Below are 52,521 nucleotides of genomic sequence, written 5' to 3'. Positions count from 1 at the left end.
ATCTTTGAAGTATTTTACCTTTGCTTTTTGCATCTCTACGATAAACCTTTCACCCGAAAGTGCCTTACAATGAATATCGAAAATGGCTTTTCTTTCTACTGATAAATCCGCCAAATTTTCTACATTGCGAAAGTTTAACTCGGCAATTTGATGGTGAGCAGGTAGAAGTTGGTTTAAAAAATCAATCAAAAGGTCTTTATTTGCCTCTTCGCCAAAGAGCTTTTTAAAGCCAAAATCGGTGTAGGGATTGATGTATTTTGCCATTGTCGTTTCTTTTTGGTGCTATTGCGAAGATACGAAATTTTAAAGCATTTTTTTGGGAATTTGTTTTTAAAGTTGATGACAACAACTTTTTAGCGCACTCTCAATTTTTTGCCTACACGCAAAGGCGTTTTTAAGGTAATGCCGTTAAGTTTGCAGATTGCGTCCATGCTTGTGCCGTACATGCGGCTAATTTTCCAATACGAATCGCCGTAGCGGACGGTATGATAAATAACCTGACGGCTATCCTGTGCCTTACCCGTTTGGGTGTAGCTTTGGCGTATGTTTTGGGTACGGTGATGACGATTGCCTAAGTGTGCAAAATATTTGGGTACAATATGAAAAGTTTGTGCGGCAATGGTATGATTGGGAAAGTCGAAGACCAAACTTGGGTCGATGGTATGCCCTTCATATCGAACTTCAAAATGCAGGTGCGGTCCTGTGCTGCGCCCTGTACTACCGCCCAAGCCAAGTTGCTGTCCCGCCTTGACAAAAGTGCCTACTTCTACATCAGTTTGGCTTAAATGCGCATAAAGGGTTTCGAGTCCGTTGTAATGGCGCAAAACGACATGATTGCCATAGCCTGAATTGTAGCGTTCGATGCGCACAATCCCATCAAAGACGGCATAGACGGGGTCGCCTGTATCCAATTCGAGGTCTATGCCATGATGCCAACGCCGCCCACGCCAGCCAAATTTGGAATTTACCTGACTTGTATCGAGGGGCATTGCCCAAAGGTGCGCTAAGGCAGGGTCGTAGAGTTGGAGCGAAATGGTATCTTTGAAAGTAGTGGCATCACTTTTATAGGGATTGATGATTTCCGAACTCCAAATGGCGTAGTATTGATTGAGCGTAACCCAGACGCAGTCGATGGCTAATTCCTCCGATACCATGACGATATTTTCAAATTCAAAATTATCGTAGTTGGTAGTGTCTTCTCTCAAAAAAGATTTCGCCATGCGCACGTCGGAAAGTAGGCTATCAGGTAGCCAAACTGCCCCTACGCCGTCTAAATAAAAGAGCTGCACAATGGTTGTGTCTTTGGCTATTTTTTGGGTCTTTCCCTGTGCCAATTTCAAGTTTAGATTTGTCTGATTACCACCCTTTCCCTTGCCATCTATACGCAGGATAGTAGGATTTTGGTTTGTGTCTTCTTCCATTTCGCCTTCGGGGTCATCTTCACCGCCCTCGCCCTGCTGCGCTGCCGTCGCAATCATAGAAAGTGGATTTAATAGGGCATCTTCGCCTTCTGTTTCACTGTCGGGGTTTTGCTTTTGTGCTATGGCTTCGGTGTTAGGCTTAGTTTGATTGTCGGGCTGTTTTGTGTTTGGCGATTTTTCTTGTTGCTTTTGAGCATTTTTTTCTTTTAGACTTTCATCTGTTTGAGCAATTTCTTTGTCGGTTTGTTCTTGTAGGTCTTGTTTGGGCTTCTTGTCTCTTTCGGTTTTCTCTTTTTTGTCTGCAAAAAGAGAATCTTGTGTATCCAATCCGAAAGTATCCTTTTTGGCGATAGCACTTTTTGCCAAAGAGTCGTAAAAAGCCCTGCCTGCCGAATCCGTAGGGAGGATAAATTCTTTCGGAATATCTACATAAATAAAGTCGGTGGTCTTTTTTTGTTTATTTTCTTGGGTCTTGTCTTGTGCTTGTGCGTTTGAAAAAAGCAGGAGCAAGCCCCATAAGGCAAGCAAAGGAAGGCTTTTTTTTGAAAAAAATGAAAAAATAGAACAAAAACTTATCGTATTCAAATGGAGCATGCTATCAAAATTTAAAACGTCATTTTACGAAATAAGACAGAGGCAGCGCATAGGTTTGGCTGCAAACAAGCGGCTTACTTGCCAAATTGCCAGACCATTCTATATGCAAAAGCCAAATGCGTGCGCGAGAAATTGCGCCCAAAACCGGGAATATCGGTAGGCTTGATGAGGCGATAGGCAGGGTCGGTGAGGCGAAATTGCAACATAAAGGTAGGCTGCATGTAAATATTTTTCCAAAAGCCCTGCTGCCCCAAATTCACTTTAAAGCCACCTACAATTTCTGCCCAACTTAGGCTCAAATTATCTTCTGAAAGCGACACAGGATAGCGGTCGCGGTCGGGATTGTCTATGGCTTCAAAATCCCAATACTGCCCATCTACATTGTAATTCAAACGCTGTGAAAAATTAGAAATGCCATATCTGACCCCCAAAAAAAGAGCCTCGTCGTCGAAGGTTCTAACCATCAAATTGTAGTCTATGCCTGCTCGCAAAAAGATGCCCTGATTTTGGTATAAAAAAGAATTTGTACCCAATTTCTGGCTTCGCATATCAGAGTAGCCTGCATCAAAGGTAAGAAAATAGCGATTGCTAACATTTAACTCTGCATTGAGTTCGGGGCGAAATTGGTTGAAATCACGCGCGGCTAAAATCAGACTAAACACATTTGTACCCACACGCAGCCCCTTGAATTGGAACGGTATGGGGTCTTTGGGCTTTTTGGTCGTCTTTTTGGGTGCAGAAACGCTCACCGAATCGGCAGTGGTATTATTTTGTGCCTGCAAAGGGGCGCAAAATCCTAATCCCAAGAGAAGAAAAAGAAAAAAGGGCTTTTTTTGAAGCAAGAAGTTCATACTTTTAGTCAAATATCTGAATATCAGAAGTGGTATTGGTAACTTGTAGGCGCGTATTGAGGATTTTAACCGAATCGAAGGTATGGTACAATACTTCCAAATCGCTAATGGCTTCGTCGTAACCGCAATCAGGTGGCAAGATGACAACTTGCTTGCGATAGCGCAGCATCAGGGTATCGTCGGGAATGGTATCGACAAGGGCGGCAAAACGGTAAATCGTTGTATCATAGCGCGTAAAGAGGCGCAGGTCGAAGGTTTTACGTCCGCTTGTGCCAATCTCTACGGCTTTTTCCATAGGCGAAAGCGAGCCGGGGACAAGCCCGATAATCTCTGCCTGCAAGAGTGTATCGCGTGCCGTCTGGGTCAGGGGGGTAGCAAATTCGAGGCGTACCCTTTGTAAATTGTCAGAAATAAAGGTACAATCTTGACACGCCGTAAGGGAAAGCCCTGCTAATGTAAGCCCTGCCTTTGCCCAAGCCGTCTTATTTTTTAGGATAGGAAAAAAGGAAACCTTTTGTTTTTTTTGCGCAAAAAATGGTATCTTGAAAAGCATACGCCAATCGCCTTTCCCTTGCTGTTCCTGCTTTTGGGAAGGTGGAAGGGAAAACGTAGCTCGCAATTTTTGGAAAGAAAGAATCGACATAAGACGTGAAAAAGAAGTAGCTTACCACCTGAAAGGCAGAGGCAGAGTTTGCCTTTTGCCCAATAGAAACGCAAAGGTACTAAGTTTTCAGCGTTTGCTTTTGCTTTTCGTGGCTTTTTTAAAAGGCGCAGGTCTTAAAAATTGTCAAAGGACGATAAGCAGCGTTTGGCGCAATCGTTTTTCTTTCTATGATGCTAAAAAATAAAATAATAATCCTACTTTCATTTCTCACTTCTCTTTTCCAGCCTCCCTATGCAAGCGCGTGATTTTACCCAACACCCGATTATGAAAAATCTTATTAGCAGCCTAAAAAAAACAGGGGTGCATCGCAAAATTTTTTCTGATGTTTTAGATGAAGAAGGGCATCAATACGTGGATTTGGTGCAAGAAGGGGGCGGCGTTTTGGGTATTGCCCTTTTGGGTTATATCTATGTGTTGGAAAAGATGGGGATTCGCTTTCTGGGTTTGGCAGGCACTTCGGCAGGAGCTATCAACGCCCTACTTTTAGCAGCCATTCCCGAAGCAGGCGAAAAGGAAAAGCATCAATCGAAGGCGGAATTTGTCTTGGAGCGGATTGCCCAAAAGGATTTTTTTGACTTTGTAGATGGCGATGCGGCAGCGCGTGAGTTTGCCAAAGTATTGATAGAAAGCCACGACAATACCGTTCCTTTGGCAAGTTTGGTCTGGAAAAGTGTGCGCGTACTAAATCGCCTTTGGCAAGATTGGGGCTTAGTGGAGGGAGCGCATTTCTATCAATGGCTCAAAGAGGGCTTGGCGGCACATCAAATCTATACTGCCCAAGATTTAGAAAATCGCCTCGCCCAAGTACCCGAAGGCTTGCGTATCCGACAAGGGGTAGGCGAAAATACAGAAGGCTTGCGGCGCAGGTTAGCCATTATCGCTACTGACGTAACGACTGAAACGAAGGTTGTTTTCCCCGAAATGAAAGGGCTTTATTGGAAAGACGACCTATTTAGCCCTGCCGACTTTGTGCGGGCTTCTATGTCTATTCCTTTTTTCTTCCTGCCTTTTAAAATAGAAAACCTACCACAAGGACGCAGCGCACAGCTTCGCTGGAAAAAGTTGGTCAATTATAGGGGCGAAATCCCTGCCGCCGCTTATTTTGTAGATGGAGGCATGGTGTCGAATTTCCCCATAGACGTTTTTCATACCCAAAAGACCGTCCCTCGCATGCCTACATTCGGCGCAAAATTGGGCAGTGAGCGTTTGCAGCCCAATCTGATAACCAATCCTTTTATGTTTAGCCGCGCCATCTTAGATGCGGCTCGCCAAGTTTCGGACTATAATTTCCTGCTTCGTAATCGCGACTACAATCGCCTTATCACTTGGATAGACACAGGCAAACACAAGTGGATAGATTTTCGCCTTTCCAAAGAAGACAAATTAGACCTTTTCATAAGAGGTGCAAAAGCGGCAGCCTACTTCCTACGCACCTTCGACTGGCAAGAGTACAAGCGTATTCGCGCCGAAGGGGAAACGTATCTGCCGCCTGCGGTGCGCGATTATGGGGGCTAAAAAGCCGTTTGGGAGAACAACCTTGCTACAACGGTCAGAAGGTCAATAGATTTTTGTGCTTTGAACAATCCTTCTGAACCCCCACCCTGCCCTCCCCCCATAGGGGAGGGTTCGAAAACCAAATCATTTTTTGGCATTTATGCAGAAAAAATGATACCGAATAGAAGCCTCCGTGCATAATTCAGACAACGCGGTGCGTTGTCCCTACGGAAATGCAAATGCTCTCTAAAAAGGGCGTTTATTCTATCACCTTAGGCACGCGAAAATAATCTGAATCGCGTTTCGGTGCATTTTTCAAAGCCTGCTCACGGCTAATCGTATCCGTTACGGCATCTGCACGCAAGACATTGACCTCTTCGGAAATATGCGTCAGTGGCTCGATGCCTTCGGTATCGACTGCTTTGAGTTCTTCCACCCAATCGAGAATGGCGTTCAAATCCTCTATCATCTGCGCCTCCTCGGAATCAGAAAAGCGCAAACGGGAAAGGTGTGCTAATTGGTAGAGCAATTTTTTATCAACAACAACAGACATAAGCAAAAGAGATAGGTTTTGAAAAAAAACAACCTCGACTTTTTAAATCGTCAAGGTTGTCTATCAGAGTTGTCTATCAGACTGGCAAAGATAGTCTTGCAAAGATATTGAAAAATAATCAAAGTGCCTTCTTACTGCTTGGCAAAGGTAATATCTTGGCGCACTTCTATCGTAATCGGAATGGGCAGATTTGGAATATCTACCTGCACAGGCGTAGAATTTTGAATCTGTAACGCGCTTGAAGTAAGCTGGGCAACGTTGTAGGTCTGAATTTGCGCCAAAGTTTGGGCATCAAGGAAATCCTCGAATCCGCTATCATCTCCGAAAAGTCCTGAAAACTTAATTTTGGTCTTATTTTCTAAAAATTCCCAAGTGCCTGTTTGTGGCGGCGTGCCATCTTCGGGGATTGTGGTAAAAGTGCCGTCGGCTTTAAATTCTATGATGGTATTGTCGGGTACAATATCAGAGCTATCGCCGATAAAATCTTCGGTAATGTCTGTTCCTGCTGCAAATAATTTCACGTCGGCAGTGGTAATTTTCCACTTTCCTGTTAGGTTTTGTTCGGGCGTAGGTTCGGGGTCGTCTTTTTTACAAGCCACTACAAGAAGGGCGAAAATGAGAAGGCAAAAAATTTTCTGAATATGCTGCATAGATTTTTTTTGTTTGAAAGATAAAAAGGAATTTGAAAACCGAAAACAAGACGCAAAGATAGCCATTTGAGTTGCTTAGGGCTATTGAAAAAACAAGAAAAAACGAAGTAAGGCAAAAGAGGGCAGAATTAGACAAGAATTAGACAAGATTAAGACAAAGTTAGGCTAAAATGAAGCCCAAATTAGAAAAATATTAGACTCAAATTTAGATAAAATGCAATACAGACCTTAGAAACTAAGGTCTGTATCGTAGGATAGGATAAGGAGTAGCAAGGCTACTTCCAAATTAGCATAAAAGAGAAGAATCGCTAAAAAACATCGATACGGCAAAATGATTAGTCTTCGTCATCAAAATCAAGGTCGTCGTCTAAAAGGTCGTCCTCTTCTTCGAGTGCGTCGGGTGCTTGTGCTGCCGCCTTCGCGCCTTTTTTGCTTCGGCTTTCGAGTTCGTTAGACTTGACCTTTTCGCGGACTTTATTTTCCAATTCCTGCATCAATTCAGGATTATCCTCGATAAGAGCTTTGACGGCATCGCGTCCCTGTCCGAGTTTGCTATCGGCATAAGAATACCAAGAGCCTGATTTTTTGATGAGGTCGTATTCTACGGCAATATCCAAGACTTCACCCGCCTTTGAGATACCTTGTCCGTACATGATGTCAAATTCTACCTGCTGGAAAGGAGGCGCAACTTTGTTCTTTTTCACCTGCACTCTTGTACGATTGCCCAAGATTTTATCGCCTTCTTTAATTGCACCTACGCGGCGAATATCGAGGCGCACCGAGGCGTAGAATTTAAGCGCGTTTCCGCCTGTGGTAGTTTCAGGGTTTCCAAACATGACCCCGATTTTTTCGCGCAACTGATTGATAAAAATGCAGCAGCAGTTGGTCTTGCTAATAACCCCTGTCAGTTTTCGTAAGGCTTGCGACATCAAACGCGCCTGCAAACCCATCTTCGAGTCGCCCATTTCGCCTTCTAATTCTGCCTTTGGCACGAGTGCTGCCACCGAGTCGATGACGACGATGTCGAGAGCCGTCGAGCGAATGAGCTGTTCGGCAATTTCTAAGGCTTGTTCGCCACTATCAGGCTGTGAAATGAGGAGGTTGTCCAAATCTACCCCTAAATTTTGGGCATAGATGCGGTCGAAGGCGTGTTCGGCATCAATAAAAGCCGCCAAGCCGCCTGCTTTTTGCGCCTCCGCAATAGCATGCAGGGTGAGAGTTGTCTTACCTGACGATTCAGGACCATAGATTTCGATAACTCTGCCACGTGGCAAACCGCCCACGCCGAGTGCCATATCGAGTCCGAGCGAGCCTGTCGAGATAACGGGTACTTCTACCACGCTTTCATCGTTCATTTTCATAACCGTACCCTTGCCATAAGTCTTGTCGAGCTTCGCCAAAGTGGTTTTGAGGGCTTCTAATTTTTTACTTTTATCATTATCTTTGCTCATATCCGTAAGAATTTGCGATTTTAGAGAAGTGAAATCAAAATGATTGGCACAATTTAGAAAGAAAAAAGAAAAATTGAAACTTTCACGACCTCAAATTTCTATAAATCTCTCCTTTGCTTGCGCTTTCCTATGCTACAAAGTTAGAAAGGCAGACCGTAATCTATGTACGGTGCTATTTTTTTTAGACTTTTTTTTTCAAAAAGCCGTCTTTTCGGCTAAAATACCCTTTTTGCGCCTTACTTTTTCGCTATCTGTGCCTGCATCAGCCTGCATTAACCCTTATTCCTCCGCTTTGTCGCGCTTTTGCTTCCAAGTGAGGCGGACGTTATCGATTCTGGCTCCACGCATAGACTTGATTTCGATGGTAAAACGCTCGTTTTCTATGACCTCGCCCTCGTTGGGAACGTTCCCATGTAGGCTTAAAATGTAGCCGCCCAAGGTATCGTAGTCGCCTTCGGGGAAATTCCACTGGTGGCTTTTGTTTAGCTCCTCTATCAGATGACGCGCCGTCAGTTCGTAAGTATTTTCGTCAAGTTGTTGGAATAAAAACTGCTCCTCGTCGTGTTCGTCTTCAATCTCTCCTAAAATTTCTTCTACCACATCTTCCACCGTAACGATACCCGCCGTACCGCCATATTCGTCTGTAATCAGGGCAATGCTTTTTCTTTGGTTTATGAATTGTACCATAAGCTGATTGATTTTTGCCGTTTCGGGTAGCATGATGATAGTTTCGATAATCTGCTCTATTTTTTTGGGCTTATCGTACATGCGCAGGACATGGCAGTATCCCACCACGTTGTCGATGTCCTTTTCATAGACAATAATTTTAGAATGTCCGCTTTTGATAAAAAGTTCGCGCAATTTTTCTATCGGTTCGCTTTTTTCTATCCCTACAATATCAATACGCGGAATAAGACAATCGCGCACTTTTAGCTCTTTAAATTCTATTGCGTTTTTAATCAAAGTCTTATCTACTTCTTGCTGCTGTTCGTCTATGCTCTCGACATAAAAATTGAGGTCTGCCAAACCAAGTTTGGTCTTGTCGTTTTTTGTGGTCTTGATGCCAAAAAAAATCTTGACAAAAAACGCCGTAGAACGTATGATAAGCCACACAAAGGGGTAGAAAACGAAATAAACGAGGCGCATCAGAAAAGCCAACGTCAGGAGCGTGCGCATGGGATTGACTAAGGCTAAGGTCTTGGGTAGAAATTCTGCCACTGCCAAGACCACGACCGTAGAAACGCTGGTTTGGGCGAGCATCGTCAGAATGTCGAGGAAAGTAGGCGAAAGGTTCATATCGCCAAGCCAAGTGGCAATAAGCCAAGCAATCGGCTCATCTAAAAGGCGTGCCAAAAAAATGCCGTACAAGACCAAAGAAATGGTATTGCCCGTTAGGGTTGTGCAAATAAAATAATCTTCGTTTTCGTAAAAAAGACGAAGAAAACGTGCCGTCTGCGAATTTTCACCCTGCCGAAGCGCAACTTGCAGGCGGTCTGCCGAAATGAAAGCCATCTCTGCCGCCGAAAAGCAGGCGGAAAAAAATAGAGAAAGTACAATAAAAAGCAGGTTTTCGTTCATAGAAAGGAAATGATAAGGGCAGTAGGGTGATAGAAAGGCTTATTTTTTGTTTTTTTTCGGGGCGCGAGTCGCCTTTTTGGGTTGAGAAAGTGGGGCTTCTTGTTCCTTTTTTTGGCGTTGGGCGCGTCTGAATCGCAACAAAAGCAAAATCAATAGCACCACCATATAAAGCCAATAACTATACATAAAACCATAGACCAAAGTCTGGTGAATGGCAATGATAAAGAAGCCAATCAAGACCGCCAAGAGAACATTATCGAGTGAGCCTTGAAAAAAGACTTTAAAGAAGTTGGTGTTTTTTTGCATTTTAGAAACGATTTAAAACTTTTTCAAGATTTTATGTTTTCAATTTTTTAAGCACTTGAAAAGCCTTATTTATTTTGCTCCATTTTCAATTTGGGCGAATCTTTTTCGGTCTGTTTGATGTCGCGAGAAGGTTGCTGCTGCTCTGTCTGCTCTTTGAGAGCTTTTTCAGCACTGCTTTCTGCCTTCAAGACGCTATCGGTAGCGGAAAGTCCTTCGGTGCGTTCTTGATATGTAAAACTGCCTGTGGTTTTCAAAATCTTATACTTGCTAAACTTATCATTTGAGCGCATGCCTATCCCGTAGAGATTTTCGTAGGGCGTAGTGATGACAATGCGTGTATCGGTAAAAAATTCGCGCTTGTTTTCGTCCCAATGCAATTCGTCGGCATTGACTTTTTGCTTTTGCTCGTAATTGATGACCTCTACATTGCCAAAGGCATGATAGAGTTTGCGCATCTTTTCATAACGCGCCGAATCGGAAATAAGCGTAGTCGTAACCAGCCCCTTTTCGTCATACATGCTCACCCGAATCCCCTTTGGATAGAGAATGTCGTCGTTTTGCAAGACGCTTTCCGAAGCCGCCTCAATCTTGATTTTAAGATTCGCCTGCTCGCTATAAAGGGTATTGATGTTTTCGAAAACCACTTTCGCCCCGTCGTACTTCTGACGCTCCTGTGGCGGCTCTTCCTCTTGGCAGGCAGCCATTAGCAACAAAAATACAATCGCAAAAGGCGTTATTTTTTTAGAAAAAAAGCGCGTCATCATTTGTATATTAAACAAAACAAAAAGAAAACTATTGCCGCTGGTCAAAACAACGGGCTGCGGTCGGGGCAATAATGTTAAGTTCTGCGAAAATTCTTGCTTTGTCAAATTAGAAACGAAATAAAATTTGGGCAGAACCCTATTTTTGGTTTTGAAAATCTTTTTTTATTTCTATCTCACTTCGGACAAGGCAATGCCTTGTCCCTACATTTGTACCTAATTTTTAGAACTTAACACTACTGACTGTCGGGATAGCCCTATCCCAGACGCGACAAAGATACAAAAAAAACGACACAAGGCTTGCGCCTATTATCGGCTCAAACCTGAAAGGGCTTGTCATATTAAGTTCTGTGCAAAGTCTTGGTGTTATCAAATTTGAGGCGAAATAAAATTTGGTTTTGAAACCCTCCCTTTGGGGCAGTAATGTTAAGTTCTGTAAAAAGCCTTGTTTTTTCAAATTTGACACGAAATAAAATTTGGACTGAACCCTATTTTTGGGTCTGAAAATCCTTTTTTATTTCAATCTCACTGCGGACAAGGCAATGCCTTGTCCCTACATTCGACCTAATTTTTAGAATTTAACATCACTGCCCTTTGGGGGAGGGCAGGGTGGGGTTCATTCCTTTTTTATTTCAATCTCACTGCGGAGAAGGCAATGCCTTGTTCCTACCTTTGTACCTAATTTTTGGTAGCATACTGCGCCACGCCTTTTTCAAATTCGCGCCTAATTTCAGCCGCCAAACTTGCAGGAGCTTCCACACAGACCCCTGCGCCATAACCCAAAATGAGCATCTTCAATTCGTGATTGATGATAAGACGCAAACGCAAAAGGCAGCCCTTCTGCTCGTCGTCTTCTATAATTTCTTGGGTATGATGCAGCGGCTGCGCCTTGACATAGTTCGCCAAAAAAGGCTCGAAGCGCAAACGTATTTCGGCAGGTTTTTCGCTCAATGCCGTTACGCCAATGCAATAGAAATAAAAACTTTCTGCATCAAAATTGACTTTTTCTTGGGGTAGAAAGTCTTTTTCTTGGGGCAGCACTTGTGTAATTCTATCTATGCCAAAGGTACGCACCTCGCCACTTGCCTCGTGATAGCCTATCAGATACCACATATTGCGAAACTCTTTGAGCAAATAAGGGTGTACCAAATAATCTTTTGTGCTTTCGCTGCCATACTTTTGATAACTCACCTCGATTACCTTTTGCTCGGCAATATAGCGCAACAAATCGCCTAACTTATCGCTGCCCTTCAAATAAGGAGCTTGCTCTATCTGAATAGCTTGCTGCAAATGCCGCTTTTCGGTATGCAATTTTTTGGTCAGTTCTAAGCCATCTAATACCTTATCTACCGCCACAGAAAAGAGGCTAAAAATGGGCATATTGCGAAATTCGCCCAATAAGGTTTCGACAAAACTAAGCGCGAGCATTTCATCTTCGGAAAGATTTACCGAAAGAAATTTATATTCAGGGTCTTGATAGGCGTAGCCTTTTTGCCTTTTGTCGTAATAAATAGGCGCGTCAAAATCCAGACGCATGGCAGCCATGTCTTTTTCGATGGTAGAGATAGAATTGACCCCAAATTTCTCATTGCAGGCTTCTAAAATCTCCTCTTTGGTGGGAAAAGGACGGCTTCTGCTACGCAACATTTCATCAATGAGCAAATAACGAAAAAAGGCAAGTTTGGTAGGCGGCATAAAGGAGCAAGAAAGAAGAAAGGGAAAAGATAGGAAAGAGTAGGTTTGTATCAGTTCATTTTTTAGAACTTTTTAAAAACTTTTTTAAAACTCTTTCTCAAAAATCAAACGCTCTTCCTCTTGCAGGCGAACCGTATCCATCGTCGTCGTATCGATGCGAATCCGCTCCTGATTGCGCCACAATTCCAAGACGCTCACCGAAAGTTTTTCTATGCGATAGGGCAAAGAATCGCCTCTGGCAGGCAAAAGCAAAAGTGCCGAATCCATCTCTACGCCCTGCAATTCCCAAAGTCCGATACTAACCGAATCGGGCAGCCTGCCCTGCGAGGTTTCGGTGCGGTATTCGCCATTTTCGGAAAGTTTCCAAATCCTGCGGTCGTCGGCTTTTAGGATTTCATTTTTTTCTTCCAAAATAGCCCCATTTTCCGAGAGCTTCGTCTGCAAGCGCGTCAGTTTCCAAACGCCCAAGACTTTGTATTGCGCCGCAAGTTCGTTATTCACTTCGCCCTGACAGGCGGCAAGCCCAAATGCCAAGAGCAGAACGCCTGCCCAAGTAAAACGCCAAAAAGATACCTGTTTCATATTGTTTTGTGTCATATTTTTTTACTACTAATTTGCCCCTGCGGGACGCTCGAATCGCACCGTAACCTTATTCGATTCCTCCCCTGTGGGTAGGCGAAACCAAGCCGTCAGGTCTATGTGGGTGCTAATGCCAAAACGCGCGGCAAAGGTATAGCTCACCGTTTTCATATCGGGGCTAAAAGATAGCTCAAAGCCACGCTTGACCACTTCATCTACCTGATTTGAAGTAGCCGAAAATCGCGCCTGCAAGACCAACTCTATCGTCGTCGGGTCAATGACCTTATTGGGGTCATTGACGGGCATGGTTACGCGGAAAAGCGTCCCAAGCCTGTCGCCGTCGTTAAAATCAAAGTTATTGATGCCTTCGGGAAAATCTATTTCCCCAAAAGTGGTCAGTTCGGGGGCTTCGCGTACAAAAAAACGAATTTTGAACTGAAATACCAAATTTTGGTCGTCATTGCTAAAAAAGGCAACATTAGTCGCGTTCCAGCCGCCTTTTTGTGCCGTAAATTGTATCGTAAAAGTGGTGCGCTCGCCTTTTTTGAGGGTCTGTTTGTCAAAACCTTTCACCACTTGATAAGAGCCATTATCAACGCCTACCGCTCCCAAGCGCAATTCGTTTCCACCCTTATTAGTCAGGGTAAAAGTCAGATTTTGCGTCCTGCCAATTCTAATATCGCCGACTGTATAAAGTGAATCCACTTCAATCTTAGCAGCAAAATTACTTTTGAGTTCGAGCGTAGGCGAAGGTTCTGTTTCGGAAAAAGGCGTTTTTTCGCAACTACTACCCACAAAAAGCAAACCCAATAGCATCAAATACAAAGACAAGCCTCTGTTTTTCAAGAAGTTATCTTTTCCATTTTTTCTATCTTTCAAAATAAAAAACATACAAAGAAACGGGAATAAGTTTTTAGGAAAAGCCCCCTATCACAGTTTTTTCTATCAGGAGCTACGAATAAAAACGCCCAAAGTGTTGCAAAATTGCACTTTTTTGCCCAAAAGGTATAGATTTAAAAAGGACACCACCCATAGAAAAAGGCAATCCGCTTCACTGCCTTGATATAGTTTTTAGAACCAGACCTTGCCTCCATGATGTTAAGTTCTGCGAAAAACCTTGTTTTGTCAAGTGATAGACAAAATAAAATTTGGACAGAAACCCATTTTTGGGTCTAAAAACCTTTTTTATTTCAATCTCACTGCGGACAAGGCAACGCCTTGTCCCTACATTTGCGTCTGATTTTTAGAATTTAACATCACCATACTTTGCCCTCCGACTGCCTTCTTTGTTTAGCTTTGCTTTCGCACAAAAAAATATAATTTATCAGTGGAAAAATCATAGCTTTCTTTCAAATCAAAGCCATCGAGAGCCGCCCATGCAGGTGCGGAAATACCACTTCCCAAACGCAATTCCTTAGCCTCGAAAAGGCGAATTTCATCTGCCAATTCGGTTTCTATCAGCGAAGTTAGGATTTTCGCCCCTCCTTCTACTAAAAGAGATTGAATGTTGCGCTGCCCTAAATCGGTTAAAATTGCCTGCCAAGCCTTTTTTTCTGTTTTATTTTTGTCGTTTGTTTCAATATTGTCATGTTGGGCTTCCTTCTGGTCAGGGTACAAAAGCGAAAGCGCGACTGTTTTGATGGGAAAAGGCTTATTTTTTTCTATGAAATCAAATTTGTTTTTTATATTTTCTGAATAAGCATATTGTAAATCGTGATACACTATCGTAGGCACACTTCCATCAAAAACTTTTAATTCGGCAGGTAGCTCACATTTTCTATCGACAACAATTCGAAGCGGATTTTTGCCCCTTGCATAGCGCACATCGAGGGTAGGATTGTCGTAAAGGGCTGTATTTTTACCTATCAAAATGGCATCTTCTTCGGCACGCCACTGATGTACCATATAGCGCGAAAAAGCACTGCTAATTTGCAGGCGTTCTGCCTTTTTTTGTGCCAAAGGTGCTAAAAAGCCATCTTTGCTTTGCGCCCATTTCAAGACAAGATAAGGCGTTTTTTGTGTTATCATCTTGAAAAAACGGCGATTTTGCCACCTTGCCGCCTGCGCTTCTATTCCAATTTCTACCTCAATTCCTGCCGCCCTTATCCGCTCGATGCCCTTACCGCCTACCAAAGGATTGTCGTCTAAGGTAGCGACTACCACCTTTTGCACCTGCTTTTTCACTACCAAATCAGCACAAGGAGGCGTTTTTCCAAAATGAGCGCAAGGTTCTAAGGTTACATAAAGGGTAGAGGCTCTGAAAATTTCGGCGATTTGGACTTGACTTTTCCCCTCTTTTTCTAAATGCTGCTGCGCGGCTTCGAAGGCGGCAACTTCGGCATGTGCCTGCCCATATTGGGCGTGGTAGCCCGCCCCGATTACCTGGTCTTGATGCACCAAAACCGCCCCTACTAAGGGATTCGGACTTACACTACCTTTGCCTAATCGCGCCAATTCGAGTGCATATTGCATGTAAGAATTTTGCATAAAAACAAAGTGAGCATTAAACAAATTGAAGACCCAAAACCATTACATCATCTATCTGATTTTCTCTGCCCTTCCAATCGTGAAAGGCTTTTTTGAGGCGTTCTTTCTGTTGGGAAAGGGGCAGGTCTGCATTTTGAGATAATAATTGATATAAATTTTGGCTTAAAAACTTTCTATTTTCGCGCCCCCCAAATTGGTCGGCAAAACCGTCAGAATGTAGATAGACCATATCGCCCTGCTCCAACTGCAAACTTTGCAGCGTAAAATTGCGCCTTTCAGGATAGTGGCTACCCCCGATAGGCATTTTATCGCCTTTCAACTTTTGCAATCCGCCCTTTCCTACCCAAATCAAGGGACTTTTTGCACCTGCAAAATGCAGCGCGTTAGTTTTTGGAAAGAAGGTGCAGACGGCAGCGTCCATGCCATCTTGATTTTGGGTTTGATTTTGTTTCAAAACTTCAAAGACGCGGCTATGGAGCTTTTCTAAAATCAGATGCGGCTCGAAAATCTGTTGTTGTTTTACGATTTCGTCTAATAAATTCGAGCCTATCATAGACATAAAAGCACCCGGCACGCCATGACCTGTGCAATCTGCCGCCACAACGACCGCCCATTCAGGCGTGCTATGCCACCAGTAGAAGTCGCCAGAAACAATATCTTTGGGCTGATAAAGTACAAATCCATCTTTGAAATTTTCTATGATGCTTTTTTCTGTGGGCAAAAGAGCCTGCTGAATCCGCAAGGCATATTTGATACTGCCCGTGATGTCTTCGTTCTTTTTATTGATTTCCTCGTTTGCTTCCAAGAGCATTTCCGACTGAATTCGGATTTCTTCGTTCTGCAAATTGATTTCCTCATTTTTTTCTATCAAGATATGATTCGCCTTTCTTTTTAGTTGATTGTTTCTATACAAAATCACAACCACTACGCCTAACAAAAGCAACCCTACGGAGGCAAAAAGAATCAAATTTTTCTGGGCTGCTTCCTTTTTTTCTTTCAATTCGAGGTCTTTTTTCAGAATTTCATTTTGTTTTTTCTGCGATTCTATTTGAAAGTTGGTTTCTAATTTGGAAATAGATTTAAGCGACTCTTCATTAAATAAGCTATCTTTGTAAAGAATGTACGCCTCTTGATAAGCAAAAGCCTGCTCATAATTTTTTAGCTCCTTTTCTATTTGCATCAAAACGGCAAGCGCAAAGCCAATTCCCTGCTTGCTTTGCAGCTTTTTTGCCAAAGCCAAGCCTTTTTCCGCTTGCTGCTGTGCCAAATTCCACTTTTTCATCTGGGCATAACACTCCCCCAAATTGGTATAACCAAAGACCAAAAAACCAAAATCTTCATATTTTTCTGCCAAACTGATTGCTTTTTCAAAATAAGGTAGAGCTTTTTCGGGTTGCTGTTGGGTTGTATAAAGAGAAGCCAAATCGTTGTAGGAATAAGTTAGATTTGGATTGTTGGGGATTTTTTCTCTAATTTTGATAGATTCCATCTGAAATTCAACCGCCTTTTCATAGTCTTTCAAAAGCCCCAAGATATTGCCCATGTTGTTGTAGGCATAGGAAAGTGAATTATCATCTTTCAATTCTTTTTCAATTTCTAAGGCTTTTTGGTAATAATCTAAGGCTATTTTGTAATTAGTCTGCACTTCATGCAACTTTCCTATTTGCTGCAAACAGATGGATTTTTGTTTTTTAAAGTTGTTTTTATCTAAAATTTCATAACTTTTCATATACCAAGTCAGAGCGTTGGCGTAATTGCCTAAACCATACTCATTTGCGCCCAATTCGCGCAAAGCTAAACCTTCGAAGAGCGGCATCTTTTTCTCGATAGCCATTTGGTAGGTCTTATTAAAGTAGGCGTTTGAAAGGACAATACTATCCTTGTGCTGATACACTTTTCCGATAACGTAAAGATTTTTCAGTTTCAAACTATCCACCGAAACGGTATCTTCCACTCTCAAAAGGCTATCCAAATTAGGAAGTTGGGCTTTTGAAGTGGGCAGAAAGGATAGCGGCAGTAGTAAAAAAAGCCAACCTAAGACAAACATCTGTCTGTTTGGTATCCTATCGCCAATAAATATGTTTTGTTTTTCCAGCATCTTTTTCATAAAAAAGTAAAAATAGCATACACAACCCGATACCCCAGTAATGTTAAGTTCTGTAAAAAAACTTGTTTTTTCAAATTTGACACGAAATAAAATTTGGACTTAAACCCTAAGGGTCTTCAAGACCCTTAGGGTTTGGGGCATAGGAAAAGGCAATGCCTTGTCCCTACATTTGCATTTGGTTTTTAGAATTTAACATTACTGCCCGATACCCTGATAAATTTTTGGTGCAACTTTGATAAAATCTTGCCAAAACGCTGACCACACTTTGCCAATAAGTAGCAAAAGAAGGTTCTTTCTTTCACTTCTCACCTATTGAAAGACTTTTTTTAACCGAAAAAAAGCAGGGCTTAACCGAAAAGACTTTTTAGCCCTTTACTTGGGTTTCGAAAATTCACAATTTCTTGACTTAGAAAGCCCTTTGGCAGCCCCTCGAAATCCGTACCTTTGTGGTTCTGAAAAAGAAACCGCCTTTTTCTTGCCGTTTTTATCCTTTTTCTACCTCCTTCACCCTCAAATTTAGATTTTAGATTGACTCAAAATCGCCCACCGTCGCCTTCCGTTGCCTCCCCTCGCCAAACGCTTCAACACATCTTGGGACAAGTGGCTGCCATTATTGGTATCTTCTTCCTCTTTTTATTGAGCATAGAAACGATGGTTGGAACGCTGCGTCTTTTTAGTCATCAGGCGGCGCGTGAGGTTTTTGCTTTGACAAATAATCCATTTGTTAGTATTTTTATTGGGCTATTGGTTACTTCTATTGTGCAAAGTAGCTCTACGACTACCTCCCTGACTGTGGCATTGGTAGCTTCGGATACGCTTCAAATTTCGCAAGCTGTTCCTATTATTTTGGGTGCAAATGTGGGAACAACCCTGACCAGCACCCTGATTTCTTTGGGGCATATTTCGAGCAAAAAAGAATTTAGACGCGCCATTGCTGCGGGTTCGCTGCACGATTTATTTAATATTTGCGCTCTTATTATCATTTTTCCGATAGAATATTACACGCATTTTCTTAGCAAAGGTGCGGAAATTTTGGTGCGCCACCTTCCTTTTACAGCAGGCGACAATCCCAACTTAGAAGGCAATTATTTGGTGCGCCACCTTTCTAATTGGATAGTAGAAAATAGCAAGGACTATCCCTTCTTCCTGCTATTGGGTGCGATTTTGTTTTTGTTTTTCTCCTTGCGCTCTTTTTCCAAAATTTTGGAATACTCGATGCTCAAACAGGGTATCGGAACAAAAAAAATGGAAAGCGAAACCCAACAAGGAGAATCAAACCCTGCCCTTTTGGAAGTTTTGTTTGGCAATAAGTGGAAATCTTTTTTTTCGGGTCTTTTGCTCACGAGTGCCATTCAGTCGAGTTCGGTAACGACTTCGCTCATTGTGCCTTTGGTAGCGAAAGGGCGCGTCAATTTGGGGGTTGCCTTTCCTTTTATTATCGGTGCAAATATCGGCACAACCATAACAGGCTTATTAGCAGCCCTTTTCAAATCGGAAACGGCGTTGGTTATCGCCTTTGTGCATATCCTTTTCAATATTTTTGGCGGACTTCTTTTTCTTTTTGTACCCTTTTTAAAGATGCTACCGCTGTACTTATCCGAAAAGTTAGGCGAATTGGCGCAGGAAAATCGCCTTTTTGGGTTTGTGTATATTTTGGTCATCTTTTTCGTTTTGCCGTTTTTCTTGATATATTGGACTTCCTAAAAGGATTAGGCTTCAAAACTTCACGCCCATGAAAAAAAAGACGCATCACGACACAAAAAACGACAAGCACCCTCATTTTAACAGTGCTAAAAGAAAAGTGAAAAAAAATTTGGGTAGCCACTTGGGACTGCTGCCTATCTTTTTGGTACTTTTTCAATGCTTTTTCCTATCCGAAGCGAAGGCATGGGGCTTTTTCACACACAAGCGCATCAATCGTGTGGCGGTCTTTTTGTTGCCGCCCGAAATGTTGGGTTTTTACAAAGCGCATATCCAATTTCTGACCGAAAACGCCGTCAATCCCGACCGCCGCCGCTACGCCGTAGAAGGGGAAGCACCGCGCCACTACATCGATTTGGACGTGTATGGCGAGCGTGCCTATGAAACTGTGCCGCATAAATGGAAAGATGCCGTAGAAAAATACAGCGAAGATACACTTTTGGCGTATGGAATTGTGCCTTGGCATATCGAAAAGATGGTCTATCGCCTTACCGAAGCCATGCGCAATAAAGATAGCGATAGGATTTTGCTGCTTTCGGCAGATTTGGGGCATTATATCGGCGATGGCAACGTGCCACTGCATACCACAGTCAATTACAACGGACACATGACGGGGCAGTCGGGTATTCATGGCTTTTGGGAATCGCGCCTACCCGAACTTTTTTTCGAGGAATATGATTTGTTTTTCGATTTGGGGGCAGAATACGAATCCGACCCCTTAGAACGCGCTTGGACAGCCGTAACAAAAGCGCATATTGCCTTAGATTCCGTCTTCCGCTTCGAGCGCGAACTAACGCAAGAAATGGGCGAAGACCAAAAATGGAGCTTCGAAACGCGCGGCAATATCACCACAAAAGTCTATTCTGTGCCTTTTTCACGCGCCTATCACGATAGGCTCGATGGGCAGGTAGAACGCCAACTTCGCGCTTCTATCAAAATGACGGCAGACCTTTGGTACACCTGCTGGATAAATGCAGGAAAACCCGACCTCAAATCGCTCATTCCCAAAGGTTTTAGCCCCGAAATGGAAAAGGAAATAGAGGAGGAAATGAAACTTTGGCGCGAAAAGAAAATCAAGAGTCGCGAACACGAAGGCAGCAGCCAAACTGTGCCTTATTTTTTCAAATCCCCCACGCCTTTTCCCCTACCCTACGCACCTACGCTTCCGCTTTTGCCAAACCGAAGCTGGCAGGTCGTAATTTTTTCCGACAAAACGCAACTCATGCAGGCGTAAGTGCATCTGTTTTTTTGTAAAAAGTATGATTTCCAAACGGCTCTTGTTTTTTTAGAACCTCCCACAAGGCTTTTTCGTTTTTGGGTTGTTCCCTTCTAATCAAAAGGTTTATGTACGAATTTGAAAGAATCCTTATCGTCGATGATAATGAAGATGTGCTTTTTGCACTCAAACTGCTCCTAAAAAAATACGCCAAAGAGGTCTTGATGGAAATGAACCCCAAGCGGATTCCATTTTTAATGAACCAGCACCCCTACGATGTCATTCTTTTGGATATGAATTTTAGCCGCGACACGACCAGCGGCAAAGAAGGCTTCGAATGGTTAGCCGCCATTTTAGAACGCCAGCCGCAAGCTGCCGTCGTGATGATAACCGCTTACGGAAGCATCGAAACGGCGGTTTTGGCTCTAAAAGCAGGTGCAACCGACTTTGTACTCAAACCTTGGGACAACAAAAAAATCGTCGAGACCCTACGCGCCGCCAAAGCCCAAAAACAGGCACAGGGACAAAACAAAGCCGCCGCGCCCAAGCGCAACGAAAGCCTTTCTGATGACTTTGAACCTGAAAACGACACCACTACAAGCGAGAGCGGTCAGACAAAAGACCCACTTTCCTACCTTATCGGCGAAAGTGAGGCTATGAAACAGGTTACAACGATTTTGAAGAAAGTAGCGACCACAGATGCCAACATTCTGATTTTAGGCGAAAATGGCACAGGAAAGGAAGTCATTGCACAGGCAATACACGCTCTTTCGAGCCGCAAAAAATCGCCCTTCGTCAGTGTGGATATGGGTGCAATTACCGAAACGCTCTTTGAGTCGGAACTTTTCGGACACAAAAAAGGAGCTTTCACAGATGCCAAAGAAGACCGTATCGGGCGTTTTGAAGCCGCCCACAAAGGGACGCTCTTTTTAGATGAAATCGGCAACCTTTCCCTACCCCTTCAAACCAAACTGCTTACGGCACTGCAAAAAAGGGAGATTATTCGTGTAGGGACAAATAAAGCCATTTCAGTAGATATTCGCTTGGTCTGCGCTACCAATATGCCCCTTTATGAGATGGTGCGCCAAAATGAATTTCGCCAAGATTTGCTTTATCGCATCAATACCATCGAAATAAAATTGCCCCCCCTGCGCGAAAGAGGGCGCGATGTCTTGCTTTTGGCACAGCATTTTATCAAAATTTATACAAAAAAATACCAAATGCCGCTTAAAAAATTGGGCAGCGAAGCGCAAAAAAAGCTACTCAACTATCACTTTCCGGGCAATGTTCGCGAGCTACAACACGCCATCGAACGCGCCATCATCATGAGCGAAGAAGACACCCTACAAGCAGGCGATTTCCTCTTTTTGGTAGAGCAAGAAGAAGCAAACGATTTAGACATTCAAGACTACAACTTGGAAAATGTAGAGAAATTAGTCATTCAAAAAGCCATCAGCAAGCATGGAGGCAATATCTCACACGCCGCCAAAGCCTTAGGGCTGACGCGTGCCGCCCTTTACCGCCGTTTGGAGAAGTATGGGCTTTAAATAGCCTTTAAACTTGTTTGAAAGCTACTTTAAACCGCCTTCTAAGCGATAACTTTAACTACCTATGGGCGAAGATTCTTCTTTTTTTGTTATAAAATCTGTTGTAAAAAGTGAAAGGAAATTCGCCGTATTTGCCTGCACAGAATAGCGTTTTTCTACTAATTCTCTGCCCTTTCGTCCCATTTCAGTTCTTAAATTTGCATCTTGCATCAGGGTTTGAAGGGCTTGTTTCCATTCGGCAGAGGTAGTAGCCCAAAAGCCTGTCTGCCCCTGCTGAACAATTTGGCAATTCACGCCCACAGGCGAAACAATGGCAGGAATACCCAAAGCCAAATATTGCAGTGCCTTAAAGCCGCATTTCCCTTCCGACCAAGCATCTGTTTTGAGTGGCATAAGTCCGATATTGCCCACTACTAAGTCCTCTATTTCAGTTTGGGCGTTCCAAGCACAAAACTCAAAATTTTTGAGTGGCAAGTTTGGATTTTTATCACAAATGACCCGAAAAATAAAATCAAATTCTTGTTCTAATTCGGCTAAAATGGGCAAAATCAGGTCTAAATATAACAAGGTAGAATGTGAGCCTGTCCAGACAATGACTATTTTTTCACCTGCGCTAAGGGTCTGATTTTTATACAAATTATGTTTATAGACGGTATCAATCGTGGTAGGATTTAAAATCACCTGCGCCCTTCCTGCGCCTGCTTTTACAAAAGTTTCGGCGTTTTGTTTCAAAAAGGCATTTCCCACACTAATTTTATACGACCACACACAAATTTTTTTCACTTTGGGCGCATTTCTAAGCCTGTGTTTCCACGTTTTTTTTTCTGTTTGGGCTGTTTCTATCCAAATGGCATCATCAAAATCGTAAATGATTTTTTTGCGTAAAATTTTAGCTAAAAACCATTCTACCCAAGGCGCACCCAAAGGGGTAGCCTCGCGATAGATAAAGACAAAATCGGCTTTTTGGGCTGCCCAAATATGAAAAAGCCTTTTGAAATAGCCTTTCAAAACACCCCAGACTTTTTGCAAAGTATTGCCTTTTTTGTATAAAATGCGGTTTGTTTTTTCATCTAAAAAGGAAAAAATTTCGAAAGAAAAGTCATTTTCGCGCAAAGCCTCCAAATATTGTTCGTAGCGAAAACGCTGACCAGGGGCAATATCAAAGGGATAAGGCACTAAAAAGACGATATGTTTCGTTTTCACAGTTTTTAGAATCGTATAAAAAATAAAAAGAGAAATAAATAAAATCCCCTAACCAAAAGGCTTCTGATTAGGGGCTTCTACTACGGTTGTTATTGTGTCTTTTGGGGCTTGTAGAAAGGCAAATCGTTGGTTTCTTTATAGATGCGCTGCGTGCCATACTGTTGGAAAGAGCGTTCTATCCAGCCGCCACCGACTACATCATCGCCTTGATAAAAGACGGCAGATTGTCCGGGGGCAATCGCCTCGACGGGTTCGTGAAAAAGGGCGGTAATGGTATCGCCCTGCTGCCTGATAGTGGCAGGCGTGCCTACGTCATGGACGCGCACTTTGGCAATCACTTCCAAATCGCCTTCTATTTTTGGATATTTTTGCAAACTAATTTTTCTAACCGTCATGCCGTCGCGCCCCAATTCTTCGCGCTCACCCAAAACGACTTCGTTGGTTTCTTTGCGGATTTCCAAGACATAAAGCGGCACTTTATGCGCAATGCCTAAGCCTTTTCGTTGCCCGACGGTATAAAAAGGGTAGCCGTTGTGCTTTCCCAGAATTGTTCCGTCTTGTAGTACAAAATTGCCCTGCCCTACCTCTGCCTCTAAATTGGGCAAGCGGCGGCGCAAAAAGCTACGGTAATCGTTATCAGGAATAAAACAAATTTCATAGGATTCCGACTTTTTGACCAACTCCACAAAACCGCGCTCCATCGCCATTTGGCGAATTTCAGACTTTAATAAATTGCCCAAAGGCAACAAAGTACGCGCTAAGTTGTCTTGCGAAACGCCCCAAAGGACATAAGATTGGTCTTTGTGGTGGTCTTTGCCTTTTGAAATGACATAACGCCCGTTTTCCTGACGGATATTGGCGTAATGCCCAGTGGCAATATATTGACAACCGAGTTTGTCGGCACGTTTGAGCAGCGCGTCCCATTTGATGTGCGTATTGCACAAAACACAAGGATTAGGCGTTCTGCCTGCCATGTACTCATCTGTGAAATAATCGATGACGTAATCGCCAAATTCGGCGCGAATGTCCAAAATGTAATGGGGAAAACCCAAATCTACGGCAATGGCGCGTGCATCATTGATGGAATCGAGGCTACAACAGCCTGTTTCCTTTTTGCCCGTACTGCCTGAAGAGGCATAGTCCCACGTTTTCATGGTCATGCCAATTACTTCGTAGCCTTGCTCATGCAACAAAACGGCAGCCAGCGAGCTATCTATGCCGCCACTCATAGCGACTAAAACTCTTTTACTCATAAGTAGTTACGTTTTGAAAACGGAGTAAAAGTCCGTTAAAACAGAGAAAATAAAACGCCACCGAGAAACCCAAATGGCGACCTCACCAGCGAGGTAGGTCTGACCGCTTTCTTCAAAACGGCACTACCTCCTAACCTCATAAGGTAGGTGCAAAGTTCGGAAAATTATACCAAAAATTCGTTTTTTCTCAAAGAGCGCGAGCAAAATGACCAAAGCAATAAGCTCTAATTTTTCCTCAAAATGGTCTTTTCTAAGTCGAAAGTAGATTCTTTGCCAATGCTCTCAAAATTTTTATTCAGCCATTCTTCTGCCATACTTCGCCCAATATTTCTAAGTTTTTGTAGGAAATTCCATTCGGCGTTGAGTTTGGTAGAAACATTAAGGTTTCGCAAAGTTTGGGCAGGAAAAATGCGGTGCAGGTACAATTCTTTAAACTTGCCATCAATATTGATACCCTTTTCCAACATCTTGCGCACCATATTGATTTGCCTAATGTCGTGAATCAGACTTGCATTAAAAGAAATTTCATTGACCCTATCGCGAATTTCATCTACCGTTTTGGGGACATGGTCGATGCGAATGGGATTGATTTGGACAATCATAATATCGGGCGTATCGGTATTGTCGATAAGCGGATAAATAGGCGGATTGCCCATATAACCACCGTCCCAATAGGCTTCTCCATCAATTTCTACGGCAGGAAAAAGGAAAGGCAGACAAGCAGAAGCCATAACCGATTCTACGGTAATCTCCTGTGTTTCAAACACTTTCACATGGCTTGTACGCACGTTGGTAGCACAGACAAACAATTTTACTTCCTGACAACGCCTCAATTCTTCAAAATCTATAAACTCTTCTAAAACAAATTTTAAAGGATTGATATTTAAAGGATTAAACTGATAAGGCGAAAAAAGCAAAGTAAAATATTCAAAAAAATGATAAGCAGGCGAATAATCCAAACGCCCTTCGCCAAAAACCTTATCAAACGGACTGGGCTGCAAAGGGCTAAGAGTCTGATATTCAGACACCCTGCGCCAAAACTTTTCTAAAAGTGCAATGGCTTCATAGCGTCCGCCCTTTTGCAAGCCATACGCCAAAATTGTCCCGTTCATTGCCCCTGCACTGGTGCCACAGATGCCGTCAATTTTGATGCGCTCATCTTCTAAAAGACGCTCCAAGACTCCCCAAGTAAAAGCTCCATGCGAGCCACCTCCTTGCAAAGCCAAGTCTAATTTTTTTACTGTTTTTGATGTAGAATTACTCATTTTTTTGTGTTGCGGAAATAAAAAGTGGGAAAAAAAACAGCAACGACGTGCTGCCACTAATAGCACAGCAAGTTACTAATTTTTTGCCGTTTTCTTCTTAGCCAAAACGCCAAAGAAGTTGGAAAAGACGCACTTTTAAAGTTTTGCCGCCGCCAGTGTAGGTAAGTTTTTGTCCTTTTCTGAAATGATAATCTCCGATAAAGGCAACGCCCATTCAATTTCGAGGGCAGGGTCGGCAAAATAAATCCCCGTATCGGCTTGGGGCGCGTAAAAATTATCGCATTTGTAAAAAAATTCTGCCCATTCGCTCAAAACCAAAAAGCCATGTGCAAAACCGCGCGGCACAAAGAGTTGTTTTTGGTTCTTTTCTGAAAGTAGAATACTAAAATGCTTGCCAAAAGTTGCAGAATCAGGGCGTAAATCTACAATAACATCTTGAATTTCACCAAATAAACAGCGCACCAATTTTGCCTGTCCGAAGGGTGCGTGTTGGAAATGCAAGCCACGCATTACGCCTTTGAAAGAGCGCGACTGGTTGTCCTGCACAAAAGAAGGCGCAACCCCAACTTGTTTGGCAAAATCATTCAGATTGAAACTCTCAAAAAAATAACCTCTGTGGTCGTTGAAAATCTTAGGCTCGAAGACATAAACGCCTTCAAACGGGGTTTCGGTATAAGGCATAAACGAAGAAGTGAAAGATGGCAGAAAAAGAAAAACAAAAATACAAAACTTTTTCTCAATCCTGCCCCTAATGCGCCCACGCATAGCGCAATCCTATCCAAATGCTTCGCCCTGCGGCGGGAATCCCCCAAGCATAAGGCTGATAAAACTTATCTAAAATGTTGTCTATTCCTGCTTGAATTGTCATATTCCGATAGAGATAACGCGCTTGCAAATCTATTCGCTGCCATGCCAACGCGCCTTTGGGGTGATAAATAAAGGTTTTGTTCTGCTCCTCCAAAGGCAACTTTTCGAAGGGCATAGCTCCCTGCCAATGAAAAAAGCTATTTAATTGAAGTTTTTTATAGCGAAATTGCAAACCCATTCGCCCAAAAATAGGCGGAATGTGCTGTAAGGTTTGCCTGCTTTTTTCTTCAAAACCGTTGGTATAGGTTAGTTGATTTTCCAATAGAAAATGATGCAAAAAATTTATTTTCAAATCGCTGCTGATACCATAAATCCTACCCGATGCGGCATTGACGTAGGCTTGAACTGCACTTTTTTCGCCTTCATACAAGATAGAATCTGCTCCCTGAAAGGTAAAAGGGCGGCGCAGGATAACGGATTTTAATTGCGTATAAAAGGCATTTAGTTGAAAAACTACTATTTCTTTTTTATTTTTTTGATAGTGATATTTCAATCCTATTTCTGCCGTCTGGGTGCGTTCTGGGCGTAGATTTTCATTAGGCACAACCACCTTTGAGGGTTCAGATTCAAAGACTTTGCCTACGTCATCTACATTGGGAGCGCGAAAACCGCTGCTTAAAGCCGCATCTAATTGCAACGAAGGCAGAGGGTGAAAAGTAGTGCCTACGCTATAAGTAGTAGCCGAATTAGTAAGATTTATTTTTTCAAAAGGAAAATCATAAAAAGGGTCATCACCAAAGTCTGCTTTCAAATCTATCCAAGTATGTCGCAATCCAATATTTGCAAACCATTTTTTTGTTAGAACTCTTTTGTAGCCTACAAAAGTTCCTGCTTGTGTGTAGTGGCTGCCCTCACGCGGATAGCGCGTGTCCAAAGCCTCTCTTTTTTGGGTTAGCAAATGGGTAGAAAAAGCCTTAGAAGCGACATAGTTGTATGTAAGTTCTAAGCCGTAATACAATTCATTTTTTTGATTGATAAATTTATCAAAATTTAAGTTTAGACTTCCAATTTTCACCTTTTCAAAGCGGCTTGCCCTATTGGGATTGCCAAAATTGCGATTGTGCCTGCTTTCCTCTACACTTTGATAGGCTACCGTAGCGGCAAAACGGTCAAAGGCTTTCTTTTCGGCTCGCCATTCTATTTTCAAATTTTGTAGAAACCATTTTTGCGCTCCATAATTCCACTCTGCAAAACGAAGTGCATTGTTTCTTGTTTCTATCAATCTATCATAGCGCGGAATGTCGGTAGAAGTAGTAAAAAGCGATAAAGCACTGATAACGAGATTTTTATGTGCTTGAAAACGGAATTTTTGGTAGAAATTTAGCTGCCCATAGCCCGAATTTTTCAGGCGATACGGGTCTGGGTTTGCAAGCATTTTGTCTTCAAAATTCTCCCCTTTTATTTGAGTTTGAACATAGAAAGGGCGCAAGCCAAAGTTTCTGGCTATTGTGCTGGTGTCGGCATTTTCGAGTGAGTTGCGATTTTTTCCTATGCGCAGGTCTTCAAAATCAGAAAAAGAAAAGACCGTTGTGGCAGCCCATTTCTTGCCGCCATAAGCTAAATTTAGATGTAAGGTTTTTTCCCGATTTGCAGAAGCATAGCGCAAAAGTGTTTCTGCTTTGATGTAAGTTTTTTCTGAAAATTGCGGCGTTTGGGTGTGAAAATCTATAACGCCCCCTAAGGCATCACTTCCGTAGAGGATAGCCCCTGTACCGAAAATAAGCTCTGCATTTTCTAAACCATTTACATCAATCATCAAACTATTTTGCAAATTGCCACCTCTATAAATGGCATTATTGAGCCTTACGCCATCTAAAACCAAAAGCAAACCATTGGCAGCAAAACCGCGCAACATAGGGCTTCCGCCTCCTAATTGTGATTTTTGGACAAAAACCTCACCCGTTTTGTGCAGCAAGTCGGGCGTAGTAGCAGGCGCAAGTAGTTTTATTTCTGCATTTCCTATTTTTCGTATCTGAAAGGGAATTTCTGCCTTGTCGCTTTCCCAAGCCTGTGCCGCAATAAAAACTTCTTCTAAATTTAGTATTTTTTCCTCTAAAAAAATCAGCTTTAATTTTTCTTCTTTTTTGATATTGAAAAATAAAGAATCAGGAATGAGAAACTGGGTGTGTTGGAATTTGATAAGCGCGTCAGGTGTAAAATCTTGAAGGCTTGCTTTGCCCTTTTGGTCTGTAACTACTTGATTTTGAGAGCTATAAACAAGCACTCCTGCAATAGGTTTCTGGCTATGTGCCTCCAAAAATAGGATTTGGCTTTGTGCCTTTATCGAAGACAAGGACAAAGCCAAAAAAGCAAAAAGAGCAAATAAAAAGTACAATTTTTTCATGAAAAGGCAATTTAGAACATCATATTTTCGCGCCTAAGCCAACCTGTCAGGCTTGCGCGAGGGCGTTTGGTGGGCAAGACCTCATGCCAAACGGTATCGCTACGCATACAGACCAAAGTACCCATCTGGGGGGCAATGTCGAGATAAGGCGTATCAGCGTTGGGGGGTAGTGGTGCGCTTAGGTGCGGCTCTGTTTGGTAAATCCTAAGACAACCTTCATCTTGGGGTGTCCAATTTTCATTCAGATATAAGACACAAGAAATTAACCTTTCTTGCACATTTTGATGTTGGTCTAAATGTTTTTTGTAGAAACTGCCTACGGGATAAAGGGCGAAATGGGCTTCAAAGTGCCTAAGATTGAGGAAGAAAGCGCGATTAAGAGCCAATCGCACCTGCTCGATTTGCGCCCAATAGTGCCTTTGCAAGTCGCTTAGGTGGGCTTCTTCTAACCAGTGAATATAGTCGCCTCTTATTTCACTTTTTAGCCGAAATTTTGAACCACTACCAATGCCTGCTCGCACAAATTCGCCTTCTCGGTAGGTTTGTTTTAGTTCTTGGTATAATTCCTTTGCCATTTGTGTAGGTAAGAAATTAGGGATTTCCGACCAATGTTTAGACGCAAGGTCTTCTACAATTTGTTCGGAAAGTGTAGGCTCGATGGGGACGATAGGCATAAATGGGCATAAAAGCGTGAAAGGAGTAAATCACCTAAGAAAGTCGTCTAAAAAGCACTACCAAACGATTTTTTCTTTGTTTAAAAACGCCGCAATTCCTTTTTTACAATCTTGTGTGGCGCGTGCCTGCGCATTAAGGGCGGCGGCATAGAGAAGTGCCTGCGAAAGGTCTTGCTCTTGGACAATTTCAATCGCCTTTTTGGTCATAAACATTGCCTCTGCCGAATTATTTTTACACAAGATTTGTGCAAAATTTTGCACTTTTTCAGTAAGATTTTCCGCCTCTACCACTGCCGTAATGAGTCCGATTTGCTCTGCCTTTTGCGCCGAAATAAGTTCGCCCGAAATGAGCAGATAACGCGCCTGCATCTCACCAATCTTACGCAAGAGAAATTTGCTCACGATAGCAGGCACAAATCCAATTTTAACTTCGGTATATCCAAATTTAGCTTCGGGAACGGCAAAGACAAAATCGCAGACGGTAGCCAAACCGCAGCCTCCTGCCAAAGCCGCGCCTTGTACGGCGGCGATAGTGGGCTTGGGAAAGCGATAAATCTGTTCGTATAAGTCCTTTAAAAAAGAGGAGTCAGCCAAATTTTCTTCGTAAGTATTGGTTTGTAGCGTTTGCAAATAAGCCAAATCTGCCCCTGCACAAAAGACAGTGCCTTTGGCTTGTAGGACGACGACTTTTACGTTGTCGTCTTCCGCTGCCTTTGTAAAGGCTTCTTTGAGCTGGGCTACTAAGGTTGCACTAAACGCATTTCTCTTTTCGGGACGATTTAAGGTCAGATAAGCTACTCTATTTTCGGTGTGATAGGTAAGGTCTTGCATGGGAAACAACTTTGAAGGGCAATTTTTTAAAAAGGCAATATTACAATAGCACAAAGCTGGCGCAAAGTTAGCGTATCGCGCGATAAAAAAGCGTGCTGCAAACCTGCGGATTCAAAACTTTTTGTGCCACCTGCTTTACCTGCGCTAAGGAAACGGCGCGAATTTGCTCGATTTCCGTATTGACAAGGTTTGTATTGCCCAAAAGAGTCGCATACGCCAAATTGACGGCGCGATTAAAAAGCTCGATATTGCCCAAGACTACGCCCGATTCTACATGATTTTTAACCCTTTGCAGCGATTTTTCGTCTAAACCAGCCACTACCCTTTCAAGTTCCTGCTCCAAAAGGGCATGCGCCTCTTCGAGCGTGTGGGTAGGATTGACTTTGCCTTGTATGACCAAAAGCCCTTCGTCAAACGAACCCATGATGTAAGATTGTAGCGAAACAAAAACTTCCTTTTCACGCACCAGACGGCGAAAAAGGGGCGAAGCCTCATCTCTTGCCAACATATCGCTCAATAGGTCGGTGGCGTGATAGTCCTGCGCCAGACGGTTAGACATTTTATAGGCTTTGTAGATGGCATCAAGCGGCACTTTGGCGGCTGTTTCTTCAAAACGCGCCTCTGTTTGCAAGGGTTCTTGTGGCAACAGACGCGGCAATCGCTCTCCTTTTGGAATCGGCGCGAACCATTTTTGGGCTAAGGCTTCCACTTGCTCGGTCGTAACGTTTCCTGCCACAACTGCAATGGCATTATTAGGCAGATAATAACGATAAAAAAAATCCTTCACATCTTGAAGTGTAGCCTGCTCTATGTGGCTAATTTCCTTTCCTATCGTAGCCCAACGATAAGGGTGCTGCTGATACGCCAAAGGGCGCAATTTGAGCCACACATCACCATAAGGCTGATTGAGATACCGCTGTTTAAATTCCTCGATGACCACTTTTCGCTGCACCTCTAAGGGTTCTTCGCTAAAATCGAGGGCAAGCATGCGGTCGGATTCGAGCCAAAAAGCCGTTTCGAGGTTGTTGGCAGGTAGGATGTCGTAATAGTTTGTTAGGTCGGGCGAAGTAAAGGCGTTATTCGAGCCGCCAACCAGCTGCAAAGGGCGGTCGTAGGTAGGGATATGTTTCGAGCCGCCAAACATGAGATGCTCAAAAAGGTGCGCAAACCCCGTTTTGTGTGCCTCTTCGTCGCGCGAACCTACATCGTACATCAAATTAAAAACTGCCATAGGCGTATCTTTGTCTTGATGGACAAAAAAGCGCAATCCGTTGGCAAGCGTAAAAGTTTCGAAATGAAGCATAATCAATTTTTTAAAAGCCGAAAAGAAGGGTTTTGAAGGGCGTTTTGAGCGGCACAAACGTTTGAAAAATTAGAAGCGGAAGCGCGTTGTGCGTTGGGTAGGCAAAATGGCAGGGCTTGGCGCAGGCAGGCGGAAACCTATCGTAACTTCGTGCGAAGTAGGCTGTTTGGCAGGCTGTCCGCTCACTACTAAATCAAAAGAGTACATAATTCTCAAATCTTTTTTCTCTAATAAATTTGCTCCTACCATCAAAATTGCATCATCAAAGGCATTGGAAGCCCTTGCACCTAAGCCCAAATGGTAGCGGTCTTGCAGCGTAAAAAGGGCATTTCCCTGATAGGAAAAGGTATTGAAGTCGGTTTGCAACATGGCAGAGGGCGAAAAGAAAAGGCTTTCGGTTAAATCAAACTTGCCGCCTACCATCAAATTGGCATGGGTAGTCAGGGAGGAGATGTTGATTTGCGTGCCGTAATTAAATTGGGTAGGAAGTAGGTGTGTAATGCCTGCGCCTGCAAAAAACTTAGGATTTTCGTAAAAAATCCCTGCTGATAAGTCGGGTTTGAATTGATTTTCCTTGCCCCCTTGTGGAATATTGGGGTCTCCTGCCTCATTAGGGCGATATAGGCTAAAATCAATCGCCTGATTATAGACCCCTGCACGCAAACCGATAGAGAGTTTGCCCTCATTTTTCAAAGCCACATGATAGGCATAGGAAAGCATCACTTCCGTACTGCTAAGAGGTCCTAAACGGTCGACGGCGAGGTGCAGCCCGATACCCGAATTGATGCGATTCAGGGGTGCAGAGATGCTCACTACCTGTGTGGCAGGTGCGCCGCCTTGGTCGAAGGTAGCGGTGTAGCCTGCCCATTGTGAGCGATAGACCGCGCCCATTTCTATAAAATCGCTATTTCTGCCTGCTGTGGCGGGGTTGAAATAAAGCGTATTGAACATGTATTGGCTAAACTGGGCATCTTGTTGGGCAGATGCTTGGGTTTGAAAAAATCCGAAGCCAACACAAAACGCAAGGAAGAGGTATAGATTTTTTTTCATATCATTTTCATATCGTTGTTCTGGGCGAAATTAAAATTGGTCTGCCCAAAAAGTTTGACAAGTCGGAACGCCTATACTGCCACAAAAGGGCAATGCGCCAAAAGGTCTTAGTCTTTTCGCAAAAATAAGGTTATTTGTTGCAAGATAATCATATTTTCGCACTCTCAAAAGAATTTTTCACAAGCCAACTCCATACCTTATGTCGTTTTCGCCTCTTATTAGCCCGCAAGCCTTTCAAGACGGACAGGTTTTGCTTTTAGACAAGCCCTACACTTGGACTTCTTTTGATGTCGTCAATAAACTGCGGTATGCCTTACGCCGCTTTACGGGTCAGAAAAATATCAAAGTGGGGCATGCAGGCACATTAGACCCCCTTGCCACAGGGCTACTCCTGCTTTGCACAGGCAAAATGACCAAACAAATTGATGCCTTCCAAGCCCAAGAGAAAACCTATACGGGCAGTTTTTGTTTGGGCGCAACCACACCTTCCTACGACAAAGAAACGGAAATTACGACACATCATAACCTCGATTTTTTACAAAAAAACATAAAATATGAGGCTATTCAAGCAGTGATACAATCTTTTATAGGAAAAATAGAACAAGTGCCGCCGCTTTACTCTGCCGTTTCAGTAGAGGGCAAACGCGCCTACCAAGCCGCAAGAAAGGGCGAAAGCCTCACACTCAAAAGCCGCCCAATAGAGATTTTTGAATTTGAGGTAGAAAAAATAGAACTCCCCGAAGTCTTTTTTAGGGTTCGTTGCTCAAAAGGCACTTACATTCGCAGCCTCGCCCAAGATGTAGGGCAAAAATTAGGCGTAGGGGCGTACCTTTCCAGCCTAAGACGCACCCAAATCGGCGATTTTAAGGTAGAAAATGCCCTTGCCGTACCCGATTTTTTGGCTCTTTTGAAAGAAAGCTAAAAGACTGCCCTAAAAAAAAGTTCGTAGCTACCCTTTTGTGATAGCTAAAAAAGACTGCTTGCCGACAAAAGTTAAACAAAATGGCGCAAAATCTCATTTTGTTTAACTTTTTTGATGCAAAACGCCACAAAAGTACAGAAATAAACCTTTAAACCCTATTTAAACACCCTTCAAAGACTAAGGGGAAACCCATAGAAAGTAGGAAAAGAAGGTCTGAACATAGGACAATAGCAGGGTTATTTTTTTTTATGCAATTTTAAGAGGGTTTAAAAGGCATGTATGTTTTTTTTTATTTTCGCATATTCGCCCTTTCAAACTGTTTAACTTTTTTAGAGCCTAAGCGCGTTTTTTTTAAAGACTTCGACACAATTCGCATCTTTTGTTTAACTCTTTTTTCTCAAAGTATGCACAAAATCTTTTTTTCAAGTACCTGCCTTTCTCATTTTAAAAGCTACATAACCTCCTGAAAGCGGATTGAAAAGGTTTTGTTTAAGCAAAAAGTCGTTGCTTTCTACATTAGGTTTTAGCTCGGAAGAGTGCGTCTGCAATCTTTTTTTACAACTTTGCGTATCAATTTATACAAGCCTTCAACAAAATAAAAGCGCACTGCACGTTTTGATAAGGCATTTCTAACTCTTACTTTTTACACACTGACAAAACTTTACCTTTTATATGCGTACCCAACCTACTATTCTTATCGTTGATGATTTTGCAAGCACTCGCAAAGTAGTTCGCTCTTGTTTGGAAAGAGCAGGTTTTTCTGTCCTAGAAGGCACAAATGGCAAAGATGCGATGAAGATTCTAAACCAAAACAGCCGCATAAGTTTGGTCGTAACCGACTTAAACATGCCCGAAATGGACGGAATCCAACTCACGCAGGAAGTTCGCAGCCATGACGCTTACGGTAGCGTGCCTATCCTACTTCTGACAACCGAAATGCGCTCGAATAGAAAAGAAGAAGCCTTACGTGCAGGTGCGACGGCACTTTTACCCAAACCTTTTACAGTAGAGGCTTTCTTAGAAGTTGTGCAAAAAATGTTGCGCTAAAACCTCTTCTTTTCAAAAACTAACCAACATGCCTATTTTTTCCCTTACTATTTCTCACACCCAAGCGTACCTATTTTTCACCCTCAAAAGCTAAGAAGTCAATGACACCTTTTTTACTTCATTGACTTTTTTTTCCTGATAGGCTCGAAAGGCTGCCAATATTTTTTCTACCTGCTGCTCGAAAGTGAGGAAAGAGGTATCCAAAAGAAAGGCATCATCGGCTTGTCGTAGGGGGCTATCCTCGCGGCTGCTATCTATGGTATCGCGCTGGGCTAAATTTTGGATAATTTCGGGTAGGCTTTGCACGATATTTTTTTCGGCTAATTCCAAACGCCTTCTTTCGGCACGCACCTCCATCTGGGCAGTCATAAAAACTTTGAGTTCGGCATCGGGAAAGACCACCGTCCCAATATCTCTGCCGTCCATGACAAGGGCTTTATTTTTACCAATCTCTCGCTGCTGTGCCACCAAAAAGCGGCGTACTGCCGAAATTGTGCTGACAGGGCTTACCTGTGTGGCAACTTCGGGCGTGCGGATTTGGTCTTCTACATTTTCACCATTGAGGAAAATAAGGCTTTTTTGAGCAGCAGCGTCCCATTCAAAATCGAGGTGAATCTGGGTTAGTACCTTTTCGAAAGCCTCTGCATCTTGGCTTAGGGTCTGATAATCCATTTTTTGGCGCAAAAAATAAAGCGTAACGGCGCGATACATAGCACCTGTGTCTATGTAGCGATAGCCCAAGGCAGCGGCGACCGCTTTGGCAGTGCTGCTCTTGCCACACGCCGAATAGCCATCAATGGCGATAATGATTTTTTCCATCTGAAACAAAAAAAGAGAGTAGAATAAGGGCAAAGATACACAATTTTGGCGTTAGAGCCTGTGGCTTTTTTTTCTTTTGCCGCCGTCGCTTGTTTTTTCAAAAAAAAGAAGGCATTTTACAACTTTTGACGACAAAATTCGTATTATACCTACCTTTGCCCAAAACAGCAACCGTATTTAAAGCATACAACTCCAACTCTAAATCTTTACATACAGACGTGCAACCCAACGAAATCAAAAAACAACTTTTAGAACTCTGCCGCCAAAAGCAAATGGAAGCGGTCAGAGCCGCAAAAGCCGCCATGGACGAGGCGCAGGAAAGTGCCAATGAAGAAGATGCAGGCACAGAGGAAAAGTTCGAATCTTTTCGTACCCAACTCCAACAAGATAGGGACATGTTTGCACGCCACTTGGTAGAGGCACAGGCACAAATGGAGGTCTTGTTGCGCATCAGTGCCTACAAAGAAAACCAAAGCGTTTCGCTGGGCGCAGTGGTAGAAACCGAAGTAGGCGATTTCTTTATCTCCATTAGCTTGGGGCAGGTCAAGATGGGCGAGCGCGTCTTTTTCGCCGTTTCAAATCAAGCCCCTATCTTTATCGCGATGGCGAACAAGAAAGCAGGTGAGAGCTTCGACTTTCGCGGTAAAAAAGTAAAAATCAAGGCGATATATTAGCCACAAGATTTGCGCGTTTGCCCAAAAAGCACGAACTTTGCCTTTCTTTACAAATAAGACCATAACGGGCGGCTGGAAATCGCCTTTGCCACCTTTAAATTCAAGGTAATTCACATGAAAACATTAGAGATTGTCGGTTGGAAGCGCACCGACTTGGGTACGAAATTCTCGAAGCAAATCCGCAGCGAAGGCAATGTGCCTTGCGTTTTATACGGTGGCGACGAGCCTGTGCATTTCTTTGCACCTATGATTCTTTTCCGCGACCTTATCTATACCACCAGCGTACATAAGGTTATCGTCAATGTAGAAGGCACAATTTACGAAGCCATCTTACAAGACTTCCAAGTACACCCTGTGAGCGAAATGCTCCTTCACGTGGACTTTTTGCGCTTAGTACCCAATAAGCCCGTAAAATTAGACATCCCTGTTCGTTTGACAGGTCGTCCTGTGGGCGTACAAAAAGGCGGACGCTTGGCGGTTAAGACCCGTAAAGTAACCGTTAAAGCCACTCCCGAAAACCTCCCTGATAGCATCACGATTGATATTTCAGATTTAGACTTGGGCAAAACCGTAAAAGTAGGACACCTTCCTGCCGAAGGCTTCGAAATCTTGAACAGCCCTTCTGTATCAGTTGCTTCCGTCGTTATTACCCGTAGCGTGCGTAAAGAGCAGCAAGAAGCAGCAGGCAAATAATCAGCCCCATTCTTTTTTAAAAAACGCCTTTCTTTGCAAAAAGAGAGGCGTTTTTGTTTCGAAAAGGCGTATCTCGAACCTTGCTTAGAAAAGCTACTGCCTTATCGCTACCACTATTCGTAAGGGTTACCACTACTGGCAAGTGTCTGTATGTCAGGCTCTTGGAAGAAGTCTTGGGGTGAAAATTTCAATCCTACCACTAAAATATCGTCTATCTGTTTGTATTTGAGTCCTGTCCATTTCTGGAAGGCAACGTTGAGCATCTCTTCCTGTTTGGGCATAGATTTGTAATGAATTTCTTGCAGCAAATCTTTAAACCTACGGCTCATAAACTTGCGCCCTAATTCGCCTCCAAATTGGTCTTGGAAACCGTCGGAATAGAGATAGAGCGTCAGGGGCGCATCTATCGGAATGGTATGTGCGCGAAAGGTTTGCGAAGCCTGCTTGCGATAGCCGCCTATGGGCATTTTATCGCCCTTAATTTCCTGAAAATGATTGCCCTTTTTATAGACCAAAGGCAGTCTTGCACCTGCAAAATGCAAGATTCGCTGCTTTTTGTCTATGGTGAGAATAGCAGCGTCCATGCCGTCTTGGTTTTCTCGGTCGGCTTGGTGCAATGCCGTATAAATGTTTTGGTGGAGAAGGTTTAGAATCTCGTCGGGTTTGGTTTTGCCCTGCTGATTGATGATTAGATTTAAAAAGGCATCTCCCAACATAGACATAAAGGCACCGGGTACGCCATGCCCTGTGCAATCCGCCACTACTAAGACAATTTTATCGCCCGTTTCGGAAAACCAATAAAAATCGCCCGAAACGATGTCGCGTGGCTGATACAAAATAAAGCTATTGGGAAAGAGCCGTTTTATCTTGTCTATGGCAGGCAGCATGGCATCTTGGATACGCTTGGCGTACATGATGCTGCTGGTAACCTGCTGATAGGCAATATTGAGCTGCGAATTGGCTACATCTAAGGCAGTATTGGTTACGCGCATTTCCTCGTTGGTCTGTTCTAATTCAGCCCTTTGGTGGTTTATGGCTTCGTTTAGCTGTTCGAGTTCGTGATTTTTGGCTTCAATTTGTGCTTTCTGCTCCTGCAAAAGGACATTGGCTTTTGCCTTTTCCCGATAGCGACGATAGAATAAAAAGCCATAAAAAATTGCACCCAAAGCCGAAGCAATCATAAAATAATTGAGGTAGCGCGTATTTCTTGCCTGTTCGGTAGCCAATTCCGCATTTTTTTCGTACAATTCTATTTCTTTTTGTTTTTTGTCTAATTGGTGCAAAGTCTGTGCTTCTGCCAAACGGTCGGCGTTGTTTTTCTCAAAAATCTCATTGCGCAGGTCGGAATATTTGCGCTCATAGGAAAGGGCTTTTGCCAAATCTTGCTTGGCTTCATAAAAAAGAGAAAGTAGCTGATAGTTTTTAAGCACAATTTGCTTCGACTTAGTATTGAGCGCGTAGCCCAAACTCTTTTCAGAAAATTCGATAGCCCGCTCATAGTTGCGCTTTTTATAATAAACTTCGGCAATAAAGGCTAAGTTGTATGCCATGCCTTCGATGTCGGCAAACTGCTCGTCGATGTTATACGATTCGGTGAGGTATTGTAGTGCTTCATTATAATTCATTTGCAAAATCAATAATTCACCAATGCTGGAAAGCACAATGCGCAAATCCTTGACATCATTAATGCTTTGGTAAAATTCTTTGCTTTTCATATAAAAATAAAAAGCCTTTTTATAATCCTTTTCGGCTTGCGCTATCGTACCCAAAACGTTGTAACTATATGCCATTTGCAGCGAATCGCGCTGTACGCTATCTATCGCTAAGGCGTTCAATACCTCGCGCTCTGCTTTTTTGTTCTCATTGATTTCGCTATACGCAATCCCTACCTGCATATAGGCATGGCGCAATAAGGCAGGTTTTCCCAATTTTTCGGCATTTTTGAGAGCCGAAAGTGCAGTTTCTAAGGCGTTGGACTTATCACCCGACTGCTCAAAGATTTTCGAAAGGGCAATTTGTAGGCGAATCTGCGGTTCGAGCTTGTCTAAGCGCGTGTAGGCAAGAATCGCCTCTTGGTAATATTTCAACGATTCTACCAAATTATGCTGGGCATCATAGTAAGCCGCTAAAAGTGCCAAAGCCTCCGCCTGCTTTTCCCTATTTTTTTGATTGTTTGCCAATACTTCGGCTTTTTTCGCATAAAAAAAGGCACTATCGCTCACCGAATCTATGCGAGCCAACGCCAAAAGTAGCTCGATTTTTTCTTCGGTACGACTGCTTTTTTCCAACTTTTGATGCAAAGCGGAACGGTCTTGTCCCCAAAGGCTCGAAAGAGTAAGCATCAGAAAAAGAAAACAGACCCCGAAACAAGCGCGAAGCCGAAGGGATTGCTTCTTATTTTCATAAACGCTATCCGAAAAAGAAAATAAAAGTAAAGAAAACATATTACTTTGAAAGTAGTGAAGGGGCAGATATTTCAGAAAGGCAAAATACAATTTTTTTCGGAAAAAGCGCGTTGTCCGTTCTAAAAAATAATAGCGCACTCCCCTTATTGCCACACAATCACCTGATAGCGAAAAGCCCACTTCCAACGGATTCTATACTTTTTAATTCCTGCCGCCTCCAAAAGTTCTGCCAGCTCCTGCCTTTTGAAAGCACGACGCACCGAAAGTGGCGCATCATGTTTGACCAAATACGATTTGCTAAAAAAATGGGTAAGCGACTTAATCGCATAAAAAGCAAGGCGATTGCGCTCTAAATCGTTGATGATAAACGCCTTTTTACTTATTTTTTTCAAATTCCTAAACAGCGCAATCAGGGCTTCATCTTCGAAATGATGACAGAAAAGGCTGCAAATTACAATATCAGCCTCTAAATTTTCAAATTCAGGTTTTGTAATATCGCAAATATCAAAACTAATTTCGGGAAATACCAAACTTCGCATGCGGCTATAATTGACCATAAACGGATTGGCATCGATGCCCATAAAATTGCCTTGCCACCGCTTACGGCGGAAATATTTGGCTAAAAAACGAAGCGTATCGCCGCCACCGCTGCCTACATCAAGCAGACTCAAAGGCTGTTGAAGGTCTATTTTTTTTCGCTTTTCTAAAAAATGAATGGCACTGGTCAGCACCTCATAACCGCCCAAATGGGTATTGATAAAAGCTAATTCCTCTAAATTGCGCCGCAAGTCTTCCCCCTCTAAGGTAAGCTCGTCCATGAGTTCTTTCTGATAAGAACGCTTGCCAAAATCTATCATCTTACAAAGGTTGGTTAGAGTTTGATGCCCAAAATGGTAATATCATCACGCTGCTCCTCGCTGCGTTGGTGATTTTCTAAGGCTACCTCTAAAAGGACTTTCTGGTTTGCCATGTCCTCGGCAGCGTTTTCGGCTAAGGCTTGCAAAAGACGTGGCGTGCCAAATTTTATCTGTTCGGGATTTTGCTGGTCGGCAAAGCCGTCAGAAGTTAGATACAAGACTGTATTTCTGGGAAATTCAAACTCATGCTGGACAAAATCTACTGTCTTTCGCTCCCTAAAACCGCCAATGGACTTATTGTCGCCACGCACATAGGCGGCTTCCTGCGTTTGGGGAAGGACATAAATGAGGGGACGTTTTGCACCTGCAAAAAGGACTTTGACTTTATCCTGCGTTTCTTCTCTAAAATCGAGGCTACACAAGACGACATCCATGCCGTCGTCATTGACCCTGCGCTCTGGATTAAGGGCGGCTTCTTGTTTTAAGGCTTGCTTGACCCCTTTGTGTAGGCGCGTCAGAATTTGGGCGGGGTCGTATATCTTTTTCTCATTTACCGTTTCGTTCAAAATCGTATTGCCAATCATAGACATAAAGGCACCGGGTACGCCATGCCCTGTGCAATCGACCACAGCGACAAACATTTTGCCCTCCGCCTGCGAAAACCAATAGAAGTCGCCCGAAACAATATCTTTTGGTTTATAGACGATAAAATACTGCTTCAATACCTTGTTCAAACGCTCATTGGCAGGCAGTACGGCTTGCTGAATCGTTTGGGCATAGCGGATACTATCGGTAATGTGTCGATTTTTAGCTTGTATCAATTCGTAATTTTGTGCATTATCCAACGCCGTAGCCGCATAAGAGGCTAAGGCGCGAAGCATCGTAACTTCCTGACTGCTATATGAATTAGGTTTGAAACTTTGTACTGTCATCACGCCAAAAGGCTTTTCCTTCAAAAAGAGCGGCAAATAGATAAGCGAAGCGGGGGTTTCGCCTGCATTTTCGTCATCTTGTTGGAAAGAGGGATACTCTTTTGCTAAATCTTGTATCACAATTTCCTTTCGCTCCAAAAGGCACTGCACCGAAAACTTGTGCTTCTCACGAAGTTTGTCGTAATGTTTAGATAAAATCGCCCCTTTTTCTACAACGCCTTCGAAGCGAATACGGTGATTTTCAGGCTCTAATACGCCTATTCCAAAGACATCGGCAGGCATAATGGCATTGACATTGGCATAGACCATCGCCTCAATCTGGCTGGCATCTAAGGAGGAGGTAATTTCCCTACCAATCTCACTGATATTAGAGATGTTTTGATAAAGCACCTCTACCTCTTTATTTTTTTGCACCAAGACTTCCTTCTGGGCTTCGAGTTGCAAGTTTTTATGCTCGATGCTATCTCTTTGCGCCAAAATCTCCTCTTGCTGCTGCTCTAATTCTTCGTTTTGAACTAAGATTTCTTGTTTTTGGGTTTCTAATTGTGCGTTTTGCTTCTCGATTTCATATTTTTGAGCGGCAATCTGTTCGTATTGCTTGCCCAATTTTTTACGCGCCTTCTGCTGTTGGAAGAAGCCAATCGCTACCAAAAGAATGGTCAGGGCAGCCAAACCTAAGGCAATATAGGAGTAGAGCTTCTGCTGCTGCTCGGCTTTGATGGTTTCTTCTTGTAGAGCTAATTTTTCATTTTGTAGCTTGTTCTGCTCTTTGGCGGCTTTGAGGGCTTCGCGTCGCTGTTCTTCTTCCAATTCTTTCTGCTTTAAAGCCAAATCTTGAATGGCTTTGTCTTTTTCGAGCGAAAGGATTTGCTGATTGCGCTTTTCGGCTTCGAGCTGCTGCTGTGTGAGAAGAAGTGCCTGCTGGGTGCGTTGGCGTTCCAACTGCTCATTTTTGAGGGCAAACTCTTGTAGGTCTTTGTCGCGAAGTTGAATTTCTAAATCTTGAAGTTTCTTTTCGGTTTCGAGCTGCTTTTGTTTGGTAGCCAAATCTTGAATTTCCTCATCTACCAATAAAAGTTTGAGTTCTTTTTCGCTCTTTTCAAAAGTCATCTGTCGCTGCAAAGAGGCTTGTAGTTCATTTCTTTCCTGCAAAAGAAGCGTATCGCGCAAGGCTGCATATTGATTATAGAAAGCAAAGGCATTGCGATAATCATTCTGCCGCTGATAGATGTCTGCCATCGTGCGAAAGCTGGTGGCTAAGATGGGTTTGGCATCTTGTTGGGCAGCAATTTTGATAGCCTCCTGCGCATGGGTGCGTGCATTTGGGAAGTCGCGCTTAATCAGGTAAATCGTCGCCAAATAGTTATAGGCTTGGGCAATTTCGGCGGGTGCGTTTCGCTGCTTGGCGGCTTTAAGTGCCTGCGAAAAATAGTTTGCCGAACTGGTATAATCGCCTTTTACTTGGTGAATTACACCGATATTGGTCAGAACGGTGAAAGGTCTTAATTCTGTGGTCTGCAAATCTAAGGCTTGCTGAAAGGCGGCAAGGGCATCATCATATTTGCCTAAAAATTTGTAGAGGAAGCCCAAATTGTTGAGCGAAATTGCCATGCCTTCTTTGTCGCCAGCGGTCTTATTGAGTTCGAAAATTTCTTGATTGTACTGCGCTGCCTTTTCATAGTCCTGCTTTTCCTTGTAGATGTCGGTCAGACTTCTTAGGGTGGAAAGCGTGGCTTGGCGGTCTTTTTCTATTTTGTTTTGCTCCAAAACGGCGGTATAAAAAATAACGGCTTGGTCGTAATTTTTCAAAAGGGCATGCGAATAGGCGATATTATCGAGTGTGCGCCACGAAGATTTGCCACTTTCTTCTTCAATTTCTTTGGCTTTGGTGTAATATTCTAAGGCTTTGAGCGGCACTTCCTGCTCTTTGTAGAGTGCGCCCACTTCGCTATAAACGGCTGCCAATTCTTCTTTTTTCTGCTGCTTCTCATAGCTTTTGATGGCTTGGAGGTAGTAGCGCAAGGAAGAGGCATACTGCTTTTTCTGGCGGAAGGTTCGTGCCAAAGTGAGGACGCTTTTGGCTGCCTGCGGCAGATTCGCCGTTTTGAGTGCTAAATCTAAGGCTTGCTGTCCGAAGGAATAGGCTTGGTCGAGGTTGTTGTCTTGCAATTCTGCCTCTGCCACCTGATTCAAAGCGACGACTTTTTGCTCCTCTGTTTGGGCATTTTTAAGGGCAAGGTAGAAATTTTCTTTTTGCGCCTGCACCCCCCAAGAAAGCAAATAGAGCATCAAGCCCAAGAGCCACTTGCCCGACTTGCAGGCAGGCGATAGCTTTGCGCCAAATGGATTCTGTTTCGCAAAAAAAGAAAAAAAACAATTCATAAAAGGCTCATCAAAAAAGGTTCGGTAGGTATGATTTATTTGGTAGAAAGGAGATTTCCGACAAATAAAGGCAGCACAGGCAGTATTTTCCTGCTCAAAATAAGGGTTTCTTCTCTGTTTTCCAAACGCAAAGGCATCTTTTATCGAGTTTTTTCCGTTTTTTTCGATAAGACCCCCAAAAAGCCCTTTTTGCTTTTTTTTACTATCTTTGAAAAATGCAAATAAAACCAAAAAACGCCCTTTGCGCCCACTTATTCCTTTGGGCAAAATAATATTTGGCAGGTGCAAATGACAAGCCAAAAATAGCAAATTTTATTTGTACGCACAGCACAAGAAGGGGCTTTTTCATAAAATTTTCTAAAAATTATTACTTCCTTCTTCTTCAATCGCCTTATATGCCAGAAACGCCCCCCCTCAATCGCGCCTTTCCTACCCTTGAAAACCTAAGTGCTATCGCACAGGAAGCAGGGCAGTTGATACTAAGCATCAAATCGCGGTATGCCATGGCGAGCATCACCCAACACAAAAGCGACCATAGCCCCGTAACCTTAGCCGACCAGCAGGCGCAGGAAATCATCACGCACCACCTGACCAAGACGCTTCAAACGCCCTTTCCTATCCTTGCCGAAGAAGCGGCACTACCCGATTTTGAAGAACGCCGCCATTGGGATACTTTTTGGCTCATCGACCCTCTTGATGGCACGCGCGAATTTATCAAAGGGGGCGCGGATTTTACCGTCAATATTGCCCTTATTTATCAAAAACGCCCCCTTTTAGGAGTCATCTACGCCCCCATGCATCAGACACTCTATGCAGGCGAAGTAGGCAAAGAGGCTTTTAAAATAGAGCCAGACGGCACGAAAAGCGCGATTTTTACCAACCAAAAAGAAAGGCATCAACCCCTTATCGCCTTAGGCAGCAGGCTTTATAGCAGTGGAAACGAGGCGGAAGCCTTAGCCGATTTTCATATCCAGACCCATCAGGCGCGAAGCAGTTCGCTCAAATTTGGGCTTATTGCAGAAGGCAAAGCCGACCTCTACTTTCGGGCAGGACGCACGATGGAGTGGGACACCGCCGCAGGCGATGCTATCCTTCGTGCCGCAGGAGGCAGAGTTTTTACCAGCGAGGGGAACGACCTGACCTACAACAAACCCCATCTCGATAATACCGCTTTTTGGGCTTGGGGGCTTAAATAGTTTCCCCTTCTGCATTGCCCTTTCAGTGGCTTTCGATATAGGAAAACATATTTTCTTATCTTTGTGCAAAACTTAGATTTTCTATTTTCCAAAATTGACAAAGCGTGATAGTAAGATGGCAAGCCAAACCGTAGAAAATTATCTGAAAGCGATTTTTCATTTAGCCCAAAAAAATCAGGACATCAATCCTACCGAACTCGCACAGACCCTTTCGGTGAGCGTGCCTACGGTCAATAGCATGGCAAAAAAAATGGCTGCCTTAGCCTATATAGAGTATGAAAAGTACAAACCCCTGCGCATGACCGAAAAAGGGCGCAAAGAAGCCGCCCTTATCATTCGCAAGCACCGCCTTATCGAAATGTATCTGGTAGAAAAAATGGGCTTCGGCTGGGAGCAGGTGCATCAAATTGCCGAACAGATAGAACACATCAAAGCCCCTCTTTTTTTCGAGCGCATAGACCAAATTTTGGGCTTCCCCAAATACGACCCACACGGCTCGCCTATTCCCAACAAACAAGGCGAAATAGAAGCCGTCTCTTTTCGCGCCCTAACCGAATGTAAGGCAGGTAAGCTATTCATTTTGAGAGGCTTACGCGATTCTTCGGAAGAGTTTTTAAAATATCTCAATGCCAAAAATTTAGCCTTAGGCACAAAAATAGAAATCCTCAAAATAGAGGATTTTGATAAGAACATGACCATTTCCTACCAAAATCCTACTCAACTTAAAGAGGCGCAACAGGAAGTTTTGAGCGAACTTGTTTGCGCCAAACTTTTAGTAGAAGAAATATAGCCTTTTCAAAGTCATTAAAAAAATAGCTATCTAATTTTAATACTTACAAAAATGGTACGTGGCTGCGCTGCCCCATAAATAAAATTGCTATCGCGATTTTTACCTGTATCGAAATCAGTTTGATAGGCATTGGCGATATTTTTCATACCCAAGGCAAGCTCTAAAGTAGTTTTGTTTTTGTTTAAATCTTTTTTTGCACCTAATAAATCAAATTGATAAGCCATTCTACAACCCAACTCTAAAAAAGTAGGCGTAGTTTTATAGGCATCTTCGCTTTGTTCGGGTGCGCCTGCAAAGTGCGCCACCTGCATACGACCCGTATAAACGCCATTGAAACTAATTTGTAGCCGCTTTTTTAGGTTTTTCAAACCCAAAAAAGCAAGTTTATCAGGCGAAAAATTGAGATTGAAAAAGCCATACTCGTTGGGTGTGCGCAAAAAAACGCGCGTAGGGGCAAGCCCTTCTATGTAGGCGATTGGTTCGGAAAAAAGACTATTTTGCAAAGTGAAACCTGCTTCTACTTGCAATTTTTTATCATAATTGAAACGTGCCTCGAAAGTTGTGCCGCCTACGGTAGCCCCTGCACCGTTGCGCTTTTCGAAAATTTCACCAAAGGCATCTGTACCAATTCCTTCCAAAGTAAAAGCGTTTCTAAGTTTTGTATAAAAACCTTCTAAGGTAAAACCAAAAATGAGTTTTTCCAGCGGCTTATCATAACGCAAAGAAGCCGAAAGGCTATTCGAAAATTCGGGTGCTAAATCGGGTGCTATCTGCACGCGCGAAATCCCGCCCCCTGCAAAGGCAATATGCAGGTCGGAATCGAAAGCCTGCGGCGCACGAAAGCCCTTGCCCCAACTGACACGCCCCTGAAAAGTAGGGAGGAAATTGTATAAAATAGCCACACGCGGACTCAAAATGGGCGTTTCCACTAAATTGTGCCTATCCAAACGCAAGCCCGAAAGCAGATTGAACTTTTCAGAAAGTTGCCAATCGCTTTGCAGAAAGAAGCCCACATTTTGCGTATTTTGGTCTATTAAATAGCGATAGGCAGGAATTTCATCTTGTATCGACTCATATAAAAATTCCGCCCCTGTCGTGAGCAGGTGTGTGCCAAAATCTTTTTTCCCTACACTTATTTTTTTGCTATAATGATTCAACTGAAAACCTATCTGTTGCGTCTGATTTTGAGAAGTACCATAAGGTGGTTGAAGACGATACGTCGCAATTTCCGAAGGTTCGTCAGGCTCGATGCCTGTAAAATGCGCTCGGTTGGTGTGCTGTGCAGCCCAATACAAACTAAGTTTTGTGTTATTTTGGTTAAAATTATACTGATATTCGCTACTGGCTATCCAAACGCTGTGTTCGCGCTCCTCTGCCTGCGCCGCCTCGATGGGGTTGAAATCGCGGCGATTCTGGGCTTGCATCTGCCCTCCAAATCGGTATTCGTAAAGATGGTGAAGGCTTGCTTTTATGGTTTTGTTGTCGGCAGGCTGATGGAAAAATTTTAATCCTGCATTTGCAATTTGTAGGAAAGGCAATTCCGAAAATGCGTCGCCATTGTGGTCGTAAAAATCGCGCTCTCGCCCATTGAAAAGCAAAGAAAAACCTGTTTCGCCCGTTTTGCTGACCCAATTCGCCGCCCCTTCTACCTGATGTTCGGAACTGCCTGCTATATTTTGGTAGGTATAACCTGCTTCATAACTCTTTTCGGTAGGATTTTTTGTTATCACATTCACCGTTCCCCCAATGGCATTTGCGCCATAAAGTGCCGAACCGCCGCCGCGCACAATTTCGATGCGCTCGACAAGTTGCGACGAAACTTGCTCCAAGCCATACAAACCCATCAAGGCACTAAAAATAGGGCGATTATCAATTAAAATCTGACTATAATTTCCACCCAAACCGTTCATGCGAAGTTGGGTATAATTGCAGGTCTGGCAGTTGGTTTCGAGCCGCACCCCCGACTGAAATCGCAATCCCTCTGCAAGGTTGCAGGCTTGCACCTGCCTTAGCGTAGCTTTGTCTATCAACTGCACACGCACAACAGATTCATTTTCCGCCTGCTCGAAGCGATTGCCCGTCACGACGACTTGTTGTAGCTCCTCAAAAAGCGTTTTGAGTTCGAAATGCTGATGAAGAATAGGCTGTTTTCTGAAATCCTCATATCCAAAAATTCGCGTTTGGGCGGTATAGCCTGAAAAAGAGGCTTTTAGTACGATATTTTCTTTTCCTTCAATCCATTTTTGCCAAAGGCTATCAGCTATGGGCAAATAAAATTCGCCCGAAGTATCGGTAAGTGTTCCGATTGTTGTACCCACAATTTGCAAGGTAGCGAAAGGGAGTGGCTCATTTTGCGCCCTTACACTGCCCTTTATCGCCTTTTGCGCCTGCAAAGAAAGGGAAAGCACACAAAAGAAAGAAAGCACAAAGTATCGAAAAATCATACATTTTTTTGATTTTGGGGTTTGAAACTCGTATTTTACCACAAAGCTAAGAGAAATATTTGAGTACAACAAACTGAAATTTAGAATTTGCAAATCAAAAAGTTAGACTTATCTAAAAATGCTTTTTCCAATCTGAAAAGGCAGAACATCAAAGCCGTTTCCCTTCTTGCCAAAAGTTTATATTTTCTTAACAAGCCCCCTTTCAAATTTTGACTATCTTGCTACTCTTGTTTATTCGCTTCCAAATCTTATCATTTCCTACTTCTCTATTCCTCCTATCTTATGCGAGATTTTTCAATTTATGTACCTACCCGCATCTTTTTTGGCGAAAACCAATTAGACAATTTCGCTACCGCCGCTTCTACTTTGGGAAAGAAAGCACTCTTGGTTATGGGCGGAGGCTCTATCGAGCGATTAGGTTTTTTAGCCCCTTTTCGCGCTGCTTTGGAAAAAGTAGGCGTAGAAACGGTACTCTTTTCGGGCATCGAACCCAATCCGCAGGCACGCACCATCAACAAAGCGGCATCCTTAGCGCAACAAGAAAAAGTAGATTTTGTAATCGGTTTTGGGGGAGGTTCGGTCTTAGATGCCTCGAAAGCGATTGCTATTTTGGTGCATGAAAAGGCAGCAGATATTTGGCAGTACGTTTTGGGCGAACCTAAAATGGGCGCGTATAGTGGCGCGATTCCTGTGGTTGCCGTTCCCACTACGGCGGCGACGGCTTCGGAAGTAACCCAATTTGCCGTCATTTCTAATGAGGCAGTTCATGGCAAATCGGTCTTGGCACACGATGTCTTGCGTCCGCGCCTTGCCTTAATGAATCCACTTTATACCGCTACTTTGAGCCGCACCGTAACCGAAGATGGCGCAGCCGACATTCTAAGCCATGTCTTTGAAAACTACATTTTGGGCGGTAGCGAATCGCCTTTGGCAGATAGATATTCCGAAGCTGTAATCCTGACGGTTTTGGAAACACTACCCAAATTGCGTCAGGATTTGCAAAATGTAAAGTATCGCGCCGACCTTTTCTGGGCTTCCGATTTGGCTCTCAATGGCTATCAATTAGCAGGGCGCAATCCTTCGGAATTTGTGCTGCACTCGATAGAACACGCCGCCAGCGGTTTTTATCCGCAATTAGCACATGGGCGTGGCTTGGCAACGCTCTATCCTGCCTATTTCCGTTGGCTTTGGAAAAATGACCGTGCTAAGGAGCGTTTTGCACAATTAGCCGAGCGCGTTTTTGGGGTCAAAGAAGGCGATACCGAAAGCAAAGGGCAGGCATTTATCGAGCATTTTGAAAATTGGCTTGCCGAAAACGGACTTCTACAATCCTTCCCCGCAGTAGGCGTAGAGCCGCAGCAATATCAGGCGATTGCAGAATATGCTACCAAAATTTATGGTGACGGTAAAAAACTAAATGCCTTGGGCGATTTGACCGTAGCCAATATCGTAGAAATTTTGGAAATGACACATTCGCAAGAAGCGCAATTAGCTTAATTTGACAACAAAAAAACTTGTCGAAAGTCCTTCGACAAGTTTTTTTAATTTGAAAACACTAACTAAAACTACTGAATACTTTTAATGATAAAATCCTCATCTGCACGTAAAATAGGACTTTTGCCGTCTGCCACAATTTCGGAAAAAAGTAAAAGGTAGGTTTTGCCGCGCAGTTGGCAGGTATAAAGGCGATAATAAAAGGTTTCCTTCGTTACATGGCTGTAATTTGCCATGTCGTAAAGTTGCATCTTTGCAAAACGGTGCGCCACCACTTGCGGCTTGTAGCTTGCAAATTTTTTCGCATCTATCCCTGTTTTTTTATCTAAAAAAGAGATGATGTCCTGCTCCAAATTGCCCCTTGATTCTACCATCTGTAACTGTGCCAAAGTCCCTCCTTTCAGACCGAAAAAATCGGGGTCTTCGGGGCGCGTTGCCACATTCCAACCGCTGGGCAGCTGGTACTGTAAGCCAAAAAAATTGCGAAAATCATCTATCAAAGACTTTTGATTGGTTGCTTTTGCACCCCAAAAAGGCGAATGAGCGGAGAGCGTAGGCGCGAAACTTAGGCTCAAAGCAAGCAGAACGCCTGCCAAAAGTACATTTTTTTGCGAGGTCTGATTCATTTTATTGTTGGTTTAATATTGAAAAAGTTAATTTGCTTTGCCATCTCTGCCCATACGAATTTCTTGATAAACTTTGTCCTGACCCTCTTTGTTTTTGTCATAAATGGTAAAGACATAGCCCTCACTTTCTTTGTCGGCTACAAAATAGCGTTCGCTTCGTTGCTGGTCGGAATAAGAATCAGCGTCATATTGGTCTATCAGTACCCCATCAAAACGCGAGATTTTTCCTTTTTTATCAAAAACCGAAACAGAGAAACTGTGTCTGCTGCCGTCTATCTTGACATAAAAAAGTGCCGTACTACCCCCTTCGAGCGCAATTTTAGCAATCACGCGCACCTGTGGCGTAGTTTGGGTCAGAAAATAAGTTTGATAATCTGCCACATTCATAAGGGGATATTTTTTATCATATCGTTCCTTTATTTGGAAAGTTTGCGGAAAGCTCATATCAGGATACTCACTGATAAGTTTGTTCCATTTGGTCTGTCCGAAGCCTAAAAAGTTGAGTGAAATCATAAGAAAGAAAGACAAGAATAATTTAGTAAGCATAATCATTGAGTTTTTAAGTGGTAAAATGAAAACAGACAACTGCCTTATTTTCACCTTCAAAGAAGCAATTATGACGCAAGAAAATAATTTTTGGCGCACCCAACACAACAAAGTTTCTGAAAAGGCGATTTGGGTTTATGAAAAAGGTTTTCTACCCATCGAGCAGGGAAAAAAATTGCTTGTAATTTTTTTCGCTTTCAAGGTACAAATGTAAGAAATGAGTCTTTTCGCAACGAAAGTTCCTACTTTTGAGGCGTTTTACTCAAATTTTATAATTGTTTTCTCTTATTTTCCATAAAATTTACACCTTTTTATATGAAAAAAATACTGTTATTTTCTGCCTTAGTTGTGTTTTTATTGCTCATTGCAGGTGCAATCTTTGCTTTTTATTTTGTTCATAAACTAAATAATTTAGAAGATACCCAAGATTTAGAAAAGCGCGTAACAGCAGCAGCCGAAAAGTTTTTGAAAGAAAAAAAATCTGTGGGCTTGGCGATTGCCATTGTGCAGGGCGAAAAAAGCCATTTAGCCACCTACGGTTGGGCAAACAAAGAGGCTCAAATTCCCGTAAAAGAAGAAACTATTTTTGAAATTGGCTCTATTTCAAAAGTATTTACTACACAAATAGGTGAAATTTTAGCACAAAAAGGAGTCATAGATTGGAATAGCACGCTTGCCGCTTCTCTTCAAAGTCCTTTTTCTTTTCAAGATGACAAAACCACTTTGTTGCACTTGGCAACGCATACTTCGGGCTTTCCACGCCTACCACAGCACTTTTTAGACCGCATGACTGACGATTGCAACCCCTATTCTACTCTCACGCAAGCCGACCTTGTCGCCTACTTAGCCGCTTGCAAAGACAAAAAAGAGGCAAGCCTGCAAGCCTATGATTATTCTAATTTTGGCTCTGCATTGTTAGGTACTATTTTGGTGCAAAAAAGCAAAAAAGACTATGAAACGCTTTTGCAAGATGAAATTTGCACTCGCTTAGGTTTAAAAAATACAAGTCTTTTGGTCAAAGATAGTACAAAATTTGCAATAGGTTATACAGAAAATCAAGAACCAACTTGTCATTGGGACTTTCCAGAGTTTTATGCCGCAGGGGGTATTCGTTCTGATATTGCAGATATGGGTCGTTTTTTAAAAGCTCAACTTTCTGATAATCAAGACTTTAAGAACACACACGCCCCTATTTTTGAGGCGCAAGGTGGGAAAATAGGAAAAGGTTGGCATTTAGATACAAGCAGCGATTTGATTCTCAAAATGGGCGATATTGTTTGGCACAACGGCGGAACAGGCGGATTCAGAACTTACATCGGCTTTTCGCCAGAAAAAAACATTGGCGTTGTTGTTTTAGCCAATCAAAGCAGTGCGGAAGTGGATAATTTTGCTATCAAAATTTTAGCCATGACCAAACAAATTTCACTTTCAAAATAATTTTTCAAACTCAAAAGGGCAAAATAAACCGCTCTGCCTAACGTTTTCTACGTACCTCCTTTTCGTCTTTTTTGGGGCAGTTTTCTCTGATTCCAAAAAAGATTTTTTTAATATTCAACTATTTTTGATATGAAAACAATGCAAGAATGGCTCGATAAGTACGCCGAAAGCCACCAAAATTCGACCAATAAAGCCCTCCATTGGATTTGTGTGCCTGCTATCTTTTTCAGTGTCTTAGGGCTTTTGTGGAGTTTGCCTGCCGCTTTTTTACAAGAGTTACTTCCTTTTATGGGAATATATGCAAATTTTGCAACCTTATTTGTCTTTTTATGTGCTTTATTTTACTTGCGCCTTTCTATTCCAATTTGCTTGGGCATGCTTTTTATCGCAAGCACTTTTCTATGGATTTGTGGCTACGTCAGTGCGCATTTTTCTACTCCCCTCTGGCAAATTTCACTTGCTATTTTCGCGCTTGCTTGGGTTGGTCAGTTTATCGGACATAAAATTGAAGGCGCGAAACCTTCCTTTTTCGAAGACTTGCAGTTTTTACTTATCGGTCCTGCTTGGCTTCTCTCTTTTGTCTATCGCCATTTGGGAATTAAGTTTTAAAAAAAAGCCGTCGGCGAAGCTAATAATCCTCGCCGACGGCTTTTGAAAAAACAAGTTTTTTGTAAAAAACGATACCTAAAATAAATCACAGACCGTAAAGAAAAGGTTTTCAAACCTCGCCGACGGGCAAAGCCCTCGGCGACGGTTTCGCTATTCTTTTACAATCTTAACCGTTTGTTGCATCTGGTCTGAAACAATTTGCA

Annotated in this window: 46 protein-coding genes; 14 read left to right on the top strand and 32 right to left on the bottom strand. The window is 43.0% G+C overall.

Going from position 1 to position 52,521, the window contains the following annotated elements:
- The 4 genes from G500_RS0120975 to G500_RS0120960 all read right to left on the bottom strand — a co-directional run.
- Positions 1-264: PD-(D/E)XK nuclease family transposase (locus G500_RS0120975; RefSeq protein ID WP_027003960.1), on the bottom strand; the 264-nt coding region annotated here is incomplete at its 3' end.
- Positions 265-353: 89 nt separating this feature from the next.
- Positions 354-1,949, bottom strand: coding sequence for a M23 family metallopeptidase (locus G500_RS26410; protein ID WP_245574521.1), 1,596 nt, complete (start codon positions 1,947-1,949; stop codon positions 354-356).
- 140 nt (positions 1,950-2,089) lie between these two features.
- A complete protein-coding gene (locus tag G500_RS0120965) occupies positions 2,090-2,866 on the bottom strand; it encodes a DUF6048 family protein (protein ID WP_027003958.1) in 777 nt (258 codons plus the stop codon).
- A gap of 4 nt (positions 2,867-2,870) precedes the next feature.
- Positions 2,871-3,509 (bottom strand): hypothetical protein, encoded by a 639-nt coding sequence (locus tag G500_RS0120960; RefSeq protein WP_161626177.1) that lies wholly within the window; start codon positions 3,507-3,509, stop codon positions 2,871-2,873.
- Between the two features lie 252 nt (positions 3,510-3,761).
- On the opposite strand from G500_RS0120960, the gene G500_RS0120950 reads away from it, so the two are divergent.
- A complete protein-coding gene (locus tag G500_RS0120950; RefSeq protein ID WP_086047997.1) occupies positions 3,762-5,045 on the top strand; it encodes a patatin-like phospholipase family protein in 1,284 nt (427 codons plus the stop codon).
- A gap of 238 nt (positions 5,046-5,283) precedes the next feature.
- Here the strand turns inward: G500_RS0120950 and gatC are convergent, their stop codons facing one another.
- The 11 genes from gatC to G500_RS0120880 form a co-directional block, all read right to left on the bottom strand.
- Positions 5,284-5,577, bottom strand: coding sequence for an Asp-tRNA(Asn)/Glu-tRNA(Gln) amidotransferase subunit GatC (gene gatC / locus G500_RS0120940; RefSeq protein ID WP_027003955.1), 294 nt, complete (start codon positions 5,575-5,577; stop codon positions 5,284-5,286).
- A 131-nt stretch (positions 5,578-5,708) separates the two neighbouring features.
- Positions 5,709-6,227 (bottom strand): lipocalin family protein, encoded by a 519-nt coding sequence (locus G500_RS0120935; protein WP_027003954.1) that lies wholly within the window; start codon positions 6,225-6,227, stop codon positions 5,709-5,711.
- 335 nt (positions 6,228-6,562) lie between these two features.
- Positions 6,563-7,678: a recombinase RecA gene (gene recA / locus G500_RS0120930; protein ID WP_027003953.1), complete on the bottom strand. Its 1,116-nt coding sequence runs from the start codon at positions 7,676-7,678 to the stop codon at positions 6,563-6,565.
- 279 nt (positions 7,679-7,957) lie between these two features.
- Positions 7,958-9,256: a hemolysin family protein gene (locus G500_RS0120925; RefSeq protein ID WP_027003952.1), complete on the bottom strand. Its 1,299-nt coding sequence runs from the start codon at positions 9,254-9,256 to the stop codon at positions 7,958-7,960.
- Between the two features lie 39 nt (positions 9,257-9,295).
- Positions 9,296-9,562 carry a hypothetical protein gene (locus G500_RS0120920; protein ID WP_027003951.1) on the bottom strand — a complete coding sequence of 89 codons (267 nt, stop codon included), beginning with the start codon at positions 9,560-9,562 and terminating at the stop codon, positions 9,296-9,298.
- A 65-nt stretch (positions 9,563-9,627) separates the two neighbouring features.
- Positions 9,628-10,431, bottom strand: coding sequence for an LPS export ABC transporter periplasmic protein LptC (lptC, locus tag G500_RS25390; RefSeq protein ID WP_051203996.1), 804 nt, complete (start codon positions 10,429-10,431; stop codon positions 9,628-9,630).
- Between the two features lie 570 nt (positions 10,432-11,001).
- Entirely contained in the window at positions 11,002-12,018 is a 1,017-nt protein-coding gene (locus G500_RS0120910) for a helix-turn-helix transcriptional regulator (RefSeq protein WP_027003950.1), read from the bottom strand.
- Positions 12,019-12,102: 84 nt separating this feature from the next.
- Positions 12,103-12,600, bottom strand: a complete 498-nt coding sequence (locus G500_RS0120905; RefSeq protein ID WP_154657269.1) for a hypothetical protein — start codon at positions 12,598-12,600, stop codon at positions 12,103-12,105.
- A 27-nt stretch (positions 12,601-12,627) separates the two neighbouring features.
- Positions 12,628-13,488: an Ig-like domain-containing protein gene (locus tag G500_RS0120900; RefSeq protein ID WP_027003948.1), complete on the bottom strand. Its 861-nt coding sequence runs from the start codon at positions 13,486-13,488 to the stop codon at positions 12,628-12,630.
- Between the two features lie 399 nt (positions 13,489-13,887).
- The gene (gene ribD, locus G500_RS0120885; protein WP_027003947.1) at positions 13,888-15,084 is read right to left on the bottom strand and encodes a bifunctional diaminohydroxyphosphoribosylaminopyrimidine deaminase/5-amino-6-(5-phosphoribosylamino)uracil reductase RibD; all 1,197 of its coding nucleotides are present in this window, start codon (positions 15,082-15,084) and stop codon (positions 13,888-13,890) included.
- Positions 15,085-15,100: 16 nt separating this feature from the next.
- Complete coding sequence (locus G500_RS0120880; protein ID WP_086047996.1) at positions 15,101-17,191, bottom strand: tetratricopeptide repeat protein; 2,091 nt, start codon at positions 17,189-17,191, stop codon at positions 15,101-15,103.
- A gap of 528 nt (positions 17,192-17,719) precedes the next feature.
- Between G500_RS0120880 and G500_RS0120870 the strand changes: the two genes are divergently transcribed.
- The 3 genes from G500_RS0120870 to G500_RS0120855 all read left to right on the top strand — a co-directional run bounded on the left by G500_RS0120870 (position 17,720) and on the right by G500_RS0120855 (position 21,655).
- Complete coding sequence (locus G500_RS0120870; protein WP_027003945.1) at positions 17,720-18,895, top strand: Na/Pi symporter; 1,176 nt, start codon at positions 17,720-17,722, stop codon at positions 18,893-18,895.
- Positions 18,896-18,923: 28 nt separating this feature from the next.
- A complete protein-coding gene (locus G500_RS24525) occupies positions 18,924-20,126 on the top strand; it encodes a zinc dependent phospholipase C family protein (RefSeq protein WP_211220186.1) in 1,203 nt (400 codons plus the stop codon).
- Positions 20,127-20,236: 110 nt separating this feature from the next.
- Positions 20,237-21,655, top strand: coding sequence for a sigma-54-dependent transcriptional regulator (locus G500_RS0120855; RefSeq protein WP_027003944.1), 1,419 nt, complete (start codon positions 20,237-20,239; stop codon positions 21,653-21,655).
- Positions 21,656-21,709: 54 nt separating this feature from the next.
- On the opposite strand, the gene G500_RS24520 is transcribed toward G500_RS0120855, so the two are convergent.
- The 9 genes from G500_RS24520 to G500_RS25385 form a co-directional block, all read right to left on the bottom strand.
- Positions 21,710-22,858 carry a glycosyltransferase gene (locus G500_RS24520; protein WP_051203992.1) on the bottom strand — a complete coding sequence of 383 codons (1,149 nt, stop codon included), beginning with the start codon at positions 22,856-22,858 and terminating at the stop codon, positions 21,710-21,712.
- An 89-nt stretch (positions 22,859-22,947) separates the two neighbouring features.
- Positions 22,948-24,111, bottom strand: a complete 1,164-nt coding sequence (gene mnmA, locus G500_RS0120845; RefSeq protein ID WP_027003943.1) for a tRNA 2-thiouridine(34) synthase MnmA — start codon at positions 24,109-24,111, stop codon at positions 22,948-22,950.
- Between the two features lie 224 nt (positions 24,112-24,335).
- Positions 24,336-25,376 carry a patatin-like phospholipase family protein gene (locus G500_RS24515; RefSeq protein ID WP_035758358.1) on the bottom strand — a complete coding sequence of 347 codons (1,041 nt, stop codon included), beginning with the start codon at positions 25,374-25,376 and terminating at the stop codon, positions 24,336-24,338.
- A 135-nt stretch (positions 25,377-25,511) separates the two neighbouring features.
- Complete coding sequence (gene rfbC, locus G500_RS0120830; protein WP_027003942.1) at positions 25,512-26,057, bottom strand: dTDP-4-dehydrorhamnose 3,5-epimerase; 546 nt, start codon at positions 26,055-26,057, stop codon at positions 25,512-25,514.
- 67 nt (positions 26,058-26,124) lie between these two features.
- The gene (locus G500_RS0120825; protein WP_027003941.1) at positions 26,125-28,587 is read right to left on the bottom strand and encodes a TonB-dependent receptor; all 2,463 of its coding nucleotides are present in this window, start codon (positions 28,585-28,587) and stop codon (positions 26,125-26,127) included.
- 11 nt (positions 28,588-28,598) lie between these two features.
- The gene (locus G500_RS0120820) at positions 28,599-29,261 is read right to left on the bottom strand and encodes a 2OG-Fe(II) oxygenase (protein WP_035758356.1); all 663 of its coding nucleotides are present in this window, start codon (positions 29,259-29,261) and stop codon (positions 28,599-28,601) included.
- 57 nt (positions 29,262-29,318) lie between these two features.
- Positions 29,319-30,092: an enoyl-CoA hydratase/isomerase family protein gene (locus G500_RS0120815; protein ID WP_027003939.1), complete on the bottom strand. Its 774-nt coding sequence runs from the start codon at positions 30,090-30,092 to the stop codon at positions 29,319-29,321.
- Between the two features lie 67 nt (positions 30,093-30,159).
- Positions 30,160-31,395, bottom strand: a complete 1,236-nt coding sequence (locus G500_RS0120810; RefSeq protein ID WP_027003938.1) for a M16 family metallopeptidase — start codon at positions 31,393-31,395, stop codon at positions 30,160-30,162.
- Between the two features lie 69 nt (positions 31,396-31,464).
- The gene (locus tag G500_RS25385) at positions 31,465-32,445 is read right to left on the bottom strand and encodes a PorP/SprF family type IX secretion system membrane protein (protein ID WP_086047995.1); all 981 of its coding nucleotides are present in this window, start codon (positions 32,443-32,445) and stop codon (positions 31,465-31,467) included.
- Positions 32,446-32,644: 199 nt separating this feature from the next.
- On the opposite strand from G500_RS25385, the gene truB reads away from it, so the two are divergent.
- Positions 32,645-33,367, top strand: a complete 723-nt coding sequence (gene truB / locus G500_RS0120795; RefSeq protein ID WP_027003935.1) for a tRNA pseudouridine(55) synthase TruB — start codon at positions 32,645-32,647, stop codon at positions 33,365-33,367.
- Positions 33,368-33,789: 422 nt separating this feature from the next.
- On the opposite strand, the gene G500_RS26525 is transcribed toward truB, so the two are convergent.
- Entirely contained in the window at positions 33,790-33,915 is a 126-nt protein-coding gene (locus G500_RS26525) for a hypothetical protein (RefSeq protein WP_281169351.1), read from the bottom strand.
- Positions 33,916-34,039: 124 nt separating this feature from the next.
- On the opposite strand from G500_RS26525, the gene G500_RS0120785 reads away from it, so the two are divergent.
- Positions 34,040-34,414 (top strand): response regulator, encoded by a 375-nt coding sequence (locus tag G500_RS0120785; protein WP_027003934.1) that lies wholly within the window; start codon positions 34,040-34,042, stop codon positions 34,412-34,414.
- A 90-nt stretch (positions 34,415-34,504) separates the two neighbouring features.
- On the opposite strand, the gene cmk is transcribed toward G500_RS0120785, so the two are convergent.
- Positions 34,505-35,233, bottom strand: coding sequence for a (d)CMP kinase (gene cmk / locus G500_RS0120780; RefSeq protein WP_027003933.1), 729 nt, complete (start codon positions 35,231-35,233; stop codon positions 34,505-34,507).
- Positions 35,234-35,358: 125 nt separating this feature from the next.
- Between cmk and G500_RS0120770 the strand changes: the two genes are divergently transcribed.
- Both G500_RS0120770 and G500_RS0120765 read left to right on the top strand, forming a co-directional pair.
- Entirely contained in the window at positions 35,359-35,907 is a 549-nt protein-coding gene (locus tag G500_RS0120770) for a hypothetical protein (RefSeq protein WP_051203990.1), read from the top strand.
- Positions 35,908-36,021: 114 nt separating this feature from the next.
- Positions 36,022-36,600 carry a 50S ribosomal protein L25/general stress protein Ctc gene (locus tag G500_RS0120765; protein ID WP_027003931.1) on the top strand — a complete coding sequence of 193 codons (579 nt, stop codon included), beginning with the start codon at positions 36,022-36,024 and terminating at the stop codon, positions 36,598-36,600.
- Positions 36,601-36,713: 113 nt separating this feature from the next.
- Here G500_RS0120765 and G500_RS0120755 read toward each other — a convergent pair whose 3' ends face one another.
- From G500_RS0120755 to G500_RS0120745, 3 genes are all read right to left on the bottom strand, one after another.
- Positions 36,714-39,044 (bottom strand): tetratricopeptide repeat protein, encoded by a 2,331-nt coding sequence (locus tag G500_RS0120755; protein WP_035758355.1) that lies wholly within the window; start codon positions 39,042-39,044, stop codon positions 36,714-36,716.
- A 104-nt stretch (positions 39,045-39,148) separates the two neighbouring features.
- Entirely contained in the window at positions 39,149-39,862 is a 714-nt protein-coding gene (locus G500_RS0120750) for a methyltransferase domain-containing protein (protein ID WP_027003929.1), read from the bottom strand.
- 14 nt (positions 39,863-39,876) lie between these two features.
- Complete coding sequence (locus tag G500_RS0120745; protein ID WP_154657268.1) at positions 39,877-43,476, bottom strand: tetratricopeptide repeat protein; 3,600 nt, start codon at positions 43,474-43,476, stop codon at positions 39,877-39,879.
- A gap of 95 nt (positions 43,477-43,571) precedes the next feature.
- On the opposite strand from G500_RS0120745, the gene cysQ reads away from it, so the two are divergent.
- Together cysQ and G500_RS0120735 are read left to right on the top strand one after the other, a co-directional pair.
- Positions 43,572-44,372, top strand: coding sequence for a 3'(2'),5'-bisphosphate nucleotidase CysQ (cysQ, locus tag G500_RS24505; RefSeq protein WP_035758365.1), 801 nt, complete (start codon positions 43,572-43,574; stop codon positions 44,370-44,372).
- Positions 44,373-44,466: 94 nt separating this feature from the next.
- Complete coding sequence (locus G500_RS0120735; protein WP_245574519.1) at positions 44,467-45,162, top strand: metal-dependent transcriptional regulator; 696 nt, start codon at positions 44,467-44,469, stop codon at positions 45,160-45,162.
- A 26-nt stretch (positions 45,163-45,188) separates the two neighbouring features.
- Here G500_RS0120735 and G500_RS0120730 read toward each other — a convergent pair whose 3' ends face one another.
- Positions 45,189-47,606 (bottom strand): TonB-dependent receptor, encoded by a 2,418-nt coding sequence (locus tag G500_RS0120730; protein WP_035758353.1) that lies wholly within the window; start codon positions 47,604-47,606, stop codon positions 45,189-45,191.
- 282 nt (positions 47,607-47,888) lie between these two features.
- On the opposite strand from G500_RS0120730, the gene G500_RS24500 reads away from it, so the two are divergent.
- Positions 47,889-49,103 carry an iron-containing alcohol dehydrogenase gene (locus G500_RS24500; protein ID WP_051203985.1) on the top strand — a complete coding sequence of 405 codons (1,215 nt, stop codon included), beginning with the start codon at positions 47,889-47,891 and terminating at the stop codon, positions 49,101-49,103.
- A gap of 68 nt (positions 49,104-49,171) precedes the next feature.
- Here the strand turns inward: G500_RS24500 and G500_RS0120715 are convergent, their stop codons facing one another.
- Together G500_RS0120715 and G500_RS0120710 are read right to left on the bottom strand one after the other, a co-directional pair.
- Positions 49,172-49,726 carry a hypothetical protein gene (locus G500_RS0120715; protein ID WP_027003925.1) on the bottom strand — a complete coding sequence of 185 codons (555 nt, stop codon included), beginning with the start codon at positions 49,724-49,726 and terminating at the stop codon, positions 49,172-49,174.
- Between the two features lie 27 nt (positions 49,727-49,753).
- The gene (locus tag G500_RS0120710; protein WP_027003924.1) at positions 49,754-50,239 is read right to left on the bottom strand and encodes a hypothetical protein; all 486 of its coding nucleotides are present in this window, start codon (positions 50,237-50,239) and stop codon (positions 49,754-49,756) included.
- Between the two features lie 58 nt (positions 50,240-50,297).
- Here G500_RS0120710 and G500_RS0120705 point away from each other — a divergent pair, with 58 nt between their 5' ends.
- The 3 genes from G500_RS0120705 to G500_RS0120690 all read left to right on the top strand — a co-directional run bounded on the left by G500_RS0120705 (position 50,298) and on the right by G500_RS0120690 (position 52,318).
- Positions 50,298-50,486, top strand: coding sequence for a hypothetical protein (locus G500_RS0120705; RefSeq protein WP_154657266.1), 189 nt, complete (start codon positions 50,298-50,300; stop codon positions 50,484-50,486).
- A 101-nt stretch (positions 50,487-50,587) separates the two neighbouring features.
- Positions 50,588-51,709: a serine hydrolase domain-containing protein gene (locus tag G500_RS0120700; RefSeq protein ID WP_027003922.1), complete on the top strand. Its 1,122-nt coding sequence runs from the start codon at positions 50,588-50,590 to the stop codon at positions 51,707-51,709.
- Between the two features lie 129 nt (positions 51,710-51,838).
- Positions 51,839-52,318 (top strand): Mpo1 family 2-hydroxy fatty acid dioxygenase, encoded by a 480-nt coding sequence (locus G500_RS0120690; protein ID WP_027003921.1) that lies wholly within the window; start codon positions 51,839-51,841, stop codon positions 52,316-52,318.
- Positions 52,319-52,521: the final 203 nt, after the last annotated feature.

The sequence above is a fragment of the Hugenholtzia roseola DSM 9546 genome (assembly GCF_000422585.1).
GTDB classification, from domain to species: domain Bacteria; phylum Bacteroidota; class Bacteroidia; order Cytophagales; family Bernardetiaceae; genus Hugenholtzia; species Hugenholtzia roseola.
The sequence above is the reverse complement of the archived record's forward strand: the minus strand, read 5'-3'. Positions and strand labels throughout refer to the sequence as shown.

Bases quoted from the DNA above. Each gene is read 5' to 3' on its own strand.
- cysQ (WP_035758365.1), top strand. From the start codon at position 43,572: ATGCCAGAAACGCCCCCCCTCAATCGCGCCTTTCCTACCCTTGAAAAC.
- truB (WP_027003935.1), top strand. From the start codon at position 32,645: ATGTCGTTTTCGCCTCTTATTAGCCCGCAAGCCTTTCAAGACGGACAG.
- G500_RS0120905 (WP_154657269.1), bottom strand. From the start codon at position 12,600: ATGAAACAGGTATCTTTTTGGCGTTTTACTTGGGCAGGCGTTCTGCTC.
- G500_RS0120705 (WP_154657266.1), top strand. From the start codon at position 50,298: ATGAAAACAGACAACTGCCTTATTTTCACCTTCAAAGAAGCAATTATG.
- rfbC (WP_027003942.1), bottom strand. From the start codon at position 26,057: ATGCCTTATACCGAAACCCCGTTTGAAGGCGTTTATGTCTTCGAGCCT.
- G500_RS24525 (WP_211220186.1), top strand. From the start codon at position 18,924: ATGAAAAAAAAGACGCATCACGACACAAAAAACGACAAGCACCCTCAT.
- mnmA (WP_027003943.1), bottom strand. From the start codon at position 24,111: ATGAGTAAAAGAGTTTTAGTCGCTATGAGTGGCGGCATAGATAGCTCG.
- G500_RS0120925 (WP_027003952.1), bottom strand. From the start codon at position 9,256: ATGAACGAAAACCTGCTTTTTATTGTACTTTCTCTATTTTTTTCCGCC.
- G500_RS0120965 (WP_027003958.1), bottom strand. From the start codon at position 2,866: ATGAACTTCTTGCTTCAAAAAAAGCCCTTTTTTCTTTTTCTTCTCTTG.
- G500_RS0120700 (WP_027003922.1), top strand. From the start codon at position 50,588: ATGAAAAAAATACTGTTATTTTCTGCCTTAGTTGTGTTTTTATTGCTC.
- G500_RS0120690 (WP_027003921.1), top strand. From the start codon at position 51,839: ATGAAAACAATGCAAGAATGGCTCGATAAGTACGCCGAAAGCCACCAA.
- G500_RS0120910 (WP_027003950.1), bottom strand. From the start codon at position 12,018: ATGCCGCCTACCAAACTTGCCTTTTTTCGTTATTTGCTCATTGATGAA.
- G500_RS0120825 (WP_027003941.1), bottom strand. From the start codon at position 28,587: ATGAAAAAATTGTACTTTTTATTTGCTCTTTTTGCTTTTTTGGCTTTG.
- G500_RS0120920 (WP_027003951.1), bottom strand. From the start codon at position 9,562: ATGCAAAAAAACACCAACTTCTTTAAAGTCTTTTTTCAAGGCTCACTC.
- G500_RS0120755 (WP_035758355.1), bottom strand. From the start codon at position 39,044: ATGTTTTCTTTACTTTTATTTTCTTTTTCGGATAGCGTTTATGAAAAT.
- recA (WP_027003953.1), bottom strand. From the start codon at position 7,678: ATGAGCAAAGATAATGATAAAAGTAAAAAATTAGAAGCCCTCAAAACC.
- G500_RS0120900 (WP_027003948.1), bottom strand. From the start codon at position 13,488: ATGTTTTTTATTTTGAAAGATAGAAAAAATGGAAAAGATAACTTCTTG.
- G500_RS24500 (WP_051203985.1), top strand. From the start codon at position 47,889: ATGCGAGATTTTTCAATTTATGTACCTACCCGCATCTTTTTTGGCGAA.
- G500_RS24515 (WP_035758358.1), bottom strand. From the start codon at position 25,376: ATGAGTAATTCTACATCAAAAACAGTAAAAAAATTAGACTTGGCTTTG.
- G500_RS0120815 (WP_027003939.1), bottom strand. From the start codon at position 30,092: ATGCAAGACCTTACCTATCACACCGAAAATAGAGTAGCTTATCTGACC.
- G500_RS0120950 (WP_086047997.1), top strand. From the start codon at position 3,762: ATGCAAGCGCGTGATTTTACCCAACACCCGATTATGAAAAATCTTATT.
- G500_RS0120715 (WP_027003925.1), bottom strand. From the start codon at position 49,726: ATGAATCAGACCTCGCAAAAAAATGTACTTTTGGCAGGCGTTCTGCTT.
- ribD (WP_027003947.1), bottom strand. From the start codon at position 15,084: ATGCAAAATTCTTACATGCAATATGCACTCGAATTGGCGCGATTAGGC.
- G500_RS0120785 (WP_027003934.1), top strand. From the start codon at position 34,040: ATGCGTACCCAACCTACTATTCTTATCGTTGATGATTTTGCAAGCACT.
- G500_RS0120935 (WP_027003954.1), bottom strand. From the start codon at position 6,227: ATGCAGCATATTCAGAAAATTTTTTGCCTTCTCATTTTCGCCCTTCTT.
- G500_RS0120810 (WP_027003938.1), bottom strand. From the start codon at position 31,395: ATGCTTCATTTCGAAACTTTTACGCTTGCCAACGGATTGCGCTTTTTT.
- G500_RS0120960 (WP_161626177.1), bottom strand. From the start codon at position 3,509: ATGTCGATTCTTTCTTTCCAAAAATTGCGAGCTACGTTTTCCCTTCCA.
- G500_RS0120710 (WP_027003924.1), bottom strand. From the start codon at position 50,239: ATGATTTCACTCAACTTTTTAGGCTTCGGACAGACCAAATGGAACAAA.
- G500_RS0120730 (WP_035758353.1), bottom strand. From the start codon at position 47,606: ATGATTTTTCGATACTTTGTGCTTTCTTTCTTTTGTGTGCTTTCCCTT.
- G500_RS0120855 (WP_027003944.1), top strand. From the start codon at position 20,237: ATGTACGAATTTGAAAGAATCCTTATCGTCGATGATAATGAAGATGTG.
- G500_RS0120750 (WP_027003929.1), bottom strand. From the start codon at position 39,862: ATGATAGATTTTGGCAAGCGTTCTTATCAGAAAGAACTCATGGACGAG.
- cmk (WP_027003933.1), bottom strand. From the start codon at position 35,233: ATGGAAAAAATCATTATCGCCATTGATGGCTATTCGGCGTGTGGCAAG.
- G500_RS25385 (WP_086047995.1), bottom strand. From the start codon at position 32,445: ATGAAAAAAAATCTATACCTCTTCCTTGCGTTTTGTGTTGGCTTCGGA.
- G500_RS0120765 (WP_027003931.1), top strand. From the start codon at position 36,022: ATGAAAACATTAGAGATTGTCGGTTGGAAGCGCACCGACTTGGGTACG.
- G500_RS0120880 (WP_086047996.1), bottom strand. From the start codon at position 17,191: ATGAAAAAGATGCTGGAAAAACAAAACATATTTATTGGCGATAGGATA.
- G500_RS0120820 (WP_035758356.1), bottom strand. From the start codon at position 29,261: ATGCCTATCGTCCCCATCGAGCCTACACTTTCCGAACAAATTGTAGAA.
- gatC (WP_027003955.1), bottom strand. From the start codon at position 5,577: ATGTCTGTTGTTGTTGATAAAAAATTGCTCTACCAATTAGCACACCTT.